Origin of the sequence: Ditibartonella apis (genome assembly GCF_001952075.1) — a bacterium.
In the GTDB taxonomy this organism is placed as follows: Bacteria; Pseudomonadota; Alphaproteobacteria; order Rhizobiales; family Rhizobiaceae; genus Bartonella; species Bartonella apis.
On the sequence record NZ_LXYU01000001.1, the window covers coordinates 576562 to 634232 of the forward strand.

The following is a 57671-nucleotide window of genomic DNA, read 5'->3' on the forward strand; positions in this document are numbered from 1 at the left end:
TGAACGCTGGAACCTGCATATCGGTATCAATACCGAAAAGTTCGCGTGCCGATACTGTTATATCAGGCACATTATCAATACCCAGATCGTCCTTTGTCATCATGCCTCCATACGGATAAAACCGCTGTCCGAATTAAATATGAACACACCATATAGCTATAATGTGTTTTAAATTGAAGAGCTACAAGCTCTAGAGTTGTTATCAGACTATCGGACAAGAATTTCAATGTTCCATCGAAAAGAATTGTCTTTTCTTCGTCTTCAGTCCGGTGTCAGCAAAAACCGGCATTTTTCAACAGGTTGTATGCCTGTAATACTTCACGCAAACGATCTTCGGAAGACCTATCACCACCATTTGCATCAGGATGGTGAAGCTTCACCAAAGCTTTATATTTGGCTTTGATATCGCGGCTTGTGGCATTGGCTTCAAGCCCCAATGTCATGAAAGCCCGCGCTTCCAGTGTTTTCAATTTCCGCGGTGCGTTGGTTGAACGGCTTTGCTGGCTGAACATATGAAGAGGGTCATTCACCCTGTTTTGATAGGCAGCAGAACCGGAACGGATTCTGGAAAAATCGGCAGCAGGTCTGGCTGCGGCATTAACACCCGATTTCCATGTCGGGCGGTGACCTGTCAGGGCGTCTTTCTGGAATTTGGCGATTTCTTCGTCTTTCAGCCCTGAAAAATAATTGAAATTTTTGTTATATTCGCGCACATGCTCGAGGCAAAAATGAAGATATTCACCTTCATGATCGCGCCCCGCTGGTGCCCGATGTGTACCAGGTTTGGTGCATCCCTCCCATTGACATTGGGGAGCCTGTGGCTCCGCCTTCTTTTTTCTGTTGGAACTGATGCGGATTGAATCAAATAATTTCGATGTGGTCGTCATGTTTCCGGCTTAATGCAAAACATATGCGTTTGACAAGAATTGACTTTAGGGATTTTTGTTCCCACATGTCTGTCACCGATTTTTATCAAGCAAGAATCGGGTCAAACTTACCGCTCACATATGGGGTTAAAAGAAGAAAATGTCCAGCACAGTTGCAGAAACTATCAAGAAAAAGCTACAAGCTGCCTTTTCTCCATCTGCTATTGAAATTATTGATGAAAGTCACCTTCACGCCGGTCACCAGCATGATGATGGTCAAACCTTTGATGGCAAAGGTGAAACGCATTTTCGCGTCAAAATTACCGCGAAGGCTTTTAAAGGTATGAAACGGGTGGATATCCATCGCGCAATAAACCACGTGCTCAAGCATGAACTTGAAAGTGGTATCCATGCCCTGGCCATTGAAGCCAAGGCTGAATGACGGGAGATAAGATTATCCGGTTTTGTTTTACAAAACAGTAAAACTTTTAAAATCATACCGGATCAATCTTTTTCCTCAGGATGATTGTTGAACAAAATCCTGAATTGCAGATATTCCCGAATTTTAAATGCTAAACTTAATGACCGTTTATTAACGGTAATTCGGCAAGCATGTTTTTAAGATGGAGTGCATCCCACGGGAGATGTTCGGCAATTCCGACACCGACGATAGTGGTTATTTCATTGACGTCTTTTACCAGCTTTACAACATTATCCATCGTCAGACGACCTTCGGCAATGCCCGCATATTTATCAGCACCGACTCCGGGTTCGGCCATCAATAACGCATGAAAGAGGTGAAAATCGAGGACATCAAGGTCGATATGGATAGCCAGATATTTGATATTCTGATTCTTGATCCACTCTAGAACCGGTTGATCGGATGTTTTCAATTGTTCCGGTGAAATCATAGCAATATCATGATCTTTCAGGAACTGTTTTTCATAATCTGTCGGATGGTGGATACCTGCAATCATCACCTTTCTTGCGGGCACGGGTGTTTTGACATCTTTAATAAGGTCAGGATCGCCATTTCCCATAAGTGCTCCCAAAACGTGGGCGTGGGAATGGGCAAATTGTTTCGGCGTCATAACGTCGGGATGGGCATCAATCCACAATATACCGAACGATTGACCATAAACCGTGCTCAGATATGAAAATGGCGCCAGATCGACCAGACAATCGCCGCCGAACATAACAATTTTATCAGGCTTTTCTCTGTTGATAATCGCATATGCACTTTGAAGCTGCTTGACGATTTCTCCTCTTCCCATGATGCCGTTTTCATTTTTGAGTGGCATGCCCGGTTTGGTAACAGGAACAGTAAAGGATGGTGTTTTTGTGCTTGGAGCAAGATAATCCAACAATTCTGCACCAAGGTGATAAAGCGGATTATCTCCACCTTGCCATTGCGGCATAACAAGACGGATCGTTTTTGATTGGGTCATAACATCCTCCAACATGGTTTGGAGCCCGATATTCGTTTTGAAGTCGGGGTTTCTTTTTATAATTTTATCAGCTGTTTTTATATCATTAAAAAGGCTGTATCAGCAATTGACCGGCCTGATGTTTTTTTCACAGTCAGAGGCGATTCTCAACGTGGATGGGCCTTTTTATAAACTTCCATTAAACGGTCCGTATCAACACCGGTATAGATTTGCGTGGTTGAAAGGCTTGCGTGACCGAGCAATTCCTGAATGGTGCGAAGATCCCCGCCACGCGATAAAAGATGCGTTGCAAAAGAATGCCTGAGCGCATGCGGTGTGACACTATCAGGAAGGCCGAGACTCGCTCGTAATTGTTGAACAGCGCGCTCGACAATTGCCCTTTGTAATTTTCCGCCACGCACACCGCGGAACAAAGGTTGATCGGGGGGAAGAATGAATGGACAGCAGGACAGATAATCCTCTATTGCTTCATGGACAGCTGGAATAACGGGGACAAGACGGGTTTTCCCTCCCTTGCCGGTTACGTAAATGCTGGTAGCGTTTTTGTCGCTAAAATCCGCAGGCGTTAGCGACAACGCTTCCGAAATTCTTAAGCCACATCCATAACAGAGAGTGAGAATGGCAGCGTTTCTGGAAGCAACCCAAGGCTCGTCGTCAAGCTGGGTTTTCTTGTCAACGATGTGTAAAGCGTCGGCAATATTAAGCGGTTTTGGTAGCGATTTTGGTTGTTTCGGCGTGCGCACAATGCGTGCTGCCGGCACGTCGGCAAGTCCTGCACGTGTCAAAAAATTGAAAAACGAACGTATGCCGGCAAGACCACGGCCGAGTGAACGCGAACCGACACCCATATTGCGTCTATAGGCAAGAAATGATCTCATATCGGCGACGCGAAGTCCGGAAAGATCGGAAATGTCTGGAATATGGCCCAGATGTTGACAAAGAAAGCTCAGAAACTGTCGGCTATCTCTTTCATAGGCTTCGACAGTGAGTTTTGCGATGCGACGTGTTTTTTGAAGCTGCTCGAGCCAGTCTTTGCGCGCAGACAAAAGCTGCGGTGTTGCTTCCAGTAATGGAAGATCGGAGGGCAATATCTCTGTCATGGCATCAATCTACCATGACAGAGTTTAACAGCGGGTTTCTCTGTCAGCTCAACTTTAATTGTTTTTTGTCGAGACAGACTTTTCGTTTTTTAAAGCCTCGCCGGTTTTATCCGACGCCGCTTTCGGTGCATTCAATGCATTTTTCATATGGGCGAGATGGAGCCCCATGAGATTTGGAAGATTATTCATCGACATCAATTCTGCAAAGATCCAGCCAAGAAATCCTTGTTTATGGAGTTTTGCAAGTTGGTCGCCTGAAAGCTTGTTGAATTTCTCGGTGTCGATAATCCAGAAATTTTCGAGCCTTGCGGTTTGCCCGCTTTGCGAGCGTATGTCGATAGACTGTTTTTTGAACAGACCCATTTTGGCAACGGTTTCCAAAAATTTGCTTGTCTGTTCCATGCTGTTTTTGAATGCGTTCAGGAAGTTGATACGATCTTCCATGAAGGGTGAAACGCTGCCATCGCTGTTAAAAAGGTCAATACCTTCAACTTCATTGAACATGCCTGATTCGGAATCGAAGCAAACAGTCAGTTCTTTCTGGTCAGGCGCTCCTGCCAATACAAATGGATAACGGCGGACGAATGCCGGAATATATGTGTCGGGCCGCCACTTTTTATCTTTGTCGAGATAATCGTTTTCCTCATTTGCCAAACCGAGCATGGCAACGGCGGTATAGGTGATTTTACCTTCTTTATCTTCGGCACCCATAAACAATATAGGGTAACTTAATGCAGCCTGATAAAACTCTTCGCCAGCCAAGGGAACCCAATGGGTGTTTGCTGCAAAGTCGAGATTTTTCGGTGCACTGAATTTCAGCTTTTTGTGTGTTTCGCGTGAAATGGGGACAATATTTTTGTAAAAAAGCATAACTGTTGGCATAAGTACCCTCCTGAGTATTTTGTTTATATGGCTACGTTTTGCAAATTTTTGACCCCAAAGCCGCCATTTTCGCTTTTCAATCGGGATTCGACGGTTTGTTTTCTCTCGATCCCTATTGAATATGGTAGATGAACCATATTAAAGCGAACGGCTTGAATTCTGAGCGGGTATTATTAAAAAAGTCTCAAACTTGAAGTAAATTTTTAAGAAAAGCCGATTTTTAAAAGCCGAAAGCCGCAAATTGGAGCAAAAGCAGAATTATATGGAAAAAAGCAAAAATAATTTGGTGCGCCTTGCAACCATTGCGGCAGCCCACGGTATCAAAGGTGATGTAAAGCTTATGGTGTTTACCGCCGATCCTCTCGGACTTTCGTCTTATGGTACGGTATTCGACGAAAATGGCAGGTCTTTCAAAATTGAACATATAAGAAAAGCGGGCAACGCCATTATTGTCCATTTTTCAGGCATTGACGATCGCAACAGTGCCGAAGCGCTCAATGGAAAAGCCCTTTATGTCGATCGGCAACAATTGCCGGATGATCTCGAAGAAGACGAATTTTATCAGACCGATCTTATCGGTTTGCGTGTCAGAGACGAGACCGGCCGAATGATCGGCAAGGTCAATGCATTCTTTGATTTTGGCGGTGGTGATATCCTTGAACTGAAAATTGAAGGTGAGGGCCTCAAACTCATTCCATTTTCAAAGGCTGCGGTTCCTGAAATCAATATCGGACAGGGTTTTATTGCCATTGATCGGCGGGCTGCAGGTCTCGTCGAGGATGATTCCAATCCGGAACGTGAGGAAGGATAATGAGTTTCAAGGCACAAGTACTTACCCTTTATCCGGAAATGTTTCCGGGGTTTCTCGGCCATTCTATGGCCGGTCGTGCACTGGAAAACGGCATCTGGTCGCTTGATAAAATCCAGATAAGGGATTTTGCAGCTGACCGTCATCATAGTGTGGATGACACACCGGCAGGCGGTGGCGCCGGAATGGTTATGAAGCCCGATGTGCTTGCGAAAGCCATTGACAGTGTTGACAATCGTTATCCCCGTTTATTGATGAGCCCGCGCGGGTGCACTTTTGACCAGAAAATGGCACATGAATTGAAAGATGGCGGGGGTGTCACCCTTATTTGCGGCCGTTTTGAAGGTGTGGACGAAAGGGTGATCGAAGCCAGAAATCTAATTGAGGTTTCAATCGGCGATTACATTTTATCCGGTGGCGAGGGGGCAGCACTCGTTATACTTGATTCGATTGTGCGGCTTTTGCCCGGTGTGATGGGAAACAGTCAATCGGGTGAACAGGAAAGTTTCGAGACAGGGCTTCTTGAATATCCGCAATATACACGCCCGCAAATATTTGAAGGCAGATCAATTCCCGAAGTTTTGACATCAGGAAATCACAAAGCAATAGAAAATTGGCGTAAAACCCGTTCGGAAGAAATAACAAGGTTAAAACGACCGGATCTTTATTCGGTTTACGAGAAAAATAACAGGAAAGCTTGATTCAGTTTTAATGATAGTGTATGGGCAAACCACGTTTTCAGATGGTACGTCATCTGCATCCGGAAATTAATGGATGGTGAACCCGCTCCTGCCGCAAGGCATAGCCGAAGGAACAAGGTTTCGAGGGCAAGAGTCGAGCGCTCTGACTGTTCGAGAAGAACATGAAGGATTGATGAGATGAATATTATACAACAGCTCGACGCCGAGCAGCGCGCAAAAATTGAAGAAAAGCGCAAACTTCCTGCCTTTCAGGCCGGTGATACACTTCGCGTTTCGGTTCGCGTTACTGAAGGAACACGTACCCGTGTTCAAGCTTATGAAGGTGTTTGCATTGCCCGTTCGGGTGGTGGTCTTAACGAGACATTCACCGTTCGTAAAATTTCCTATGGTGAGGGTGTAGAGCGCGTGTTCCCCGTTTATTCACCACTTGTCGAGGGTGTCGAGGTTGTTCGTCGCGGTAATGTACGTCGTGCCAAGCTTTATTATTTGCGTGGCCTTACCGGTAAAGCTGCCCGCATTTCCGAGAAAAGAGACTACCGCAAGAAGTCGGTTGATGTTCCGAGCACTGGTGAAGCCGAAACTGTCACTGTTGAAACAGTTGCTGCACCGCTACCGGAATCTGGTGATAAGTCAGAATAAAAGCCGGTCTGGTTCGATATGAAATAAAAGCGGCTTTAAAGCCGCTTTTTTATTGCATCGGGTTCTTTATGGAATTCGATGCGGGCTTTGCAAAATCGTGTGATCGTTCTTATCTCATATCATGTTCATTGACTTTTGGAACAATCGCCGAATAATGGCCCGTTTGAAAGTTGGAAACGCTTAATTTTTAATATTCAAGGACAAAAAAATGAGTGCCCCGCGTACGCTTTATGACAAGATTTTCGAAGATCATATTGTAGACCGTCAGGAAGACGGAACATGCCTACTCTATATTGATCGCCATCTTGTCCATGAAGTCACCAGTCCTCAGGCTTTCGAGGGCTTGCGCATGGCTCATCGTGCCGTACGGCATCCGGAAAAGACATTGGCGGTTGTCGATCACAATATTCCGACATCTCCCGATCGTGCGAAAGGCATCAAGAACGAGCAAAGCCGCACGCAGGTCGAGGCTTTGGCAAAAAACACGTCCGAATTCGGGATAGAATATTTTAACCAGAACGACAAACGTCAGGGTATTGTCCATATCATAGGACCCGAGCAAGGCTTTACTCTGCCCGGCATGACGATTGTGTGCGGCGATAGCCATACTTCGACACATGGAGCTTTTGGTGCTCTTGCCCATGGCATCGGTACGTCCGAGGTCGAACACGTTCTGGCCACACAGACTTTGATCCAGAAAAAATCCAAAAATATGCTGATACAGGTGAACGGGACCCTCCCGAAAGGCGTAACTGCGAAGGATCTTGTTCTGGCTATTATCGGAAAAATCGGTACGGCAGGCGGCACCGGACATGTTATAGAATTTGCCGGTGAGGCAATACGTGGCCTTTCTATGGAAGGCCGGATGACCGTTTGCAATATGTCGATTGAAGCAGGTGCACGTGCCGGTATGATTGCACCGGATGAAACCACTTTTGATTATATCAGAAGTCGTCCGCGGGCACCGAAGGGTGAAATGCTGGAGAAAGCAATTGCCTATTGGAAAACACTGAAATCGGATGAAGGCGCCCATTACGACACTGTCGTCACACTTGACGCGAGCGAGCTTGTGCCATCGGTTACCTGGGGCTCGTCGCCGGAAGATGTTGTTCCGGTTACCGGCGTTGTTCCCGATCCTGAAGAGATTGCCGACGAAACCAAACGTGCTTCCAAAATGCGTGCACTTGAATATATGGGGCTGAAGGCTGGCACGAAAATGACCGACATCAAGATTGATCGGGTCTTCATCGGTTCTTGCACCAATGGACGTATTGAAGATATGCGTGCGGCGGCCGCAATGGTTAAAGGGAAAAAGGTTTCTCCCACCGTTTCGGCAATGGTTGTTCCAGGGTCAGGTCTCGTTAAGGAACAGGCAGAAAAAGAAGGGCTTGATAAAATCTTCAAGGATGCCGGTTTTGACTGGCGGGAGCCCGGTTGTTCCATGTGCCTTGCGATGAATGATGACCGGTTGGAGCCGGGAGAGCGCTGTGCCTCCACGTCGAACCGTAATTTTGAGAGTAGACAAGGTTATAAAGGGCGTACGCATCTGGTTTCTCCGGCGATGGCGGCTGCGGCTGCAATTGCCGGCCATTTTGTCGATGTCAGAGACTGGAAATAGTATTGTAAGAGACCATAGGCTCAAACAACGACCCTTTACGTTTTAACCAAGTCACTTTAAACATAAATGAAGTTAAAACGCCACCAAAGGGAGTTCGGGTGTTATGGCAGACAATAACGAAGACCGGCATGATGTCACAATTAACCTGTTACATTTGAATGACGCACGTTTACTTGCTCCTCTTCTTGCAAGTTATACCCAGGCATTGAAGCGTGGCGCGCCACGTCGTCCTGATGAGTATTATGCCGAACAGTTATTACAAGACCGGACGGCAGAAGTACTCGGTGCCCATGTTGATGGCGAGCTTGTCGGCTTTGTTATTTTTTATGACCATCCCGAGCCTGTTTCGGGCTTGCGGGCAGGACAAGTCGATCACATCCATGTCCATCATGCCTATCAGGGTAAGGGCATTGCCAAAGCCATGATTGATCTGCTTTGCGATAAGGCCGAAGAGCGTGGCTGGACGAAGTTGATTTTGAATGCTCCCCGCGTTCCCGAGGATGGACGCAAGCTTTATGAACAGATTGCTGTCAAAGGGGATTGGACAGGCTATATCATCCGTTTCGACTGAGACAGCTAAAGCTCTTTTGCTTCGGTTGCTTTGATTAATCAAAACAAACTTAAGGAAACCGTTTTGTTTGAAAATGCAAAACGGTTTTCTGTTATTCGGGGAATGTTTGTGTAAATGGAGCAACAAACGAGAATCAGTTCATGTGTTTAACGCCAAAGCGGGGCTTCCATAAGGTAAAATATGACTATATTTATCATATTTTTAAACGATTAAAACAGGTTTTAAGGTAAAAACTATTCCCAATCCCAATGATTTGATGACAAGAATGTGCTTTAGAGCTTTGACGTGGAGTAAAATCCGCATTAGAAGAGATAACGTTCTATAGTTTTGACTAAAGAACATTCGGTTGTTTTTGGGTGTGACCTTTAATCCGCTAACCGAAATGGCCGGCCTGTAGTATTGGAGGAAAACTATCATTCCAATGCATTGAGAGTTATTTCCAACCTGTTTGCAGTGTTAATGCAATACAGACGGGAGGAATGGCGGGGATGGTTAGTCCATTTTCGCAGTCAAAACCAGGTCAGGAAAGCCTATGACAGATACGACAACAACAAAAACGCGTCCTCTTTCACCGCATGTCAGCATTTATCGCTGGCCTATTACGATGGCAATGTCTATTGCGCACCGTATTACAGGAGGTGCTCTTTATGTTGGCACTTTGTTCCTTGCAGCATGGTTGATGGCAGCTGCTTCGGGTGAGGGGGCATTTGAAACAGTAAACGGCTTTTTCAACTCGTTTATCGGGCGCTGCATTCTGTTTCTTTACACATTGGCTCTTGTTCATCACCTTGTTGGAGGTGTGCGGCATTTTTTCTGGGATACGAGAACCTATCTACTTGAAAAGCATTGCGCGACCAAAACAGCTTGGGCAACAGTCTTTATTTCCATTATCGCGACGCTTCTTATCTGGATCGTCGGTTATTGCGTCCGTTAATGGCAGGGAGATATTTATGAAAAAAGATTTCAGAACAGAGCTCGGAAAAGTTCGGGGCTGGGGAGCTGCACATACCGGAACAAGCCATTTTTGGGCACAGCGTATGACTGCTCTTGCCAATGTTCCGCTATTCATTTTTTTTATTGTGCTTGTTGTCTCTCTCGTTGGCAAGGATTACGCAACCGTACACGCAACACTGGAAAATCCGATTGTCGCTGTCGTGATGGCTTTGATGATTCTTTCCGGTATTTATCATATGAAACTGGGTATGCAGGTCATCTTGGAAGATTATCTTCCGAATGAAGCGACGCGTGTTTTGATGTTGGCACTCAATACGTTCTTTTGTTACGTGATTGGTGCCGGTCTGCTTCTTGCCCTTCTGAAAATTTCATTGGGAGGTTGATCTCTATGGTCACCACTTCTTCAAATAGTTCCACAACGAAAAGTGGAAAAGCCTACCATTATGTCGACCATAAATTCGACGTTGTCATTATTGGTGCCGGCGGCTCCGGATTACGTGCGACACTTGGAATGGCCGAGCAGGGGTTGAAAACCGCCTGCATTACCAAGGTTTTTCCGACACGTTCACATACTGTGGCAGCACAAGGCGGCATTGCGGCATCGCTATCCAATATGGGGCCGGACAATTGGCAGTGGCATATGTATGACACGATCAAGGGGTCCGACTGGTTGGGCGATATGGATGCCATGGAATATCTGGTACGCAATGCACCAGCGGCTGTCTATGAGCTTGAACATTACGGTGTGCCGTTCTCACGTACCGAAGATGGTAAAATCTATCAACGGCCGTTCGGCGGACATACAACAGATTTCGGAGCCGGTCCGCCCGTTCAGCGGACTTGCGCAGCTGCCGACCGCACGGGGCACGCTATTTTGCACACGCTTTATGGTCAAAGCTTGAAGCATAATGCGCAATTCTTTGTTGAATATTATGCAATCGACCTCATTATGACCGACGGCGTTTGCACAGGCGTTGTTGCCTGGAATCTTGATGACGGAACAATCCACCGTTTTTCGGCCAAAATGGTTGTTCTGGCAACAGGTGGCTATGGTCGTGCTTATTTCTCGGCAACCTCTGCTCACACTTGCACAGGCGATGGCGGCGGTATGATTGCCCGAGCCGGTCTACCGTTGCAGGATATGGAATTTGTTCAATTCCATCCGACCGGTATCTATGGTTCGGGGTGTCTGATTACCGAAGGTGCCCGCGGTGAAGGTGGCTACCTCATCAATTCGGAAGGCGAGCGTTTCATGGAACGCTATGCTCCCTCATTCAAGGATCTTGCTTCGCGCGACGTCGTTTCGCGTTGTATGACGATTGAAATAAGGGAAGGGCGTGGTGTTGGTCCTAAAAAAGATCACATCTATCTCGTCCTTAGCCACATTGATCCGGCCATTTTGCATGAGCGTCTGCCGGGTATTTCTGAATCAGCCCGCATTTTTGCCGGTGTTGATGTCACGAAAGATCCGATACCGGTCATTCCGACAGTTCACTACAATATGGGCGGCATACCGACCAATTATTTCGGCGAGGTCTTAAACCCGACGGATGATGAGCCGGATCGTGTCCAGCCCGGTTTGATGGCTGTTGGCGAAGCAGGATGTGCATCGGTACACGGTGCTAATCGTCTCGGCTCGAACTCGTTGATCGATCTTGTGGTATTCGGCCGCGCAGCCGCCATTCGTGCCGGCGAGGTTATTGACCGTAAATCGGAAATTCCGCCGATCAATGAGCAGGCGGTTGAAAAGATCATGGATCGTTTCGATCGGATCCGTTATGCGAATGGAGCAAAACCGACAGCCAAGTTGCGTGAGAAAATGCAACACGCAATGCAGGAAGATGCTGCTGTTTTCCGTACGGAAGAATCGCTTCAGCAAGGTTGCCGACGCATTTCGGAAATCTGGAAAGAATTGCCGGATGTAAAAGTAACCGACCGTTCGCTTATCTGGAATTCCGATCTAATGGAAACATTGGAATTGGAAAACCTGATGGCCAATGCGATTTCGACGGTTTATTCTGCCGAAGCCCGTCATGAAAGCCGTGGTGCTCATGCACGTGAGGACTACCCGGAGCGTGATGACAAGAACTGGCGCAAGCACACACTTTCGCGCTTGTCTGAAGACGGGAAAGTTACGCTTTCCTATCGTGGTGTCCACCTCAACCCGTTAACCAAAGAGGAAGACGGTGGCATTTCGCTCAAGAAAATTGCGCCTAAGAAGCGCGTTTACTAAGGGGAGATACTGATAATGGTTCATATGGCGCTTCCCAAGAATTCACAAGTCAAGCCGGGTAAGGTCTGGCCAAAGCCGGCTGATACATCGAAACTGACCGAGTTTCACATTTATCGCTGGTCGCCGGATGACGACCAGAACCCGCGTCTCGACACTTATTATGTCGATCGCAATGCGTGCGGGCCGATGATTCTTGATGGACTTCTATACATCAAGAACAATGTTGATCCGACATTGACATTGCGTCGCTCCTGCCGTGAAGGTATTTGCGGTTCATGTGCGATGAATATTGACGGGTCAAATACCCTTGCCTGTATTACAGGCATGGATGAGGTCAAGCATCCGATCAAGATTTATCCTTTGCCATCGATGCCGGTGGTAAAGGATCTTGTTCCGGATCTTAACCGTTTCTATGCCCAGCATCGGTCGATCGAGCCGTGGTTGCATACCGTTTCACCGGTGCCCGAGAAAGAATGGCTGCAAAGTCACGAAGACCGTCAGAAACTTGATGGCCTTTACGAATGTATTCTTTGTGCCTGTTGCCAGACATCTTGCCCGAGCTATTGGTGGAATGGTGACCGGTACCTTGGGCCCGCAGTGTTACTGCAAGCCTATCGTTGGATTGCCGATACGCGTGATGAAGCCAAGGGCGAACGTCTGGATAACCTTGAGGATCCGTTCCGGCTTTATCGTTGCCACACCATCATGAATTGTGCGCAAACATGCCCGAAGGGGTTGAACCCTGCCAAGGCTATTGCCGAAATCAAGAAATTGATGATTGAACGGCGCGTATAACGATCAAGCTGCGGAACTTTGTTTTTTTAAAAGCCGTGTAAAAATTTACACGGCTTTTTATTTTACCTCCATTTTCCACATTTTTGAAAAATGAGAATTTTTTAAAAAGCAGCGTCGGCTTAAAGCCAACCTGTGTGCAGGTTATAAAATTAAGGTTGTCACTCCCTTTCATGAAGGGCTGGAGTAACCGGTTACACATATAGATATATTTTTCGAAGTTGTGTCATTTTCCGTATTGCTATGAACATCCGTAACCTCATTTCAGGCATAGATTTAGTGGAGTAATACGCACTTTCACTTGTTGGTTTTGAAGGCCGCCCGGGTCAATTTCTTATGTCTTTAAACATACGCATTGTCTTGAAATGTAATGAATTGAACGGAGGCTTTCCTGAGAAAAGCGATAAGGCATCGGGGAAAATTATCCAACAAAATCATTATAAACAGGGTCACAACGGAATTACGTTGAAGGGTGGAAAGTGAAAAAACACAATTCAGGAACCGTAAGACGCCGATTGAAAGCTCAACGGATCAGGCGAATCTGGATTCGCCAGCTATTCCGCTTGTAGATTTCGGTTTTGCAACCGGACCCGTTTTCGTAATCAGATCCGATTGTTGTGATGTTCAAACGGTTAAATGGGTCTCAATAACAAAGCCGATCGGCTTTTTACGGCATTTGATAAAAAGGGATGGGGCTCATCTCTAAAGTGCTTCACCTAAAAGAAGTTTGGGGGAACCATCAGTAATTCCGGCAGCTTCCTGAATGAAATAATTTTTCATCTTTGGCATCCGTTCGACGAGGCCAAGACCAACGTCGCGCAACAAACGTATTGGCGAAATGTCATTGGAAAACAGACGGTTCAATACATCCGTTGTTATTCCCATGCGAACTGTCTCGAATCTGCGCCATGCCTGATAACGCTCCAATCCGACACTTGAACCGATATCAAGGCCGAGGCGGGCAGTTTCGACAATAATCTGGGCAAGCGCTGCAACATCGCGAAAACCAAGATTCAATCCCTGCCCGGAAATCGGATGAATGCCATGGGCGGCGTCTCCGGCAAGTGCGAAACGCGGTTTGACGAAGCTTCTTGCCAAAGTGAGACCGAACGGAAAGGCGCGTCTGTCACCAATAAGTTTCAAAGCACCGAGATGATGCCCGAAACGGGCTTCAAGTTCGGCTTCAAAAACAATATCGTTGGCATCCATCAGGCGCTTGGCGTCTTTGTCGCGCTCGTTCCAGACAAGTGAAGAACGATTGCCTTTTAGTGGCAGAATAGCAAAAGGTCCCGAGGGCAGAAAATGCTCCTCCGCGCGTCCATTATGTGGCCGCTCATGTTCGACTGTGCAAACAATTCCCATCTGGCCGTAAGGCCAATAGAGAGTTTTGATATCGGCGATATCACGGAGTTTAGAGCGCACACCATCGGCAGCGACAAGAAGCCGGCTCTGCAACGAACTTCCATTGCTCAAATCAATAAGCATCTCGTTACCATTATTGGTAAAATTGCTGACGCTTACTTCTTCCAAAACCGGTATTTCCAATTCATTCGCACGGCGATGAAGTGCAGCATTCAAATATTTGTTTTCAACCATATAGGCAAAAGGCTCGCCCGGAGCGACATTGCCCTCAAAGGTGAGGAAAACCGGTCTCACGGGATCACTATTGCGTGAATCTGTAATGATCATATCATTGATCGGTTGTGATAATGACTCTATTTCGTCCCAGCATTGAAGTTGTCGAAGCATACGAATGGCAGCAGCAGCAATTGCCGAAGCGCGCGGGTCTGTTTTCCAACTATCCCTCGGAGCCGCGTCGATTACAGCTATTTTCAGGGAAGGTACAGCCTGTTTGACAGCAACAGCCAAGGAAAGGCCGACATAGGCACCTCCTGCAATGACGAGATCCAGAACTTTTTCAGTAGGGGTTGCAGAAGAAGACATAGGGCTTCCTTTCGTAAGTTTTTATCAGCTTGACGGTTGTTGACAATCATCTGCTTTCCTGTTTCACCTATCCGGTTATGTGTAATCGTTTAAGTGAATATGGCTCATGACCGATCGACTTCAACATCTTTTATCCATACTGGATTTAGAAAAAATTGACCAGAATTTGTTTCGCGGTCAAAGCGGAAATTCGCGTTGGCAGCGTGTTTTTGGTGGCCATGTTATCGCGCAAGCGCTGGTTGCTGCCCATCGCAGTGTAGCTCCTGACAGATTCATCCATTCGCTTCATGCCTATTTTATTCGTCCGGGTGATCCGGACCGTCCAATTATTTACGAGGTTGAGCCACTTCGCGACGGAAGAAGTTTTTCTGTCCGGCGTGTGGTTGCCAAGCAGAATGGCGTTGCCATTCTTTCTTTTTCATCATCCTTTCAAGTCGATGAGCCGGGGCTTGATTATCAACGCCCGATGCCGAAAAATTTGCCGCAACCCGAAACATTGAGTGGCGAACATGCGATCGATCAGGCTATTCTTGAATCGGCACCGGAAAATATCCGCAACTATTGGAACGAGCAGCGTCCATTTTTAATTCGTCCAATTGATCTTGAAGATTATCTCACGCGCGACAAACATCAGCCGGTTCAACGCTGCTGGTTCAAACTTAACGGAAAAGTCGCCAGTACGAGAAGTCTCAATTCCGCTCTGCTTGCTTATCTTTCCGACATGACGTTGCTTGATACCTCACTGATTGTTCATGGATTATCCATCTTCACACCCGGCCTTATTCCGGCAAGTCTCGACCATTCCATGTGGTTTCATCGTCCGTTCAGTCTTGATGACTGGATGCTTTATGATATCGAAAGCCCGAATACACATGGAGCACGCGGTTTAAGTGAAGGATATATTTATACCCGCGACGGAAAATTGATTGCAAGTGTAGCACAGGAAGGGCTTATCCGTCTTGTGGAGCCAAAATCATAACAGATCAAAAATTGAATGCGGCAGAAGTAGAATTTTCGCTCATTATGCCGCGTTCATCCTTATCTCTTGGCTTGGTGCAGCTATCAGGTATTTTAGCTCACTAGAAACGATATCTTGTTTTGACGTATAAGGCCTTATCCATTTTTGCTATTCGGTTACAAATATCGCTGACTAACGGCTGTTTTCCGGTTCTTTATTATTATCATTTTATGAAATATTTATATTGAGTATTTTTCCAGCCATTATAGCGGTGTTAAAGATGCGGTTTCGCAATATCCATTTTTTCGAAAATTCGATATTTCTTCAGCTTGAAGTATACAATTCTCTTTCGCAATTTTCCTGAAACATAATCCGGTCGATTTCAGCTTGTTACGTGCGTAAAGCGGAAAATAGCGACTATTATATTTTGATAAATCAAAAGAGTTATCGCTCTCGTTTCCATATCATCTTGGTGTTGGGAAAACCGTTATTTTAAAATTCTTTTGTGTCCGATCTTCAATTGGCATGAACCTTGAATAGCTGATCCTGTGGTTGAAAATTTTCAGATTATTTTTGGTCGAACCAGTTCGAGGAGAAGACAAACTATGAAATTCATTTCTGCAATTATAAAGCCATTCAAACTTGATGAAGTGAAAGACGCTCTTTTAGGTATGGGGATCGATGGGCTCACCATTACCGAGGTTAAAGGGTACGGGCGCCAGAAAGGACACACCGAAATCTATCGCGGTGCCGAATATGCAATCAGTTTCTTGCCCAAAATTAAAATAGAAGTTGTTGTTCCTAGCGACCAGCTTGATCGGGTACTTGAAGTTATTACAGAGGCAGCCCGAACCGGACAAATTGGCGACGGTAAAATATTTGTCTGGTCTCTTGATAGAACTTTGCGCATACGTACCGGCGAAACCGATGAAAATGCGCTCTAAAGGAAAACTTTGCAAAAGCACAATGCCTAAAAAATAGGCATAAAAGTTAAATGATCAACAGCTAGGCGTGTTTGTGCAGGGAAAACGGCAAGGAAAAGCAGTTGGCATGAAACTTGTTACAGATTGAAATGAGTGAACGTAGCGAAGAGTGAAGGTGGTGCACGTTCTTTTCCGAATGGAGAGATTTTATGAAGAGTTTTCAAAAATGGGCGCCGGTATTGGCGGGTGCGTTTGCATTAATCGGAGCGAATGCGGGCTATGCGCAGGAAGTTGAAACGGTAACCGAAGTTGTAACCGAAATTCCGGCAAAGCTCGATTCGGGTGATACAGCATGGATGCTTGTTTCGACGGCATTTGTTTTGCTCATGACAATTCCGGGGCTTGCCCTTTTCTACGGCGGCATGGTGCGTAAGAAAAATGTTCTGGCAACAATGATGCAGAGCTTTGCAATATGTTGTCTGATCAGCGTGATCTGGTTTGTTGTGGGCTATTCTTTCGCTTTTTCCGGAAAAAATCCCTATTACGGTGATTTTTCTCTAATGTTCCTGAAAGGCATTTCTATTGATGACCTTAATGGAACATTTCCGACCTATCTTTGGGTCGCTTTCCAGATGGCCTTTGCCATTATCACACCGGCATTGATTACCGGTGCATTCGCTGAAAGAATGAAGTTTTCGGCAATGCTGTGGTTCATGGGGCTATGGTCGCTTCTGGTTTATGCACCGATCTGCCATTGGGTCTGGGGTGGCGGGTTCCTCGGAAAAGACGGGGTACTCGATTTTGCCGGTGGTACGGTTATTCACGTCAATGCCGGTGTTGCCGGTTTGATTACCGCGATTGTTCTTGGCAAGCGTCAGGGATATCGTACAGTCAATATGGCACCCCATAATCTGTCACTTTCGATGATTGGTGCTTCGCTTTTATGGATTGGCTGGTTCGGGTTCAATGCAGGGTCTGCGGGTGCTGCCAACAAAGTTGCAGCCATCGCAATGTTGAATACGCAAATTGCAACAGCTGCTGGGGCCTTGTGCTGGATGATTGCCGAATGGGCCGTATCCAAAAAGCCTTCGGTTTTGGGAATTATTTCCGGTGCAGTTGCCGGACTTGTTGCCATTACTCCGGCTGCAGGTTTCGTTGAACCGGGTGGCGCTATTATCATTGGCATTGTTGCCGGACCGGTGTGCTATTTTGCTGCAGTCTTTGTGAAGCGTGCATTGGGATATGACGATTCGCTCGATGCTTTCGGAGTTCACGGTGTGGGAGGTGTTATCGGCGCACTTTTAACGGGATATTTTGCTTCCGATATTTTCTTCACCGATCAGGAAGCCTATGCGAAAGTTTCTGTGCTCAATCAGGGGTTCGGTCTTCTCGTGGCCATTATCTATACCGCCATTGTAACGACCATTATTCTATATGTCGTTAAGGCCGTAATCGGATTGCGTCCGACCAAACAACAGGAAATCGAGGGGCTGGACATTTCCCTTCACGGTGAAACAATCCAGTAAAATCTTTTTAAAAAGAAGTAAAATTCCAAGCCCGCTTTTTAAGCGGGCTTTTTATTTTGCCTGTCGTTTTTTCGATTGGTTAATAGCCCGTTAACTCTCTCGTTTTATAGTCGCTCCTAAAAATTGTCTTTCGATTATTTTCGGGTTTTTCAGGTTAGGTTATGCATCAGGATTCATCCCCCTTTGATTTGACAACAGATGGAGCTTACCAAAGCCCGCATCTGGTGGAGATGTTTTCCCGGCAGATCGGCTCGTTTATCGGCATCGGTATTTTGGTGTTGATCGGGCTTGCTGCAGCTGCTCTCGCAACATGGAATGTTGCAGATCCCTGCCTGAGCTATGCCAATGATAATCCGGTTACAAATGTCATGGGGTGGCCGGGTGCTGTTTTCGCCGATATCGCTATGCAATTTTTCGGGCTTGCAAGTGTTGCAGCCCTTCTTCCTCCGTTTTTTTGGGCAGTTCTTCTTATTGCCCAGAAAGACATAGGAAGGCTCGCACACCGGATTTTCTTCTGGCTGATTTCGGCATTCTGTTTTTCCGGTGTTATCGCTCTGGTGCCGCCTTTTGCACATTGGCCAATGCCTATCGGGCTTGGTGGAGTTTTTGGCGACAAAATTCTGAATTTCGCCTATCTGTTTCTTGGTTCACTTCCTGCGGTTGTTTCGACGTCGATTATTGCTGCAATTTTCGGCCCCTTGGCATTCTGGACAGCTGCTATTGCCGGTGGCGTCGTCGGTCGTCGTCGCCTCAAGAAAAAAGTAAAATCCAGAAGACGCAGGTCGGACACGTGCATGGTGATGGATGATGATGACGAGCCGGCACGAGCCTCTCTGATAGTGACTGTTCTTGGCGGAACGATGCATCTTTTCTATTTGCTGAGAGCAGAAATCGGCCGGATTTTTCATCGCAGGGAACCTATGTTTCCGCCAGTGCCGGATGTTCGTGTAAGCGGTTATTCCGGTCGGGGACGTGTTGAACCGGATTTTTCGGCACCTTCTGACGAGAAAGGTGAAATGCCGTTTGTTGAAGAGGAAGAGATTCCTCAAAATGAGCCGCAACGCAAAGCCAGCCCTAGACAAACCGACGGATTTGAATTGCCGAGCGTCGACTTTTTGGCCGAACCCGAGCCGGTAGACAAGAGCGATGTTCTCACACCCGAAGCGTTGAAGGACAGAGCAGGTCAGCTTGAAAGTGTGTTGGAAGATTTCGGTGTCAAAGGACAGATTATTAACGCACGTTCAGGACCGGTCGTAACACTTTTTGAATTCGAACCGGCTCCGGGTATCAAATCGTCACGCGTTATCGGCTTATCCGACGATATAGCCCGTTCAATGAGTGCCATTTCGGCTCGCGTTGCAGTTGTTCCGGGGCGCAATGTTATTGGCATCGAGCTTCCCAATCCGAAACGCCAGATTGTTTATTTACGTGAAATCATTGCAACACAAGATTTCTACCAGAATAAAGCCAAGCTTGGACTTGCTTTGGGCAAGACAATAGGCGGTGAAGCCGTTATAGCCGATCTTGCCAAGATGCCACATCTTTTGGTTGCCGGCACGACCGGCTCAGGTAAATCGGTTGCAATCAATACGATGATTCTTTCGCTTCTTTACCGGATGACGCCGGAGCAGTGCCGGATGATTATGGTTGACCCGAAAATGCTGGAATTATCCGTTTATGACGGAATTCCGCATCTTTTGACGCCGGTTGTTACCGATCCGAAAAAAGCCGTTGTTGCTTTGAAATGGGCGGTGCGCGAAATGGAAGAACGCTATCGCAAGATGGCGAAAGTCGGTGTCAGGAATATTGACGGCTTCAATGAACGGGTAAAGGAAGCCGAACGCAAGGGCGAACAACTTTCACGCACAGTTCAAACCGGTTTTGACCATGAAACTGGCGAACCGATTTACGAGACCGAAACTCTTGATCTTACAACTATGCCCTATATTGTTGTCATCATTGATGAAATGGCAGATTTGATGCTGGTCGCCGGCAAGGAAATCGAGGGTGCTATCCAACGCTTGGCACAAATGGCCCGTGCTGCCGGTATCCATGTGATTATGGCAACGCAACGTCCATCTGTCGATGTCATCACCGGTACAATCAAGGCGAATTTCCCGACGCGTATTTCATTTCAGGTTACGTCCAAGATTGATAGTCGCACCATTCTTGGTGAACAGGGCGCAGAACATCTGTTAGGGCAGGGAGACATGCTTTTCATGATGGGCGGCGGCCGTATCCAGCGTGTGCACGGACCGTTTGTCGGCGATGAAGAGGTTGAACAGATTGTCCAGCATTTGAAGACCCAAGGCGTCCCCGATTACCTTGAAGCAGTGACCGAAGAAAGTGACGATGACAACGCTGATGACGTTTCCGGCGGGACGAGCCATTTTGAAGATTCGCAGGATCCCTACGATCAGGCAGTTGCTGTTGTTCTAAGAGATCGTCGTGTTTCAACTTCCTATATCCAGCGCCGTCTGGGGATCGGTTATAATCGTGCCGCAACAATCGTCGAGCGGATGGAGGCAGAGGGATTGATAAGCCCTGCTAACCATGCCGGAAAACGCGAAATTCTGGTTCCTGAAGAGGGCGAAAATTTCTAAAATTTTACTTCTGATAGCGGCTGACGGGCCGTCTGTCATAGTGATGCCACAGGTTACTGCAAAGATGAATGCAGGAGATGATGAATGACAAAAAAATGTGCTTCCGTTTTCAAAGGTCTTTTCGTTGCTGCTGCTTTTGCAACAGCGGGGATCGCAACATCGGCCATAGCGATGCCGGCAGCGTTCGCCCAGAATACGAATTTGGCGGCGCATGCACAGGATATTGCCAATCATTTTGCTGCAATACAGACAATGACCGGCGATTTTGTCCAGTTCAGTCCGAAAGGTGAAATGACCGAAGGGACGTTTTATCTTGAAAGACCCGGAAAAATTCGTTTCAGTTATAAGAATTCACCTGTGCGTGTGATTACAGATGGCAAATCGGTTGCGATCAACAATCGCAAGCTCGACACTTGGGACCTTTATCAATTGTCACAAACGCCGATGAAAATGTTGCTTGATACGAAGATTGATCTTTCGGACGGAAAACTTCTAAACGTCAGTCAGGATCAGGGGTCAACCACAATTGTTCTTGCCGATAAAACATTGGGCAAAGGCCAAATCCGTATGATTTTTGATTCAAAAACTTACGAGCTTTTGCAATGGACAATTGTTGACAAGCAAAATCTCGAGACAACCGTTCAGGTGACCAATGTGCGGACCGGAGTGAGATTTGCCAAAGGGATGTTCGATATTCCTTATCAACGTATTTCTATGAAAAGAAATGGCAATTAATTGCGATAATTTAAACTCGAAATCAGTTAAAATAAATAAATTATCTATATAAATTTTATTATAATTTGTATAATTGTGTTTATATATTTTAATAAAAATATTTTTAAGTTAAATATTAAAGTAATTTTTATTTTAATTTTTCAGTTTTAATATTGTAATTTAATGAATCTAATTTTTCAGATAGATTCGTTACATTGATTTATTAAAGTTACATTGATTTGGAAAAGTGCCTCATTGTTGGGGAAATAACTTTCCAAAATTGCCGGAATTCATAGTCTGCTTCTGTTTTAACAATTTCCGGAAACAATGCTGGTTTGGCTAAAACTGGATTTTGTCTCCTTTTGCGCTTAAAGAACTCACAACTGCTAAATTTCAATCAAGGTATGAGTTTGATGAGTTTTTCAATTGCTACATGGAATATCAATTCGGTGCGTTTGCGTTTGCCGCTTGTTCTGCAAATTTTGCAGCAAGAAAAACCGGATATTTTGTGTTTGCAGGAAACCAAGTGTCCGGATGATAAATTTCCCTATAAAGCTTTTCGTGCGGCCGGATATGAACACATCGCTGTTCATGGACAAAAAGGTTACCACGGCGTAGCAACTCTATCGTTGCGGCCATTCGAGGAGGTCGAAAAAAAAGAATTCTGCAACAAGCATGATTGCCGGCATGTTGCAGTTGTCATAAAGGCGGGTGACAAACATATCCGCATACATAATTTCTATGTTCCCGCCGGTGGTGATGAACCGGACCCCGAGATCAATCCGAAATTTCGTCATAAGCTCGATTTTCTGGAAGAAATGAAAGCTATCAAAGCCGATATGGGTGACGGGCTTTCAAGCATTCTCGTCGGAGACCTCAATATTGCACCTTATGAAAATGATGTCTGGTCGCATAAACAACTCTTGAAAATTGTCAGCCATACGCCGATAGAAACCAGAACATTGATTGAACTTTGTTCTCAAGGCGGGTGGGTCGACCTTATGCGCAAGAAAATTCCCGAACCGCAAAAGATTTTCACATGGTGGAGCTATCGGGCCAAAGATTGGGCCTCCTCCAATCGCGGGCGCAGGCTGGATCATATCTGGTCATCTCCCGATCTTGTACCACATATGCAAGAAATGGAAATATTGACTGAGGCAAGAGGAATGGAAAAACCATCCGATCATGTGCCGGTTATCATGCATTTCGACCTTGCATGAAAAAGGTGTCATTGTTTCTTCCTGCTTGTTGAATTTGATTGAACATGAACAAAATTTCACGGGATTTTCATTGCAGTTTATGGAATAAGAAGCGCGATAAAACGTTTGTCTGGCTATATGGTTTTTCGATCGGAGCAGAAAAATAATGCAGAAACGCCGTTTGCAAACTGTCGGCCGGTCAACTCTTTCTTTGGCTGTGTTTACGGGCTTTTTTTTGCTTTCGGGCTGCCTTGTCGGACCTGACTATCAAAAGCCGGTTTTCAAGCTTCATTCCAGGTGGAGTGCCGATTCACGTGAAACGCCTTCAGCACCGCCGGAACTTGCCGACTGGTGGCAGCGGTTCAATGATCCGTTGTTGGATAAACTCGTGTCTGATGCGATTGCCGGTAACAATGATGTCCAGTCGGCAAAAGCAAGGGTGCGTGAAGCAAGAGCAACTTTGTGGCAGACAACCGGAACATTATTGCCAAGTATTGACGGCTCTGCTTCGGCCAACCGGAATAAATCGGCAGGGGGACCGGAACGAAGCCAGTATCGTGGTGGGCTCGATTCAAGTTGGGAGATTGATCTTTTCGGCGCCAACCGGCGGGCAGTCGAGGCGGCAAAATACGGGCTTGATGGCGCCAAAGAAGATATGCGCGCAACAATGCTTACCCTCATTGGAGATGTTGCAACCAATTACGCGGAAATACGTGGGCTACAACAGCAGATAGCACTTGCCCAACGCACCGCGATTGCCCAACGGCGCACGGCACAATTGACCAAAGATAAATTTGCCGCCGGCGCAGTTTCCCAGCTTGATGTATCCAATGCCGAAGGACAGGCTGCCACTACCGAAGCCGGTATTCCGCAGATGGAAGCCAATCTTGCAACAACGATCCATCGTTTATCTGTTTTAACAGGTCAAAGCCCGATAGCTCTTGATGATATAATGGCAAAGACGGGTAAAATTCCTGAACCGAGATGGCCGATACCGGCGGGCGTTCCTGCCGATATTCTGCTTACACGTCCGGATGTTCGTCTGGCTGAACGCCAATATGCGCAGGCAACAGCTCGCGTCGGCCAGAAGGAGGCCGACCGTTATCCGTCTTTGACGTTGACCGGTAATATTTCAACCTCGGCTACCCAACCGGGAGAGCTCGGGAAAAGTTCTTCAATCAGCTGGTCCGCGGGACCGGGCTTGAGTATACCGATTTTTGAAGGTGGGCAGAGAATTGCAGCTGTCGAGGTTGCCCGTGCCCAGCGTGACCAATCTTTTATCAATTATCGAAGCAGCGTGTTGACGGCATTGGAAGATGTCGAGAATGCATTGGTGTCGATGAGCAAAGAAAGACAGCGCTCGGCAAAACTTGCCATTGCCGCCAATTCTTACGCCAAAGCACTGAGCTTGTCCCGTTCGCTATACCAAAGCGGCAATACCAGTTTTCTTGAACTGTTGAATGCGGAGAGGTCGCAGTATTCATCCGAACAGTCGCTTATTGAAAGTCGGGTTTCGATTACCAAGGACTATATTTCACTCATGAAAGCTTTAGGTGGAGGATGGGATGGTGCAGTAGACGATACGAAGCCGGAAATTGTCGACGGTTATACAGGGCCGCACATCAGAAAAGTTGAAACAGAGAGCAAAACGCGATGAAAGCAAAAAAAACAGTCACCATTATTATTGCTGTGATTGCACTGATCGTGCTTTTGATATTTATCCATTCGGCGTTTTTCTCCACGACTGCGCCAACCTATATGACGTCGAAGGTCAAAAAAGGAGATATCGAGGTCAGCGTTCTTGCCAACGGTACAATCAAGCCGCACCGGCTGGTTGCTGTTGGTGCACGCGCAACAGGTCGTATTGTTTCGATGAAAGTAAAGCCCGGAAGCATTGTCAAGCAGGGTGATTTACTTGCCGAAATCGATCCGACAACCCAGACAAACGATTTGAAAAGCAAGGAAGCAGCTCTTGCAAATTACCGCGGAAAACTCGCCGAGCAGGAAGCGCAACTTGTTCTTGCCAAACAGAATATGAACCGCCAGCAAAACATGATCTCTTCGCATGCGGTTTCCAAAGCCGATTTCGATGATGCCGATGCGCAAGTCAAAATCCGTGCCGCACAGATCGACCAGTTGAAAGCCCAGATTGTGCAGGCGGAAGTCGATGTCGAGACAGCCAAAGTCAACCTCGGTTATACGCGTGTAACGGCACCTTCCGATGGTACAGTTCTTGCCACCGTCGTTCAGGAAGGCCAGAACGTCAACGCCGTGCAGTCGGCACCGACGATTGTTATTCTTGGCGATTTGTCGGTCATGACTGTTCGTGCCGAAATATCCGAAGCCGATGTCATCAATGTCAAACCCGGTCAGGACCTTTATTTCAATGTTTTAGGCAATCGTACGCGGCGCTATGAAAGCCGGTTGGAAAAAATCGAACCGGCACCGGAATCCATCCGTAATGATATCAGCTTCAATTCATCCTCGACGGCTTCTTCAAGCTCGTCGACTTCACAAGCCATTTATTATAATGGCACGTTCAATGTGCCGAATGATGATGGAGTTTTGCGCACTTATATGACAGCGGAAGTCCATATTATTCTGGGGCGTGCCGAAAAAGTGCTGCTTATACCGAGTGATGCATTGAATGATGTTTCGGGCAAAAAAGCGGTGGTCAATGTTCTTGACAAAAACGGCAAGCTTGAAGCCCGCAACATTGAAACCGGACTCAATAATAAAGTGATGGTCGAGGTTGTTTCAGGACTTGAAGAAGGCGAAACGGTTGTAACCGGTGTCAGCAACGGCACCATGCCTTCTGCATCCGGAAGCCGTCACCGGATGGGGCCGTTCTGATCAATGGAAAACACTCACAAAGATGCGGTCATTGTTTTGAAAGATGTCGTACGCGAATTTCCCGCGGGCGAAACCAGTGTGCGTGTCCTGAAAGGCCTTAATCTCACTATCTATCGTGGCGAGATGGTGGCAATTGTCGGCGCATCGGGTTCGGGCAAATCGACCTTGATGAATATTCTCGGCTGTCTTGATCGGCCAAGTTCGGGAAGTTACAAAATTTCAGGTAAAGAAACCTCGCAACTTTCCGCTGATGAACTTTCTGCACTTCGTCGTGATCATTTCGGCTTTATTTTCCAACGCTATCATTTGCTTGGTGAATTGACAGCGCTTGATAATGTCGAAATTCCGGCCATTTATGCCGGACGTTCTCCCCATGAAAGGGAAAGGCGTGCGACTGCACTGTTACAACGTCTCGGTATGGGCGAACGCATCACCCATCGGCCGGGGCAACTTTCCGGTGGTCAACAGCAACGTGTTTCGATTGCCCGTGCATTGATGAATAATGGCGAAGTTATCCTTGCCGACGAGCCCACGGGCGCACTCGACAGCCATAGCGGTGAAGAAGTCTTGCGCATTCTGGAGGAAATCCACGCAGAAGGGCGCACAATCATCATTGTGACGCATGATATGTCGGTGGCCAAAAAAGCCGAACGGATTATCGAAATCAGTGACGGGGAGATTCTGTCGGATAAACCCAACCGCCCGACAGAAGTAGCCACTGGACACGCCGACGAAGTTGCAACCGAAGTTGTCAGCAACAAAAAAATCGGAATTCTCAGATCCTTTCTTGACCGCTTCCATGAAGCTTTCCGCATGGCTTTGTTGTCAATGAATGCGCATCGTATGCGCACATTTTTAACGATGCTTGGGGTGATTATCGGTATAGCAGCGGTTGTTTCCATGGTTGCTTTGGGAAATGGTACGCAAAAACAGATTCTTGAAAACATCAATAGTCTGGGAAGCAATACATTGAATATCTTTGCCGGAAAGAGCTTTGCCGATATGCGATCGGGCAAAGTCACGACATTGGTCGATTCCGACGCGACAGCACTTTCCGAACAACCTTATGCCGATGCAGTCACTCCGAGTGTTACAACATCTTCCACTGTCCGCTATGGTTCGATCGAATCCAATGTGACCGTTTATGGCGTGAGCGACCAATATTTCAAAGCACAAGGCGCAAAACTCGTTGAAGGGCGCCTATTCGATTCCGAAAGTGTGGCTTCACGTGCCACCGATCTGGTGGTTGAAAAGCAGGCTGTGCCAACACTTTTTCCCGATAGCCACGAAAGTCCGATCGGACAGGTCGTTCTGGTCGGCAAAGTTCCTACCCGTATTGTCGGCGTTATCGAATTGCAGCAAATGGGGCCGCCATCCGACACTTTGCAACTTTATTTGCCTTATACCACTGTGCAGACACGTTTTCTTGGCAATAAGACCGTTCGTTCGATTACCCTTAAAGTTGCCGATAATGTTGATTCACGTTTGGCGGAGGCCGCGGTTAAACGCTTTCTCATTATGCGGCATGGCACAGAAGATTTTTTCATTCGCAATTCCGAAGAATTTCGTGAACAGGTTATTGCAAGTACACAGGTTTTGACTTTGCTGGTTGCATCCATTGCGTTGATTTCACTTCTGGTCGGCGGCATCGGTGTAATGAATATCATGCTTGTAACAGTCTCGGAGCGTATCAATGAAATTGGTGTGCGTATGGCTGTGGGAGCGCGACAGAGTGATATTCTCCAGCAATTTCTGATAGAATCTGTCCTTGTTTGTCTGATTGGTGGTGCCTTGGGGATTTTGCTTGGTCTTTCTGTCGGGTGGATTTTTGCAGTAAGCGGCGCACCGTTTAAACTTGTTTACTCGACAGGTTCGATTATTATAGCTTTTGTTTTTTCCACGCTTATCGGCATCGGCTTCGGTTTTCTGCCTGCACGCAATGCCTCTAAACTCGATCCCGTTGCCGCTTTATCGCGCGACTAGCTTTTCTTGATCGAATGGATGCGTTGATAAAAATAGAATTTGAAGGAAGTCTAAAGTGTCAAAAACCACTCCGGCAACAGCCTTTCTGGATCATAATCATATCGAATACGAGTTTATTACCTATCAATATGATCCGCATGCCGATCGTGTGGGAATGCAAGCGGCAGAAGCTGTCGGGGCTGATCCGGAAACCGTTTTCAAAACACTGATGGTCAGCGTTGACGGTAAACCCCATGTTGCAGTTTTGCCGTCCGATCAGGAAGCCAATATGAAAAAACTTGCTGCCGCTTTTGGTGGAAAACATGCCGAAATGTTGAGCGTCGAGGAAGCCGAAAAACTTACCGGCTACAAGGTTGGCGGTATCTCGCCTTTCGGGCAAAGGCGGCATTTACCAACGGTTTTCGAGAAAACGGCCGAATTGTTTGATAAAATTTATATCAATGGTGGTGGCCGCGGTTTTCAGGTGAAAATGCGTCCCAATGATGCGATTGATGTCATTTCGGCAAAAGTTGCCGATTTCAAGCGCTGAATGACAAAAGTCTGTGGCCATTAAATCCTGAAGCTTCCTCAAGCCATCTGAAAGATATGCCTCAAAGAAAATTGTTTCGAGTTTTCAGAGATAGGCACGCAGTTCAGCGCCCATGAATTTGATATATTCGCTTGCAAGCAGTCGTAATTCGCCCAATTGCCTAAGCAGACTTTGTTCGCCTGCTCCTTCGCTGATCGGGTAGGCGATAAAGTTGATATCCGGCATCAACCGGTTCAGTTCACGCAAAGATCGTGGCATGTGATAGTCGTTAGTGACGACATAAACCTTTTGATAATGGTTTTTCTTGATCCAGTCTGTGGCTTCTTCTGCATTGCCGATTGTATTGATTGCTTCACGGCCAAGATCGACACAGCATTCAAAAAGTTGCGGATCACTATGGGTAACGCGGATCAAAGCCTGCTTATTGGTTGACGGATTGACACCGCTGATCAATAACCGTTTGCCCAATCCCTTGGCAAGCAGGCCAACACCTGCCTCTACCCGCCGTTCGCCACCGGTGAGCACAATAATTCCATCCGCTTCGACTAACGGATCGGGTGGAACAAGGCGATATACTTTTTCGCTGAAATAGAAAAAACCGGCACTGAACAGGATAATGCAAACGAGTATAAAGATACTGACCGGAGGAAGATGTTTGAAAAAACGCCTTTTCCAACGCAGCAATCTGATCTGGCGAAGCTTTTTTTGCTTCTGCTCGGGATCAGCCAATTGTGCATATAAGGTGTATTCACTCATCGTCAGAACAGATCACTTTCCCTGCGGTCGATGGATTTTAATTGGCTCAAAATTGTCAGGCGGCTCGTTATCATAGTTAAAAGTGCCACGAAACCGATCAATATGAAAATTTTGATATCACTTGCAAGGCCGAGACTGAAACGACCGAACAGTGCAGAAGCCTGATCGCTTCCCGCAGTGCCCGCGGTAAAACGCGTCCACAATGAAAATGCGAGGAAAACGACAATGCCTGCTACACCCCCCAGGAGAGCGCCTTTGAAACCGGTTTTGAAAAAATGAAAGTCGAACTGGCGGGCAATGAAACCTGATTCGGCGCCGATAAAGTGCAACACTTCGACAATGTGTTGATTGGCTGAAAGGGCACTGCGTGTTGCAAATATGATTGTGAGTGTCAAAGCGGAAATGACAAGTGCCAATATGACGAGACCGATAATAATTGTTGCATGTGCCATCGTGACAAGCCGGTTGATCGCGTTGCGGTGGTCATCAAAACTGCCACCGGGTACTTGTGTCGCAATGGCATCGCTGATCATACCGAAATCGGCGGTATTGGTATCATCAAGTGTCACGACAATAAGACGGGGAATGGGAAGTTCTTTCAATTCCAGTCCCGTCCCGATCCAGGGTTCGAGTAGCCGTTCAGTTTGAGTACGGTCGATGATTTTCGCCGACTTCACCCCTTGAAACCCTTTCACAAGTTCGACAGCATAATTCAATGTTTTTTCGATATCGAGACCGTCAGTCGGCCGGACTTGAATTGTTGCTTCGCGTGATATCTGGCTTTCCCAATTATGTGCGGAATAGGCAATGAGATCGACGCCGCCGATTGCAAGGGACGCAAGGAATGTCATGATCGCAATAACAACAACAAGTGCTTGCCCGGCAACGTCGGAAGCAGGTACTATCGAAGTTTGTGCAGGAGTATTTTTCTTTGGCCAGAACCTTGTCGGGTTTTGCGGTGATGAAAGCTCAGTCATAAAGTTCAAGCCTTCCATCATTTAATACCATGCGCCGCGCATCAACCTGTTCCATCAGATTGACGTCGTGGGTTGCAATAATCACAGCTGTGCCCGAACGGTTAAGCTCGATAAAAAGCCGCAACAATCTGCGCGCAAGAACGGGGTCGACATTACCTGTCGGTTCATCGGCAAGCAATATTTCCGGCTGGTCAATCAATGCGCGAGCTATCGCCACACGCTGTTTTTCACCGCCGGAAAGAACTGGCGGCAATATATCCATACGCTCACCCAACCCCACCCATTGAAGAAGCTCTTCGACCTCGGCCCGATAGGTTGCTTCCTCACGGCCTCTTACACGTAAAGGAAGTGAAACATTTTCATAGGTTGTCATATGGTCAAGCAGCCGGAAGTCCTGAAAAACAATGCCGATCCTCTGGCGTAATTTTGGCATATCCTGTCGTTTTAAAAGTGCGGTATCGTGACCGAATATGTTGATAAGACCGCGCGTCGGCTTTAATGCCAGAAACATCAAACGCAGCAGGGTGGTTTTGCCGGCCCCTGATGGCCCGGTCAAAAACTGGAATGATCCGTGGGGAATATAAAAGCTTATATCACGGAGGACTTCCGGCCCCATGCCATAACGCAAGCCTACATTTTCGAAACGAATCACTCTTAAATTACCTGTTCTTCCCGCACGAATGTTAATCCGGCATGGCCTTGTCGGCCGCCATTTCCTTTAAAGACAACTTTTCCGATCATATAAAGGCACCTTGGAAACCTTGACCGGATAACCTTATTTTTCCTATCCTTAACGAATATGGTTAAGTCGCGGTTAAAATTTATTGTCGTCAAAAGCTTTCTTAGCGCGAATGTCTGTGTTAGGCCGCAACCATAAATTTTTATATGGATCATAAAATGCCTGTTATTGATGGAAAGTCGATTGAAGTTCTTTTTTCTGAAGAGGATATTGCAAAACGCAACCGTGTCATAGCAAGCGAAATTGCAGCTAAGAGGCCGCAAAATCTGTTGGTGCTGCCGGTTTTAAAAGGCTCGTTTATTTTTGCCGCTGACCTTATAAGGGAGCTTCACCGCGTTGGTGTAAGCTCGTCAGTCGAATTTATCACAATTTCAAGCTATGGCGCCGGTCAGGAAAGTGGAGAAATCAAACTTCTTCATGATTTTGATAGCGATATTACAGGGCGTGATATTTTGTTGATTGACGATATTCTGGAATCAGGAAAAACACTCAAATTTGTGCGCGATCTTTTGAGAAATCGCGGGGCGGGGCGCATTTTCATTGCAGCCCTCCTTGATAAAGCAATGCGCCGCAAAGCCGATATCGAGGCTGATTTTGTAGGCTTTTCCTGTCCGGATCAGTTTGTTGTCGGTTATGGAATGGATGCCGGACACGCATTTCGGCAATTACCTTTTGTCGGTGTGATCGAAAAATGAATGGCGAAAAAATTTAATTCATAAAATAAGAGATAGCTTAAAAATCATTTCCGGATTGTTTAATTGATACAATTTCAAGTTATTATCTCATAATAATAAATAAAATATTTATGTTACATAATATTTTAAATTTTATATTATATTATCATAATTAAAAGAAATATTTTTAACAAATTTAATGTGAAATTAATCATTTTAATATTGTTGAGGTAGAAAATATCTTCGTGTGAAGCTATCGAATGGGGTTATGAACAGTGCGATGGTTTACTGCTTATTGTCTGTTGAAAGATCGTTTGGCGGGGAAAATCCATTGCGGGCAATTGACTGTAAAGATCAAATACAAAGACAGTCATTCTCAAATAATTTTCCCCGTTTCAATAAACGGCAACCCGATTGTGAAATGCCTATAAAATTCCAAAAACATCATGATTTAAAAATAGGCTGTACGAATATTTTTCTTTCATTGATCAGGAAAATTCTGAACGGTTTTGGGAGCAAAAAGCTCGAATGAAAAACCGTCCGGATCGTAATTCAAATCGGCATGACCGTTAAAGCGTGCAGGTAAGAGACGTTTAATCAACTTGCTACCAAAACTGAGTTTTGTGGGCTCGTGAACTATAGGGCCACCTTTTTCGCGCCACGAAAAATGGAATTCGTTTTTTTCGATTGTCCAATTGATTTCCACGACGCCAGTTTTTGTAGAAAGTGCACCATATTTAACTGCATTGGTGCTCAATTCGTGTAATGCCAAAGCCATGGAAAGAGCTGTTTGTGGCGATAGGGAAACCTGCGGGCCCGAAACGATAAATCTTTTTCCGGTTTTGTCATGGATATCAAGGCTGCTTTCGACAATCTGTTGGAGATCGGCACTGTTGGCTGCCCCTTGCGTTAAAATATCCTGCGCATGGGCAAGTGCATTAAGACGCACAGAAAAATTCTGTAGCGCTTTTGTCATCGACGTTTCTTCAGTCAGTGTCTGATTGGCTATACTTTGGACAATGGCCAGAATGTTTTTCACACGGTGGGCAAGCTCGCCGGAGAGAATGGCTTGTTTTTCCTGCGCCTCGCGTCTCTCCGTCACATCTTGCAAAACGCCTAAGATGCGGTGCTTCATTGAATTGCCGACATCTTTTGGAGCAGCTTCGGCCCAATAGCCGATCCAGCGTAATTGATCGGTATCTTTGCGCTTGACCTGGAATTCGAGATGCGTGATCAAACTTTCATCTTGCCTCGTTTGCAACATCTGTTTTGCAATGTCGCGCGGATTGTCAATGATAACCGAATAAAAGTCACTTAACGGAAGCTCGGGACTTTCCTTAAAACCTAACAATTTCAAAAATTGTGGTGTCGCTTCGATCATGCTGCGATCACGATCAATTTCAAAAGCTCCGATACCCGCTGCCTGTTGGGCAAGCCGCAGCCGCTCTTCGCTTAATCGTAATGATTCTGAATGGCGTTGTTCATCAGTCCGGTCACGAACAATTTTTAAAAATCCTTGTTGTTTGCCGTCATCACTATAAAGAGCCTGAAGGTCGCCCGATGCCCAGAATGTGCTTCCGTCTTTTCTTTGGTGAAAACGTTCAACAGCATCAATGCGATGAAGGCTGGCCATTTGTTGACGTGTTTCGGGAAGTTTATTCATCCGGTCTTCTTCGGTGAAGAGAATATCAAGAGGCTGCCCGATAGCCTCTTCGGGCTTCCAACCGAAAAGTTTTTCCGCCCCCGGACTCCAGCTCATGATGAGCCCGTTCATGTCTGCCGTCAATATTGCATAGTCCAAGGCATTATCGAGAATAAGCTGGTTACGCCAACCCTGTTTTTCAACACGCTTCATCATGGTTATCCAGACTCCATTTTAATAACCTATGAATACTGTCATGTACAAACAGGTGTTTAACGTCATCCCGCTGTTCCCGTTAAGTTTTATATCATACAGTCAAAGATTTGTTAACTCTCTAACCAAGAAGTTTATTGTAAAAAATGAATCAAAAATAGGAATTTTTACATTTTAAAAATTTATCATTCCTGTCAAAAAGCGGATTGTTGCCAATTCTAATTCCAATGAAGCATAGAAAAATTTAAAAACATTTTTCCATAAATAACATGATAATTGATATAATTTTTTAAATTAATATTATTATCAAAACAAAATGTTATTATAACGAATGTTATTACCAAAAATTTTTGTATATAAAATTTTGGTAAAACATATTGATACATACAGAATTTACTGACTTTTATAAGTATTATCAATTTTTATCAGTTTATAAAAACTCAATAAGAGTATTACATTGTAAAAAATTAATTTTTATTTTCAATAGAAAAGTATTCAAGAAACATTATTGGAATCGACATGAAAGGTTTGATCAGCTTTACATATTTATGTTCGGTGATTCGTTTGAAAGAAGAAAAATAGATTTTTTCGTGCCATTATTCATTTGGTCGTGGAGCTTTGTGGGGCCTGAAGGCATTTCCGGAAAAATAATAGCTATGTTATTAAACATATATTTTTTGGACCTATGAAGGCTTTTGAATAGTGATATTTTTTAATCACCGGTTCGGTTTTCATAACGCTTTTGCATTTCTCATTCGAATGTTAATGTTTAGCGAAAATCAACATAAAGATAGCTATCACCGAAGTAATAATCGGTGACTTTCAGTTTAAAATCTGCGCCAGAACAGGATATTTTTATGAGCGGTTTAGCGTTGATGAAATAATGCTATTTTATTTGACACAAAAATCTGGTCATGTTTCTCTCGGAATTAATTAATATAGCATGAAAAGAATTCGGGTTAATTTGGTTTGCTGATGAAACGGCTGTAAAATACCGGTTTTGAAAACCGGCTTTTAAAGTGAGGATATAATTATGGTGCCGAAAAAACATGGACGTTATGATTCCTATCTTGAACAGGCACGTAACCTTCCTCCGATCAAAACAGGTGTTGTTCACCCCTGTTCAAAAGAAGCCATGCTTGCCGCTATTGAAGCCTCGCAAGAAAAATTTCTGGAGCCGGTTTTGATAGGGCCTGAGCAAAAAATTCGCAATGCAGCCAAAGCCGCCGGTGTCAAAATCGATGGTCTGGAACTGGTGCCAACCGAGCATAGCCATGCTGCCGCCCAAAAAGCCGTAGAATTGGCAGCCAGCGGAAAAGTTCAGGCCCTTATGAAAGGTTCACTCCATACAGACGAATTGTTGAGTGCGGTGGTCAGTGCCCAATCAGGGTTGCGAACAGAACGGCGCATCAGTCATGTTTATGCGATGGATATACCGGCCTATTCCAAGCCGCTCCTTATCACCGATGCGGCAATCAATATCCGGCCCGATCTTGATGATAAACGCGACATTGTCCAGAATGCGGTCGATCTTATGCGCATTCTAGGGCTCGAAAAACCGCTTGTTGCGGTGCTTGCTGCGGTAGAAACCGTTAATTCGAAAATGCCGGCCACCCTTGATGCAGCAGCCTTGACCGTTATGTCGATGCGTGGGCAAATTACCGGTGCAGTCGTGGATGGGCCGTTGGCGTTCGATAATGCGATCAATTTGAAGGCGGCAGAAATAAAAGGCATTGTTTCACCGGTCGCCGGAAAAGCCGATATCCTTTTGGTGCCGGATCTCGAGGCTGGCAATATGCTTGCCAAACAATTGATGTATTTTGCCGACGCCGGTGCCGCTGGACTGGTTCTCGGGGCACGTGTTCCAATCATTCTTACCAGCCGATCGGACAAAGTGGAAGTGCGCCTTGCTTCTGCGGCACTTGCAAAAATAATGGTCGAGCGACGTTTCAAACTGGAGCACGCACACCATGAATAACCGGATTGTAACATTCAATTCCGGTTCTTCGTCGTTAAAGATCGGACTTTATGAAAATAATGGTGGCCGTGCAGAACGTCTTGGTAAAGGGTCGATTGATCTCAGGCGTAATTGTTTTTCATTCCGTATTGAAAAGACCGGCGACCAGATAGCGGCAGCACCGCTGCCGGAAAACGCCGATGACAAAGAAATGCTCAAGCAGGTGTTCGGCTGGCTTACTCAAAGAATGGAAATTGGAGATATCAAAGCTGTTGGTCACAGGATCGTTCATGGCGCCGATATCTTCAGGAGTGCTTGCGTCGTCAATGATAAAACATTGGATTATATGGAATCACTTATTCCGCTTGCTCCGCTGCATCAGCCTGCCAATCTCAGATTGATTTATCTTGTTAAAAAACTTTATCCTTCGCTCATGCAGACGGCATCTTTCGATACGGCTTTTCATCAAGGCCAAAGCGACAGGGTAAGACGCTTCGCTATCCCGCGGATTTTACATAATCGTGGTATCAAAAAATATGGCTTTCACGGCCTTTCTTATCAGTATATTGCCGAACAGCTCCCGAAATTGCCAAAAGATGTCAGAACGCAAAACGTTGTTGTTGCCCATCTTGGAAGTGGTGCCAGTCTCTGTGCATTGAAAAATCATCAAAGTGCAGAAACGACAATGAGTTTTACGACGCTTGATGGCGTGCCAATGGCAACGCGTTGCGGGGCGCTTGATGCGGGAGTGCTCATACATCTATTGCGTAACAATCGCCATAGTGTCAGCGATATGGAATATATGCTTTACCACTCCAGCGGCCTGCTTGGCATGTCCGGCATCAGCGCCGATTGCAGAGATCTGGTAAGTTCCGAGTTGAAGCAGGCAAAACAGGCGCTTGATGTTTTCAACTTGCGTATCGCTCAGGAAATTGCACGTTTGGCTGTCACGTTGCAAGGGCTCGACACCATCATTTTTACTGCCGGAATCGGTGAACACCAACCAGAGGTTCGTGAGGCTGTATTGGAGCAGTTGCGGTGGATGGGCATCGAAATCGATTATAAAGCCAATAATGCCAATCAATCACGGTTGACAACATTCAACAGTCCGATTGCAGCATTTATTATTCCGACAGATGAAGAACAACGCATCGCCGATGATGCTGCCCGTCTGATTGACGAAAGCGAAAAAACGCTGAATTGATTTTTTCATGTCGGCTTGAAGGTGTAACCAAAATAAAATGTGGTCAGCTTTTTCCGGAGGAAAACCGTTTCATCCTGTTAGCGTCCGCTTTTACGCTGGAATATTTTTAAAAAATAAAAAGCGAAAAGCCTGACCAATAGTGTGAGAGATTGAAAATCCCTGTTTCGTAACAAAGTGTGGCTACGTGCCTGTTTGTTCATCACGTAGTCGGTTAATCCGCTGAACGGTTTTGATAAAATCGCCGGATTATCCGAAGGAGTCTCAGGACTTTATTTTTTAAATCCGTCAGCGCAATTTAATGGTGATTTTTATTGTCAGCTGTGTTCCCGTCATTTGTAAAAAATAGATGAACCGCCAAATTCCGGATCAAGCGGTTGAAAAGCTATTTTCAAAAACCGTTATTGCCTTTGTTCGTCCTTTCAAGAATCATTGTCGGCACCGATGGGCATGGGCTATCCTTTATCCAAACGGCACTGAATATGCTTGCGCGTTTGAAGTTAATGGAAGCAGATCAATGGAAGTTCGTGCTATCACCGGATAGTTCCGGTGATAGCGTTTTTTACTCAATGTTTGTTCAAACGGTTGGCAATAAGGTCTTCGACCACCTGTGGTTCGGCAAGTGTTGAAATGTCGCCTAAATTTTCGAATTCATCTTCGGCAATTTTTCTGAGAATTCGCCGCATGATTTTGCCTGAACGCGTTTTTGGCAAACTTGGCGAAAACTGGATTTTATCCGGTGTGGCAATCGGTCCGATCTCGTTTCTCACATGTTTGATAAGATGTTGGCGTAATTCTTCGCTTGGTTCAACACCTTCCATGAGTGTCACATAACAATAGATTCCTTGCCCTTTGATCGGATGCGGATAACCGACAACCGCCGCTTCCGAAACGTTATGATCGGAAACAAGGGCCGATTCAACTTCCGCTGTCCCAAGGCGATGTCCTGAAACATTCAAGACATCATCGACGCGGCCGGTAATCCAGTAATACCCGTCATGGTCACGCCGGCAGCCATCACCGGTAAAATATTTGCCTTTATAGGTAGAAAAGTAGGTTTCGACAAAACGGTTATGGTCCCCATAAATCGTCCGCATTTGTCCAGGCCAGGAGTCGATAATGCATAAATTACCGTCGTTTTCACCTTCAAGCACTTCTCCTTCAGTGCCTACAAGTTCGGGTTTGATACCAAAAAAGGGAAGTGTTGCCGAACCGGGTTTCAAATCGGTTGCACCGGGTAAAGGCGTAATCATATGGCCACCGGTTTCGGTTTGCCACCACGTATCCACTATGGGGCAGCGGTCATCACCGACTTTATGATAAAACCAGTTCCATGCTTCCGGGTTGATCGGCTCGCCAACCGATCCGAGGATGCGCAGCGACGTCCGTTTTGACCGTTCGACATATTCGTCACCCGCTCCCATTAACGCACGGATAGCTGTCGGTGCGGTATAAAGAATATTGACCTTATGTTTGTCGACAACTTCCCAAAAGCGCGCCTGATCGGGGAAGTTCGGGACACCTTCGAACATAAGAGTTGTGGCACCGTTGCATAAAGGTCCGTAAACGAGATAGGAATGCCCGGTCACCCAGCCGACATCGGCTGTGCACCAATAAACGTCGCCGACATGATAATCGAACACATATTCATGTGTCATGGAAGCATAAACGAGATAGCCACCTGTTGTATGTAGGACACCTTTCGGCTTTCCGGTCGAACCCGATGTATAAAGGATAAAAAGCGGGTCTTCCGCTTTCATGCGCGCTGGCGGGCACTCGGTTTTCGCATTGGCCATTTCCTCATGATACCAGAAATCACGGCCCGGAGCCCAACCGATTTTGCCGCCAGTTCTGCGCACCACCATCACCTGATTGACCAGCACATATTGACGTGCGGCTATGTCAATTGCATGGTCAACATTTTCTTTCAGCGGAATAGGCTTGCCGCCACGTACGCCTTGGTCGGCCGTAATGATAAAGGTTGATTCACAGTCAACAATACGTCCGGCAAGTGCTTCCGGCGAAAATCCGGCAAACACAACCGAATGTACTGCACCGATACGCGCGCAGGCAAGCATCGCATAGGCCGCTTCAAGGATCATCGGCAAATAGATTGTTACGCGATCGCCTTTTTTAACGCCCCTTTTTTTTAAAATATTGGCAAACCGGCAGACGTTTTCGTAAAGTTCTTTATAGGTGACTTTTTTATCAATATAGGGGTTGTCACCTTCCCAGATCATGGCGACCTGATCGCCACGACTTTTCAAATGTCTGTCGATGCAATTATAACTGACATTGGTAATACCGTCTTCATACCATTTTATTGATACTCTTCCGCGAAAACTGGTATTTTTCACTTTTGTAAAAGGTTTGAACCAATCAATACGACGGCCATGTTTCGACCAGAATGCATCGGGATCTTTTATGCTTTCATCATACCATTGAAGATATGTTTCACGATCAATCAGGGCATTTTTCTTGATATTATTAGATACGGAATAGACATTGTCCGACATTTTCTCCTCCTTTTCATGTTGCAATTCTCCTCGCGCAACATGTTGTTTATAAAACTTTCATCGGGAATGAATGTTTTATACTTACAGTAAATGTTATCTTCGTTTTTATTGAAAGTTTTTAATTGATGTTTTTAAAAAACTTATTGTGAAGATTTTGAGAGAGGAAAATAGAAGAATTATAAATTATCAATTTTTGTCTGTTTTTTACTGAAAAAAATCCTTCAAGGCATCGATTTTCTGAAGCCGGGCAGTAGTTAAAATAATGAAGCAATAGAACTTCTAATTGTGCTCGGTAATTGAAAGGAAAAAATTATGTTGGATGAAAAATTGATACTTTCGCGTGAAGAGGCGCTTGAAAGTGGAACGGGTGGTGAAGGCAAGCGAATAGCGACGAAATCTGCGTCAAAGGCTTCGCTCGAAAACCCGCTTGATGCTTATCCCCGCCCACCTTATTCGACAGAAAAACAACAAGCTCCGGGACTTGCATCAAAGTTGACGCCAAAGGCCGATCACGGAGAAAAAAGTTACAAAGGCTCTGGTAAACTTCTAGGCCGGAAAGCCTTGATTACCGGCGGTGACAGCGGCATCGGAAGAGCCGTGGCAATAGCATTTGCTCGCGAAGGTGCCGATGTTGCTATCAATTATCTGAAGGAAGAGGAGTCAGACGCACAAGAAGTCATTAAGCTTATAGAAGAGGCTGGCCGTAAGGGATTTGCAATTCCCGGTGATTTGACCGATCGGCATTTTTGCGAAAAATTGGTTGAGGAAGCAGTCCAAAAACTGGGCGGGCTTGATATTCTGGTCAATAATGCCGGCCGTCAACAGGCGGTGGAAGCCCTTGCCGATCTCACAGACGAATCTTTTGACAAAACGATGAAAACCAACATTTATGCACCTTTCCGCGTAACCAAAGCCGCGCTGCCTCATATTCCTGCTGGCGGTTCCATCATTATTACGTCTTCGGTACAGGCATTTGATCCGTCTGCAACCTTGTTCGACTATTCACAAACCAAGGCTGCCAATGTTGCTTTTGCCAAATCGCTGGCAAAACAGCTCGCTCCGAAAGGTATTCGCGTCAATGCCGTTGCCCCCGGTCCATTCTGGACACCGCTACAACCGGCAGGTGGACAGCTTATGAAAGCCATGCCGCAATTTGGTTCAGAAACACCTATGAAGCGTGCAGGCCAGCCGGTTGAAATTGCGCCCCTTTATGTTTTGCTTGCATCCGAGGAAGCAAGCTATTGTTCGGGCCAGGTCTTCGGCGCTGCCGGTGGCAGTGGCATGGATAGCTGATTATTGGTGAACAATCGGCGGACGATGACCGAATATTGCCGAACCGACGCGCACACTTGTGGCACCAAAGGCAACGGCCGTTTCATAGTCCGCCGACATTCCCATTGATAATTTTTTCACTCCCGCTTCGTTCGCCAATTTTGCAAGAAGGGCAAAATAGGGACCGGGATTTTCACCAACCGGTGGAATACACATCAATCCGATAACATCAAGATGATGGTCGTTCTTGCAGTGTTTGACAAACTCGACTGCCTCGTTCGGCGCGATACCGGCTTTTTGCGGCTCTTCTCCAATATTGACCTGCACATAACAAGGAAGCCTGCGGTTTTGTTTTGACATTTCTTCTTGAAGAAATTTTGCAATTTTTTCTCTGTCAACTGTTTCGATCACGTCAAAAAGTTGCACTGCTTCTTCCGTTTTATTCGATTGTAACGGCCCGATAAGATGAAGTTTGAGATCAGGAAATTCTTCGCGCAATTGCGGCCATTTGCTTTTGGCTTCCTGAACACGGTTTTCGCCGAAAACACGTTGTCCTGCTTCAAGAAGCGGGTGGATTTCTTCAATTCCGAAAGTTTTTGACACTGCAATGAGCTGAACATCCTCTGGTGCGCGCCTGGAATCAATGCACGCTTTGGCGATGTTCTCTTTGACTTTTTGCCATTGGGCAATAACCGTTTCCATAGTCATTTTCCCTTCTTCATCGATTTAAAATGAATAAAAGCGCATAGAAATGGTTGACGCTTTCCTTAATCCGTGGTGAAGCACGTATTGAGTTTTTTGACTACATTTTGCAAGAGTATAATTGTAATGGCAACCGAACGCTACAATCCACGCGCGACAGAACAGAAATGGCAATCAATCTGGGTTGAAAAAGAAGTTTTCAAAACCGACAATGACGACCCGCGCGAGAAGTATTATGTGTTGGAAATGTTTCCCTATCCATCGGGACGCATTCATATGGGGCATGTACGCAATTATGCAATGGGGGATGTGGTTGCCCGTTATAAACGCGCCCGCGGATTTAATGTTTTGCATCCGATGGGGTGGGATGCTTTCGGCATGCCGGCGGAAAATGCCGCTATGCAACATAAAGTTCACCCGAAAGACTGGACCTATCAGAATATTGCTTCCATGAAAAAGCAGCTGAAGTCCATGGGGCTTTCTCTCGACTGGTCGCGCGAATTCGCAACCTGCGATGTCGAATATTATCATCGCCAGCAGATGCTTTTTCTCGATATGTATGAAAAAGGCCTTGTTGACCGCAAAACGTCCAAGGTCAACTGGGATCCGGTCGATCATACAGTGCTTGCAAACGAGCAGGTCATTGACGGGCGCGGTTGGCGTTCGGGTGCATCGGTCGAACAGCGCGAACTTACGCAATGGTTTTTCAAAATCACCAAATTCAGTCAGGAACTTCTGGATGGTTTGAATGGTCTTGATGAATGGCCGGAAAAAGTTCGCGTTATGCAACGCAACTGGATCGGCAAGTCCGAAGGAGCGCTGCTGCGCTGGAAAATTGCCGGCGACACACAGGTTGACGGATTTAACGAGATCGAGTGTTTTTCAACCCGTCCCGATACAATATTCGGTGCGTCGTTTATTGCTATTGCCGCCGATCATCCGATTGCCCGCAGACTTGCCGAAAAAAATGCGAAACTCAAAGATTTTATCGACGAGTGTCACCGCAAAGGAACTTCGACAGCGGAGATAGAAACCGCCGAGAAAAAAGGCTTTGATACCGGCTTGAAAGTCGTCCATCCCTTTGATGATAAATGGGAAATACCTGTTTATGTGGCTAACTTTGTATTGATGGAATATGGTACAGGTGCAGTTTTCGGTTGTCCTGCCCATGATCAGCGCGATCTTGATTTTGCCAATAAATATGAATTGCCTGTGCGTCCGGTTGTTTTGCCTGAAGGTGCGGATCCTGATAGTCTTGTTGTAACGGAAGAAGCCCATACCGAAGACGGTATTATGATCAATTCTAGCTTTCTCGACGGATTAAAGCCGAAGGCTGCCTTCGAGGAAGTGCTCAAACGTTTGTCAGGACAGATGTTGAATGGTCGCCCACAAGCCGAGCACAAAGTTCAATTCCGTTTGCGTGACTGGGGTATTTCGCGGCAACGTTATTGGGGATGCCCAATTCCGATTATCCATTGTGATGATTGCGGGGATGTGCCGGTTCCACGTACCGATTTGCCGGTAAAATTGCCTGAGGATGTCACATTTGATAAACCGGGTAATCCGCTTGATCGCCATCCGACATGGAAATTCGTTAAATGTCCACGTTGTGGCAAACCCGCACGGCGGGAAACCGATACGATGGATACATTTGTTGATTCCTCGTGGTATTATGCCCGCTTTACCGCTCCGTGGGAAAATGAGCCGACGAACAAGGAAGCGATAAAGAAGTGGTTGCCGGTCGATCAATATATCGGTGGTATTGAACACGCCATTCTCCACCTGTTGTATTCGCGCTTTTTTATGCGGGCGATGAAGATGACCGGACACGTCAATATTGACGAGCCGTTCAAGGGGCTCTTTACACAAGGCATGGTTGTTCACGAAACCTATCACAACAAGGACGGGTGGGTAGCGCCTGCCGATATCCGGATAGAAGAGAAAGACGGCGTACGTCGTGCAACACTTTTATCCGATGGTAGTCCGGTTGAAATCGGTTCGATCGAAAAAATGTCGAAGTCGAAGAAAAATGTCGTCGACCCGGACGATATTATTTCCTCCTATGGTGCTGATACTGCACGGCTTTTCATGCTTTCCGATTCACCGCCCGAACGCGATGTTATCTGGACCGAAGCAGGTGCGGAAGGTGCCCACCGTTTTGTGCAACGTGTCTGGCGGTTGATTTCGTCAAGCGCCGAAATATTGGCAAATGTCAAACCGCAAGCCGGAACAAAAGGGGCAGCACTTGATATTTCCAAAGCGGCTCACCGCACACTTGCGAAAGTGGCAGATGATATTGAAAAGCTTGCTTTCAATCGTGCAGTGGCACGCCTTTATGAACTCGTCAACAAGCTCGCTCCCGAGTTGCAAAATCTGGAACAGGCCGATGACGAAATGAAGGCTGCTTTGAGACAAGCACTGGATTTCTTCATCATCATGATTTCGCCAATGACACCACATCTGGCGGAAGAATGTCATGCAGCTTTGGGAGAGAAAAATCTGGTTGCCCAAATGCCGTGGCCACACTACGATCCTGCTTTAATTGTGGATAACGAGATAACTATCCCGATCCAGATTAACGGGAAAAAGCGTGGTGATTTGACAATTGCACGCAATGCGGATCAATCTACCATCGAAAAGGCTGTTCTTGCGCTCGATTTTGTGCAATCAAATCTGGCAGGCAAGAAGCCGAAGAAAATTATCGTAGTTCCACAGAGGATCGTCAATGTTGTTGCCTGACCATATTCTGAATAGCATCAGACCCATAACAACTGCTGTACTATTGGGGACAACGCTCGCCATATCGGCCTGCACTGTTCAGCCTCTCTATCACGGGGACTCGAACGGGGCGGCGCAAATGAATGTTTCACCGTCCATCCGCTCCAAATTGTCAGGTGTTGTGATTGACGCGCCGACCGACCGGTTTAACCAATTGGTTCGTAACCGGTTGATTTTCTTGTTGAATGGTGGTGCAGGAGAGCCTTCTGCTCCAACCTATCAGCTCTCGCTCGGCACAAGTTTCAGTATTCGTACTGCAGTCCAGATGGATATTGGCGATACGACCGATCGTACGGGGCGTGCATCTGCCGGTGCTGTCGATGGTCGTTCGACTTATGTCTTGAAAGATATGAAAAATAATCCTCTCGCACGGCGGACACGGACTGTCAGTGCTTCGTTCGATCGGCCTCGTCAGGAATATGCAAACTTGCAAGCAGAAGAGGATGCCAAGAAACGTGCAGCGGAAGAGCTCGCCGAGCAAATCTTCTTGTCTTTGGCTCAGGATATGTCGAAGTTGAAATGATTCGTTATTCCGGCAGATGAAAAACACTGCCGGAATTTTTTTAAAAAATTTTACAACCAGGTTTTTTTAAACCTTACTGTCGCGTGAAGTTACACTGTTTTTATGCGGCAGTGAGAAATAAAGCTATTTTATCCCATTCAGTCCGGTAGCTTCCGGTCTCTTTCCGATCCTTGCGCTTTACCTCTAAATCTTTCCGTTAAAAGCCGTTGAGAAAATTCGCAAACATGGTTTTGCTTGCTCCTGCAATTCAAGAATTGGCTGCATCAATTGTGCGAACGTGGCGTCTCTGTCAAAACGCCGTTGTTTATTGCAAACAATATCCGTTGCTAAAAAGAGTGATCAAACAAAGCGGTATAAAGTCAATGATATTCGTTCTGGAATTGGCTATGTGACACGGAATGATTTTCGGCACATCTGTATTTATTATTTTGTGCGCGGCATAACGAAATTTATCGGATAACCAACCTGAATCTGTAAGTTGTTTCAAATATGCGGTTACAGCTCGGTTCGAGTGGATGTCTGTTTTTAGAAAGTAAATTAACAACGAACGTTATTTTAATTGAAAAAAGCAATTCGTTGAACGTGAGGTCAACTAATAAATTATGACGCTTAGTAAAATATGAATTTTAGAGTTATGAAAAATATTTCATAAATAATTCAATTATGAAAACGTAAAAACAAAAGTGGTAAAAGAATTTATTTTCTATTTACCACTCTCATTGATAGCCAATTGAATTCAACTGTTATCTGTTTTTATTGCAATAATATTCATCCGATAGTCTGGCCGGTTTTTTCCCAGTCTTTCATGAAAATTTCAAGACCTTTGTCCGTAAGCGGGTGTTTTATCAGCAATTTCATGATTGAAGGCGGGATTGTTGCGACATCGGCGCCGATAAGGGCAGCTTCCTTGACATGATTGACTGTACGGATAGAGGCAGCGAGAATTTGTGTCTTGAAGTCATAATTGTCAAAAATTGTCCGGATTTCACCAATGAGATCCATGCCATTCAATCCGATATCATCAAGCCGTCCGATGAAGGGGGAAACGAATGTTGCACCGGCTTTTGCCGCAAGCAATGCCTGATTGGCGGAAAAACACAAGGTCATATTGGTTTTCAAGCCCTTGGCGGAAAGAGCTTTACAAGCTTTCAATCCGTCAAATGTCAGGGGAAGTTTGATGCAAATATTGTTGGCAATTTTTGCCAATATTTGCGCCTGTTTCATCATTCCGTCAAAATCGGCAGCGGTAACTTCCGCAGATACTGGGCCGTCAACGAGCGCACAAATTTCTTTCGTTACCTCGATAATATCACGTCCGGATTTCAAAATAAGTGATGGGTTGGTTGTTACACCGTCGACAAGCCCCAGATTGTTAAGTTCCGAAATTTCCTCAATAATGGCAGTATCAACAAAAAATTTCATGGGTTAGCTCCTGAGCTTTCTTATGCAGCCTGATATTTGGCGATTTGCTGTGATTTTCTTGTTATGATCCATTGTTTTATGCAAAAGCAAGTCCAACATGACGCTAGCGATGACAAAAACCGAATCAAAGACACCAAAAACCGTTTCAGTGTTGGTACCGATGCCGGCAGAAACAGCCTATAGTTATTCGGTGCCGGATAATATGGAAGTCCAAGTCGGTTCAATCGTGCGTGTGCCTTTGGGACCCAGACAAGTTGCCGGTCTTGTTACCAACGAGGCCAACAGCAATGACAAAGTGTCGGTTAAAAAATTGCGGCCGATTTCCGAATTGTTCAATTGTCCGCCACTGCCGGCTGACATGATGCGTTTTATCCATTTCGTTTCCGACTATACTCTGTCGCCTCCCGGAATGGTGGCACGCATGGCTTTGCGCGTTCCTGCGGCATTCGATCCGGAACCGGCCATTTCAGGATTGCGCTATTGTGGTGGTAAAGTCGAAAAAATGACGGCTGCACGCAAACGCGTTCTTGAACTCGCACAAAATGGTCTGGCCTGGACAAAATCAGGGCTTGCCCACGCGGCGGGAACGTCGACAAGTGTTGTAGAAGGGTTAAAAAACTCCGGTGTATTCGAAGAGATAGAAATGCCGCCACCTCCTGTTGTGGCGCTCCCCGATCCGGACTATTCAAGTCCGATACTCGAGAAAGCACAAAAGCTTGCCGCCGATACACTGATAGAAGCTGTTGACGGAGATCGTTTTAAAGTTTTGTTGCTTGATGGCGTTACCGGTTCGGGCAAGACGGAAGTCTATTTTGAAGCTGTCGCGCAAGCCCTTAAAAAAGGTAAACAAGTCCTCATTCTCTTACCCGAAATAGCGTTGACGCAGCAGTTTCTGGATAGATTTGAAAGCCGCTTTGGTGCGCCGCCTGCCGAATGGCATTCCGATCTTACGCCTAAACAGCGCGAACATGTCTGGCGACAGGTCATTGAAAAGCGCGTGCAGGTTGTTGCAGGAGCGCGGTCTGCCCTGTTTCTTCCCTTTGAAAATCTGGGACTGATTATTGTCGATGAAGAACATGATACTGCCTATAAACAGGAGGACCGTGTTTTTTATAATGCGCGTGATATGGCCGTGGCACGTGGCTCGTTTGGCGGTTTTCCGGTTGTTCTATCTTCTGCAACCCCTTCTGTAGAAAGCAAAGTCAATGCTCTTCAGGGGCGCTATCAAGCAGTTCATCTGCCTTCCCGTTTCAGAAAAGCGGCTATGCCGGATTTGCGTGCTATCGACATGCGTAAAAACGCTCCCCCCTCGGGTAGATTTTTGTCACCACCACTTGAACTTGCCATGCGTCAGGTACTTGATCGCAATGAACAGGCGCTGATATTCCTTAATCGCCGCGGTTACGCCCCTTTGACTTTATGCCGCGTTTGCGGACACCGTTTCCAATGTCCGAACTGTTCAAGCTGGCTAGTGGAACACCGTTTTCGCGGCCAGCTTATGTGTCACCATTGCGGCTATCATGAACCGATACCTGAAGCTTGTCCCGAATGCGGGACACTTGATCATCTGGTTGCCTGTGGTCCGGGGGTTGAAAGAATTGCCGAGGAAACATTGAAGCTATTTCCCGAGGCACGCATTCTGGTTTTGTCAACCGATCTGGTTGGCGGCGTCAAAAGATTAAGGCTCGAGCTTGAAGCAATTTCAAAAGGCGAGGTGGATATCGTTATCGGAACACAACTCGTTGCCAAAGGCCACCATTTTCCGGGTATTTCACTCGTCGGCGTTGTTGATGCGGATTTGGGACTTTCAAATGGCGACCCGCGCGCGGCCGAACGTACATTCCAGTTGTTGTCCCAGGTTACCGGTCGCGCTGGTCGTACAGGGCTGAAAAGCCAAGGATTGATACAAACTTATCAGCCCGATCACCCCGTTATGCAAGCCATTATTTCGGGGGATAGCGAAGCTTTTTATAAAAGAGAAATTGACGAGCGGGCACGCCATAATCTTCCGCCTTTTGGACGTCTTGCAGCCCTTATTGTTTCATCGGAAAGCCGCAGTGACGCTGAAGCCCATGCACGTGCATTGCGTCAGGCTGCGCCATCAGCCGGTGAAATATCTGTTCTGGGACCGGCTGAAGCGCCCTTGGCATTGGTTCGTGGAAGATACCGTTTCAGACTGCTTTTGCAGGGAAGTCGCCGCGCCGATATGCAATCTTTTATTCGTGCGATGCTTGCCCGCGGTCCAAAAATTCGTGGTACAATACGGGTGCAGGTTGACATTGATCCGCAAAGTTTCATTTAATGCTCTTGCTTTTGACTTGAAGTAACGAAATGGTATCGGTTGGAAAAATTTTAAGCTGATGCGTTGGCAAATCGTATCCAGAGGATCGTAACGATGCGTTTTTTATTGGTGTTATCGGCGTTATTGTTTTCGATAAGTCCGGTTTTTTCTCAATCCGTTTCCGAAGTTATCGGCCACGATAGCCAGAACAATAAAAAAAGTGCCGATGTTACAGTTTTTGTCTTTGCCTATAGTATGCTCAAAGAATCGGACAAAGTGTTTATGCCGATGATTGAGGAACCGGCTAACAGCATGATGAAAGTCTGTAAAAAACCGACAACCAAAGCCAAACAATGGGTCTATATGAATATTGTCCAGCAATATGATCATATTTTGAAAGAGGTTTATCAGCTCGAAAAGGGATTGAGTATCAACGGAAAAGCTGAACCGGGCCCGGCTGCGAGTCGCATGACAACAACTTTGAGCCAACGCCGTGATATGATGGAAACGGCCCGTGCACTTGATCTTTCTGCCGAAGTGGTGGAGGTGCGCATGGAAGCCAATGACGCGTTGATGGATAAGGCATTGATCGAAACCGGAGATACTGTCGCTTCTTCGGCGTTTGATACTTTCAAGGAAACCAATACTGCAAAAATAAAATCCGTGCCTCAGGATATCGAGAAAATGTTGCAAGACAACTGCCTGAAAGATCCGGGGGGAGAAGAAAATTTTATAACCTCTCCTGCGCAATAATATCCATTCCTATTTTCTTTTGCAGGAAAGCATGCATATAGAATTATCATATATGCTTTTTTTAAACGTGTGCGAAATTCGGCCTTTAGAGGATCTGATGGTGTGTAATCATGATTGAACTTTACTTTCCCCAAAGTTGCGGAGAATGGCTTGCATGGCTCGTGGCATGGGGGTTCGTGTTTATCGGCATATTCTATTTTTTCTGGCCGAAAGTCGCTATGCGTATGTTCTGGACCTATCCTCAACAAGAATCAGCATCATTGCTTGCAGCCGTACGGGGAAATATGGGGGGTGTTCCGCTCGGAATAGGAATCGGTTATTTATTGTTTGCACAACCTTTTTTAGCCGTCGCGCTATTTTTGGCAGCATTTTTCGCTCTCGTCGGGCGGCTTGCCTCATTTATAATTGACAAAAGCTTTTCTGGCTTTAATGTCATTGCGCTATCAATCGAAATAGTGTTTTCAATAGCTAGTTTTGTTTATGCTTTCGGTTTTGTAGCTTAAATATTAAAAAAATAAGGCGTAGTTTTAAAAAGCAGCCTGTTGCGGTGTTGCGAGTCGCAATTGTGTATGCTAGATGCCTATCAACTTTTAATATTTGAATAGCGGTTATATACCGGCAACGTAAAAAGTTATCTGGCATTACCGGGTTGGCAGGTTTTTCAAGTCAACTCTCTGCTAAGGGGAAAGACAGGATAGAGTGTCAAAATCGTCTTCGCTAACATCTGCAGTAGCCGAGCGTTATGCTACATCACTTTTTGATCTGGCACATGAATCCAAGTGTGTCGATGCAGTAGAAAAAGAACTGTCTTCATGTCTTTCATCGATCGAATCAAATAGCGATTTGAAACGTCTGGTTTTCAGCCCCGTTTTTTCGTCAGTCGAACAGGAAAAAGCGGTAGCTGCTTTATGTAAAGAAGCAGGTATGGGCAAAAATACCGCCAGTCGTTACGTCGCCAATTTTTTATGTGTTGTTGCATCGAATAGGCGGCTTTTTTTATTGCCGGCCATTGTTTCTGCCTTTCGTGGTCTTGCCGCAAAATTCCGCGGGGAAATATCGGCGGAAGTTGTTTCGGCACAGAAATTGAGTTCAGCTCAGGAAAAAGAGCTGAAAGCAACATTGAAAGCAGTGGCAGGCAAAGATGTCAGCCTGCGTACAACTGTTAATCCGGATATATTGGGTGGCCTTATCGTCCGACTCGGTCCGCGTCAGATCGATACGTCACTGTCATCGAAATTGTCTTCGCTTAAGCTTGCACTGAAAGAGGTCGGCTGATGGATATTAAACCGTCGGAAATATCTAAAATCCTGAAGAGTCAAATCGAAAATTTCGGTAAAGAGGCCGAAGTTTCCGAAGTTGGCCAGGTTCTGTCTGTGGGTGACGGTATCGCCCGTGTTTATGGCTTGGATAATGTTCAGGCCGGTGAAATGGTCGAATTTCCCGGTGGTGTGCGTGGCATGGCGCTCAACCTCGAGAGAGATAATGTCGGTGTTGTTATTTTCGGCTCCGATCGTGATATTTGTGAAGGCGATACAGTCAAGCGTACGAAAACAATTGTTGATGTTCCTGTTGGTCCGGAACTTCTCGGTCGTGTTGTTGATGCTTTGGGCAATCCGATTGATGGCAAGGGTCCGATCAATGCCAAAGAACGTCGCCGTGTCGATGTAAAGGCGCCGGGCATTATTCCACGTAAATCGGTTCACGAACCGATGTCGACAGGTCTTAAGGCTATCGACGCTCTTATTCCTATCGGGCGTGGACAGCGTGAATTGGTGATCGGTGACCGTCAGACGGGTAAGACTGCTATTCTGCTTGATACATTTCTCAACCAGAAGCCCGCACATGACCAGAATATTGAAAAAGACAAACTTTATTGCGTTTATGTCGCCGTCGGACAGAAACGTTCGACTGTTGCCCGCTTTGTAAAAGCGTTGGAAGAGCGCGGTGCACTTGATTATTCGATCATTGTTGCTGCGACTGCTTCCGAACCGGCTCCGATGCAATTTATTGCACCATTTGCCGGTTGTGCAATTGGTGAATATTTCCGTGACAACGGTATGCATGCTTTGATCGGTTATGACGACCTGTCGAAACAGGCGGTTGCTTATCGTCAAATGTCATTGTTGCTTCGCCGTCCGCCGGGGCGTGAAGCTTATCCGGGCGATGTCTTCTATCTGCACTCCCGTTTACTTGAACGCGCAGCCAAGATGAACGATGCCCACGGTGCCGGATCATTGACAGCACTTCCTGTCATTGAAACACAGGCCAATGATGTTTCTGCCTATATTCCGACCAATGTTATTTCTATTACAGATGGTCAGATATTTCTTGAAACAAATCTGTTCTATCAAGGTATCCGCCCGGCAGTGAATGTCGGTTTGTCGGTCTCGCGCGTCGGCTCTGCAGCCCAGATCAAGGCAATGAAGCAGGTAGCAGGTTCGATCAAGGGCGAACTCGCTCAATATCGCGAAATGGCGGCGTTTGCCCAGTTCGGTTCCGATCTTGATGCTTCAACGCAGCGTTTGCTCAATCGTGGTGCACGATTGACCGAGCTGTTGAAACAACCGCAATTCTCGCCATTGAAGACAGAAGAACAGGTTGCTGTTATTTTTGCCGGTGTGAATGGTTATCTCGACAAGCTGGCGGTCAATCAGGTCAGCAAGTTCGAACAGGGACTTTTGGCGCTGATGCGGACCGACCACAAGGATGTTCTAGACGGTATTCGTAAAGAGCAAAAATTGACCGACGAGCTTAAAAATAAGCTGACAAGCATTTTGCAAGCTTATTCCAAGAATTTTTCTTGACCTAATGATGGGACGGTTTAATGGCTTCGCTAAAAGATCTTAGAGATCGTATTGCCTCGGTTAAGGCGACGCAGAAAATTACCCGTGCGATGCAAATGGTCGCTGCGGCAAAGCTGCGTCGCGCCGAAGAGGCAGCAGAAGCAGCGCGTCCGTATGCGCAACGTATGGCCGCGGTGCTTGCCGATCTCGCTTCACATATTGGAGCAGAAGATGCACCCAAACTAATGGTTGGGACCGGCAAAGACGACGTTCACCTTCTTATCGTTTGCACCGCAGAACGCGGTCTTTGTGGCGGGTTCAATTCCCAGATTGCCCGTCATGCGATAGAACATATCAAGCTGCTTCAGGTTCAGGGCAAAACTGTAAAAATTCTGACTGTGGGGAAAAAGGGGTTCGATATTTTGCACCGCGATTATGGTCGCTTTATTGTTGACCATGTGAGCTTGCGCGAAGCAAAGCACCTCAAATATTCGCACGCCAAGAATGTTGCTGATAAAGTTATCGAAATGTTCAAAAAAGGCGAATTTGACGTCTGCACTTTGTTCTATTCCGAGTTTGTGTCGGTTATCAATCAACAACCGACCTCCCAACAGCTCATTCCGGCTCCGAAAGATGAAGAGGATGAAGACATCCAGAACCAGAAAGTTGTTCCTGCGGTCTATGCTTATGAACCGGATGCAGCAACAATTCTGACTACGCTTATCCCCCGTAATATCGGAGTGCAAATTTTTCGGGCTCTGTTAGAAAACGGAGCAGGTGAGATGGGCGCCAAGATGAGCGCGATGGATAATGCAACACGCAACGCCGGTGAGATGATCAATAAACTGTCGGTCACATATAACCGTCAACGTCAGGCTCAGATCACGACAGAACTGATAGAAATTATTGCGGGCGCAGAAGCGCTCTAATATGGAAGGTAAGGATCGATGGCAAAAGCGGCGACCTCAAAGACGGCAGCCACAAAGGCTGCGGAAAAGAAAGTAACAGCAAAAGCTGCTGCCAAACCGGCAGCCTCGAAAGCTTCAGCCAAAACGGCAGCTCCGCACGCGGATACGAAGTCGGCATCTGCTGGTGAAAATAAAGGTACCTATAAGCTTGATACAACAAAAGGCGTTGTCGGACATATCACGCAGATTATCGGTGCTGTTGTCGATGTCCAGTTCGATGGTCATTTGCCGAAGATTCTGAATGCTTTGGAAACAGCCAATCTCGGTCATCGGCTGGTTCTTGAAGTTGCCCAACACCTTGGCGAGAATACAGTTCGCACAATTGCGATGGATACAACCGACGGTCTGGTTCGCGGACAAGAAGTCGTTGATACCGGCGCTCCTATTTCGGTTCCGGTCGGCGAAGCAACGCTCGGCCGCATCATGAATGTTATCGGTGAACCGGTTGACGAAGTCGGACCGATTAAATCCGACAAAATCCGTGCAATTCACCAACCGGCTCCCGCTTATGTTGATCAGTCGACAGAATCGGAAATTCTGGTTACCGGAATCAAGGTGGTTGATCTTCTCGCGCCTTATTCAAAAGGCGGTAAGGTCGGTCTGTTCGGTGGTGCCGGTGTTGGTAAAACAGTTCTTATTATGGAGCTCATCAACAACATCGCCAAAGCACATGGCGGTTATTCGGTTTTTGCCGGTGTCGGTGAACGTACCCGTGAAGGCAATGACCTTTACCACGAAATGATCGAGAGCCACGTGAATGTTGATCCGAAAGAACATGGTGGATCTGCAAAAGGCTCGAAATGTGCTCTGGTCTATGGACAAATGAACGAATCACCGGGAGCTCGCGCCCGTGTTGCACTTTCCGGCTTGACGGTTGCCGAAAGCTTCCGCGATGACGGTCAGGATGTTCTGTTCTTCGTGGATAATATTTTCCGCTTTACTCAGGCAGGTTCGGAAGTTTCTGCTCTGCTCGGCCGCATTCCTTCGGCCGTGGGCTATCAGCCGACTTTGGCCACCGATATGGGTGCTTTACAGGAACGTATTACAACGACCAACAAGGGGTCTATTACGTCTGTTCAGGCGATTTATGTTCCTGCCGACGATTTGACCGATCCGGCTCCTGCGACATCATTTGCCCACTTGGATGCAACAACTGTTTTGTCGCGCTCAATTGCTGAAAAAGGCATTTATCCTGCTGTCGACCCGTTGGATTCCTCGTCTCGTATGCTTGATCCACTGGTTGTCGGTGAAGAACACTATAATGTTGCTCGCCAGGTGCAAACGATTTTGCAACGCTACAAATCGTTGCAGGATATTATCGCCATTCTCGGTATGGACGAGCTCTCGGAAGAAGATAAGCTTGTTGTCGCACGTGCCCGCAAGATTGAACGTTTCCTGTCTCAGCCATTCCATGTTGCAGAAGTGTTCACAGGTGCTCCGGGCAAGCTTGTTCCTCTTGAAGATACGATCAAGGGCTTCAAAGGCCTTTGTGCTGGCGAATATGATTATCTTCCGGAATCAGCCTTCTATATGGTTGGCTCGATTGAAGAGGCTGTTGAAAAAGCACAGCGTCTTGCCGAGCAAGTTTCGTAATAAAAATTGGTTCTGTCGCCTTTTTATACTGGCGGCAGAACCGTTTGCAGTGCTTTGCCCGCGTGGGAAAATCTGTTTTTGCACTGCAAATAGTTTGAAATCTTCCGGTCTTTAAGGACTTTGCGGATTTTACTGTTTGTCGTTAGGGTAAGGTGACGAAAGATATGGCTAAATCATTTTTATTTGAGCTGGTTTCTCCAGAACAATTGCTGCTTTCGGAACAAGCACAGGAAGTTGTTTTGCCTGGCAGTGAAGGTTATATGACCATTCTTCCGGATCATTCACCTGTTATGACTTCGGTAACTCCGGGGGTCATCACGGTAAAAACGGCAACCGGTCAAATGTCTTTTGTTGTCTATGGCGGTTTTGCCGATATTAACAGGCATGGGTGTTCGTTACTCGCCGAGTCCGCTGTTTCGCTTGAAAAATTCGATGAACAAGATTTGGAACGTCGTATCAATGAAGCGCGAGATGTCTTTAACGAGGCAGAAAACGACGAAGCGCGCAATAAAGCAGAAGACTTCCTCCATCAATTGACATCTGTCGAAAACGTTATATCGACGATCTGATCATTCGGCGCTATTTAACAATTGTCATTTTACTTTTTTCCGGCATTGTCCGATTGTGCCCCTTTGCGCATCATACGTTCACGATTTTTCTAAGACGCAAATATTTCCGGAATCAAATTCTATCTCCGAACCTATCTCTCTTTTTCCTATGTCAGCTTACAAATAGCCGGATATCTACGCGGAACATTCTGTTTTGTTTGGCATCATTTTTTCGCTTTCAAAACTTCCTTGATTCTTTTTTGAGGGCGGAAGGGCAATGTGAATAGCGAAGAAGAAAACCGTCAATCGACAAATTGCTATTGTGATATAAACTGTTATTGACAACCTCACGCATCGGCGGCTTTCGACGAACGAAAAGCGCGAATTCAGTTGCATTCAACAAAATAATTTGTCCTCGGTGAAGACAGTGCATTCTCGGAAAAATTGTAGGCAGCGGAGCTTATCATCAACAGGCCGTTCATTTTTCCTAAAAAAGAATTCATCTTGATATATTTTTGTACATTGAAGCAAAATCGAATCTCGAATTGGAGAAATCGGATTTTTGTCATAGTTTTTCAACAGCCGCTTGAGATTGTCGGTTGCACATTGAAATAAGCAAAAACCTGATGTTGCGCCTTGACCTCCTGCTGGTAATTCAAGCAGAACTTCATCAACGAATTGGGGAAATGCCATTTCAAGATGTGCTGTCACCTGAATTGCAAGAGCAGGCGACATGGTATTCGATTCATTGATGCGGCTGAATTCTGCAGACGATTGTCTATTTGTTTAACCGATGTTGCGGAAAGGCGAGCCACTTTATTCCGCGTTGTGAAAACAGCAGAATATTATGTGACAGAAACGACGTAGGATTATTTATTTTTCCGTTTTCAATTATTGACCAACAAATGCCACAATCAGTGCTTGAATAACGAGAGCCGGTTTCCGGCATCGAACAAATAAAAATCCCTAACCGATGAATGAGAACAACTGCGTTCCATGTAAATGGCGGTTGCAATCAGCTTTCAAAAACCGGTTCAACCCTTTGTGAGCAATAAGGAAGTGAATTGCGAATGTTATTTTAGACTTATATATGTCGCATCATAATCATTAGCATCCTACCTAAATTCTCCGGAAAAGATAATGAAAAACGCCACTCAATCAGTGCTGTTTATCGATTTGCTATTCAAAGTGAGCCGAAAATTGAGAAATCTGCTGGACACGCGCATTCGTGATCACGGTTTGACTTTGGCACGTGCATTGACCTTGTCAGCATTGAAAGATCAGGACGATTTTTTTCAAAAAAACCTGGCCGAAGAATTGGGCATCGAACATGCGACATTGGTCCGACTTATCGATGCATTGGAAGAGCAGGGGTTGGTCATAAGAAATGTTGCTGAAGATGACCGGCGTGCCAAACGGGTTACCCTGACGCCAAAGGGCAGAAAACTTGTCGAGGGGATAGAAGCTTATGCAGCCGAACTCAGTGAAACAGTGATGTCGGATATTCGGGAAACGAGTGTCAAAGAGGCGATGGATGTTCTTGAGCATATAGCCGACGCTGTCGAGAAAGAAGGACGCATATGAGTACGGGCGTTCTGCCACTTCCCGATGACGAACGGGAACCGCCGTTTCCGAAGCCTGGCAAAATTTTCGCCGGTCCTATCCACCGGTGTCTGATTTATATTTTTGCGGCAAGTCTTCTGCAATGGGTCTATGGACTTGGCGCCAATATGGTGCAATCCAATATTACCCAGTTGACAGGATTTTTCCACGCCACCGTCGAAGAAACGACATGGCTTGTCGGCGCCTATATGGCTCCCAATGTCAGTCTTGCTATTTTTCTTATCAAAATTCGTAACCAATACGGCTTGCGGCTTTTTGCCGAGTTGTCGATTATCGGCTTTTTATTAACCTGTATATTGCATTTGTTTGTAACAAGCCTGCAATCAGCCATTATAATCCGTTTCTTTGCTGGTATTGCAGCGGCACCAATGTCGTCGCTCGCTTTTTTCTATATGATCGAAGCATTTGCTCCGGCCAAGAAGCGCACAGTCGGCTTGAGCCTCAATTTGATGAATATTGCCCTTGCCGTACCACTATCGAGACTGGTTTCGCCGGCATTAATTGATCACGCAGGCTTCCATGCATTATTTGCTTTGGAAATGGGGCTCGCTCTCATCGGTTTCGGATGCATTTTCTATTTGCCGCTAACGCCGATCAAAAGAGCCAAAGTCATCGAAAAAATAGATTATTTGAGCTTCGGCTTGATTGCCATCGGTCTCGGTATCAATGCAGCCATTATGCCGGTCGGTAAATTATACTGGTGGCGCGATGTTTCTTGGATGGGCTGGTGGCTGGCGATTGCGGTTTTCTGCCTTATGGCGGCGGCCGTTATCGAGCTCAATCGCAAAAATCCGTTGATTGATTTGCGTTGGCTATTCAGCAAGGAAATGTTGCACATTGCAATCGTTCTCCTGATGTTCAGGATTCTGCTTTCGGAACAAGCAACATTGGCATCGAACTTTTTCAATTTGTTCGGCCTTCTCAACCGCGAAATGGAAGTGATGCACGCAGGAGTCGTTGTCGGAACCGTTCTCGGGGGACTTGCCTGCGCAATATTTTTCAAGCCGGGTCGAGAGGACCTGTTTCACGTCATCGCGCTTATTCTGCTTGCCGCCGGTTCGTTTATGGATAGTCATGCAACCAATCTTACGAGGCCCGACCAGATGATTTTAAGTCAGGGCATGATCGGTGTGGGCTATGCATTATTTTTGCCTCCGTCAATGTCGAAGGGGTTGGCAACAGCAATTGCCAGAGGTCCCCAATATATTTTGAGTTTTATTGCGGTATTCCTGTTTACCCAAAATACGGGCGGGCTAATGAGCTCGGCCTTTTTTGGCAGCTTGCAAATCGTATTCGAAAAATACCATTCCAATATTCTGACCCAGCAAATTGTTATGAGCAATCCGATTGTGGCAGCTAATGTCGATAAGCTTTCTCAAGCTTACGGACACGTTATCAATGATCCGGTTCTGTTACATGGTGAAGGCTTGGCCGAACTGGCAAGAAGATCGACACTCGAGGCCAATGTGTTGGCTTATAATGATGTGTTCCGCCTTTATTCCTGCATCGCTCTCGTTGTTCTGGTGATGTTGCTGATCAGAATGGCGTTGCGGGGATTTAAAACAATGCGTGACAAAAAGGCCCAATTATCGACACAACCAGCCTGATAAAGCTCAGGCACGAAAATGCGGATGAATTAGAATGATACGATATTTACGTTCCAAAGCGACGGCTGTTTCCATTATTGCCGGTGTTTGCGGGATATTGTTGATATTATGGGCATGGCAATTGCCGCCTTTTATCAGCAGTATCGAAACCACAGATAATGCCTACGTCAAAGGTTTCGTAACGATGATCAGCCCGCAAGTAGCCGGCAATATATCAAGCGTGAAAATCAAAGATTACGAGCGTGTCAAAGAAGGTGAGCTTCTTATCGAAATAGAAGATCGTATTTTTAAACAAAGGG

Annotated in this window: 51 protein-coding genes (2 of these 51 only partly in view); 37 read left to right on the forward strand and 14 right to left on the reverse strand. The window is 46.1% G+C overall.

Going from position 1 to position 57671, the window contains the following annotated elements; all coding sequences use genetic code 11:
• Together cobS and PEB0122_RS02565 are read right to left on the reverse strand one after the other, a co-directional pair.
• Positions 1-100: the beginning of a cobaltochelatase subunit CobS gene (gene cobS / locus PEB0122_RS02560; protein ID WP_075869903.1), read on the reverse strand. 887 nt of this gene lie to the left of the window's left edge; the window shows 100 of its 987 coding nt (coding positions 1-100); the start codon lies at positions 98-100; its stop codon lies off the left edge, out of view.
• 172 nt (positions 101-272) lie between these two features.
• Positions 273-887 (reverse strand): J domain-containing protein, encoded by a 615-nt coding sequence (locus PEB0122_RS02565; protein WP_075915416.1) that lies wholly within the window; start codon positions 885-887, stop codon positions 273-275.
• Between the two features lie 139 nt (positions 888-1026).
• On the opposite strand from PEB0122_RS02565, the gene PEB0122_RS02570 reads away from it, so the two are divergent.
• The gene (locus PEB0122_RS02570) at positions 1027-1308 is read left to right on the forward strand and encodes a BolA family protein (protein WP_075869403.1); all 282 of its coding nucleotides are present in this window, start codon (positions 1027-1029) and stop codon (positions 1306-1308) included.
• A gap of 136 nt (positions 1309-1444) precedes the next feature.
• Here the strand turns inward: PEB0122_RS02570 and PEB0122_RS02575 are convergent, their stop codons facing one another.
• From PEB0122_RS02575 to PEB0122_RS02585, 3 genes are all read right to left on the reverse strand, one after another.
• The gene (locus tag PEB0122_RS02575) at positions 1445-2314 is read right to left on the reverse strand and encodes an arginase family protein (RefSeq protein WP_075869902.1); all 870 of its coding nucleotides are present in this window, start codon (positions 2312-2314) and stop codon (positions 1445-1447) included.
• A gap of 146 nt (positions 2315-2460) precedes the next feature.
• Positions 2461-3414 (reverse strand): tyrosine recombinase XerC, encoded by a 954-nt coding sequence (locus tag PEB0122_RS02580; protein ID WP_075915417.1) that lies wholly within the window; start codon positions 3412-3414, stop codon positions 2461-2463.
• A gap of 54 nt (positions 3415-3468) precedes the next feature.
• Positions 3469-4296 (reverse strand): SapC family protein, encoded by an 828-nt coding sequence (locus PEB0122_RS02585; RefSeq protein ID WP_075915418.1) that lies wholly within the window; start codon positions 4294-4296, stop codon positions 3469-3471.
• Positions 4297-4558: 262 nt separating this feature from the next.
• Here PEB0122_RS02585 and rimM point away from each other — a divergent pair, with 262 nt between their 5' ends.
• The 9 genes from rimM (at position 4559) to PEB0122_RS02630 (ending at position 12615) form a co-directional block, all read left to right on the forward strand.
• Positions 4559-5107: a ribosome maturation factor RimM gene (gene rimM, locus PEB0122_RS02590; protein WP_075915711.1), complete on the forward strand. Its 549-nt coding sequence runs from the start codon at positions 4559-4561 to the stop codon at positions 5105-5107.
• Entirely contained in the window at positions 5107-5805 is a 699-nt protein-coding gene (trmD, locus tag PEB0122_RS02595; protein ID WP_075915419.1) for a tRNA (guanosine(37)-N1)-methyltransferase TrmD, read from the forward strand. The genes rimM and trmD overlap by 1 nt, the downstream gene beginning before the upstream one ends.
• 177 nt (positions 5806-5982) lie before the next feature.
• A complete protein-coding gene (gene rplS, locus PEB0122_RS02600; RefSeq protein WP_075869399.1) occupies positions 5983-6444 on the forward strand; it encodes a 50S ribosomal protein L19 in 462 nt (153 codons plus the stop codon).
• Between the two features lie 208 nt (positions 6445-6652).
• The gene (leuC, locus tag PEB0122_RS02605) at positions 6653-8062 is read left to right on the forward strand and encodes a 3-isopropylmalate dehydratase large subunit (protein ID WP_075869398.1); all 1410 of its coding nucleotides are present in this window, start codon (positions 6653-6655) and stop codon (positions 8060-8062) included.
• 103 nt (positions 8063-8165) lie between these two features.
• Positions 8166-8633: a GNAT family N-acetyltransferase gene (locus tag PEB0122_RS02610; RefSeq protein WP_075869397.1), complete on the forward strand. Its 468-nt coding sequence runs from the start codon at positions 8166-8168 to the stop codon at positions 8631-8633.
• A 532-nt stretch (positions 8634-9165) separates the two neighbouring features.
• Positions 9166-9567 (forward strand): succinate dehydrogenase, cytochrome b556 subunit, encoded by a 402-nt coding sequence (gene sdhC / locus PEB0122_RS02615; RefSeq protein ID WP_075869396.1) that lies wholly within the window; start codon positions 9166-9168, stop codon positions 9565-9567.
• A 16-nt stretch (positions 9568-9583) separates the two neighbouring features.
• A complete protein-coding gene (gene sdhD / locus PEB0122_RS02620; protein ID WP_075869395.1) occupies positions 9584-9970 on the forward strand; it encodes a succinate dehydrogenase, hydrophobic membrane anchor protein in 387 nt (128 codons plus the stop codon).
• Positions 9971-9975: 5 nt separating this feature from the next.
• Positions 9976-11820: a succinate dehydrogenase flavoprotein subunit gene (gene sdhA, locus PEB0122_RS02625; RefSeq protein WP_075869394.1), complete on the forward strand. Its 1845-nt coding sequence runs from the start codon at positions 9976-9978 to the stop codon at positions 11818-11820.
• Positions 11821-11835: 15 nt separating this feature from the next.
• The gene (locus tag PEB0122_RS02630; protein ID WP_075869393.1) at positions 11836-12615 is read left to right on the forward strand and encodes a succinate dehydrogenase iron-sulfur subunit; all 780 of its coding nucleotides are present in this window, start codon (positions 11836-11838) and stop codon (positions 12613-12615) included.
• A 699-nt stretch (positions 12616-13314) separates the two neighbouring features.
• On the opposite strand, the gene PEB0122_RS02640 is transcribed toward PEB0122_RS02630, so the two are convergent.
• Positions 13315-14556, reverse strand: coding sequence for a ubiquinone biosynthesis hydroxylase (locus tag PEB0122_RS02640; RefSeq protein WP_075915421.1), 1242 nt, complete (start codon positions 14554-14556; stop codon positions 13315-13317).
• 106 nt (positions 14557-14662) lie between these two features.
• On the opposite strand from PEB0122_RS02640, the gene PEB0122_RS02645 reads away from it, so the two are divergent.
• The 10 genes from PEB0122_RS02645 (at position 14663) to ybaK (ending at position 27844) form a co-directional block, all read left to right on the forward strand.
• Positions 14663-15535 carry an acyl-CoA thioesterase gene (locus PEB0122_RS02645; RefSeq protein ID WP_075869390.1) on the forward strand — a complete coding sequence of 291 codons (873 nt, stop codon included), beginning with the start codon at positions 14663-14665 and terminating at the stop codon, positions 15533-15535.
• Positions 15536-16119: 584 nt separating this feature from the next.
• Entirely contained in the window at positions 16120-16458 is a 339-nt protein-coding gene (locus PEB0122_RS02650) for a P-II family nitrogen regulator (protein WP_075869389.1), read from the forward strand.
• Positions 16459-16793: 335 nt separating this feature from the next.
• Positions 16794-17963 (forward strand): ammonium transporter, encoded by a 1170-nt coding sequence (locus PEB0122_RS02655; protein WP_225867791.1) that lies wholly within the window; start codon positions 16794-16796, stop codon positions 17961-17963.
• Positions 17964-18124: 161 nt separating this feature from the next.
• Positions 18125-20566, forward strand: coding sequence for an FtsK/SpoIIIE family DNA translocase (locus PEB0122_RS02660; RefSeq protein WP_075869387.1), 2442 nt, complete (start codon positions 18125-18127; stop codon positions 20564-20566).
• Positions 20567-20650: 84 nt separating this feature from the next.
• On the forward strand, positions 20651-21301 hold the full coding sequence (locus tag PEB0122_RS02665; protein WP_075869386.1) for an outer-membrane lipoprotein carrier protein LolA: 651 nt from the start codon (positions 20651-20653) through the stop codon (positions 21299-21301).
• Positions 21302-21693: 392 nt separating this feature from the next.
• On the forward strand, positions 21694-22500 hold the full coding sequence (locus PEB0122_RS02670) for an exodeoxyribonuclease III (protein WP_075915422.1): 807 nt from the start codon (positions 21694-21696) through the stop codon (positions 22498-22500).
• Positions 22501-22645: 145 nt separating this feature from the next.
• Positions 22646-24136, forward strand: coding sequence for an efflux transporter outer membrane subunit (locus PEB0122_RS02675; RefSeq protein WP_075915423.1), 1491 nt, complete (start codon positions 22646-22648; stop codon positions 24134-24136).
• Entirely contained in the window at positions 24133-25332 is a 1200-nt protein-coding gene (locus PEB0122_RS02680; RefSeq protein WP_075915424.1) for an efflux RND transporter periplasmic adaptor subunit, read from the forward strand. The genes PEB0122_RS02675 and PEB0122_RS02680 overlap by 4 nt, the downstream gene beginning before the upstream one ends.
• 3 nt (positions 25333-25335) lie before the next feature.
• Positions 25336-27315, forward strand: coding sequence for a MacB family efflux pump subunit (locus tag PEB0122_RS02685; protein WP_075869382.1), 1980 nt, complete (start codon positions 25336-25338; stop codon positions 27313-27315).
• A 55-nt stretch (positions 27316-27370) separates the two neighbouring features.
• Positions 27371-27844, forward strand: coding sequence for a Cys-tRNA(Pro) deacylase (gene ybaK / locus PEB0122_RS02690; protein WP_075869381.1), 474 nt, complete (start codon positions 27371-27373; stop codon positions 27842-27844).
• A gap of 84 nt (positions 27845-27928) precedes the next feature.
• Here the strand turns inward: ybaK and PEB0122_RS02695 are convergent, their stop codons facing one another.
• The 3 genes from PEB0122_RS02695 to ftsE are packed head-to-tail and all read right to left on the reverse strand — an operon-like array spanning position 27929 to position 30229.
• Positions 27929-28600, reverse strand: coding sequence for a YdcF family protein (locus PEB0122_RS02695; RefSeq protein WP_075915425.1), 672 nt, complete (start codon positions 28598-28600; stop codon positions 27929-27931).
• Positions 28601-28602: 2 nt separating this feature from the next.
• The gene (locus PEB0122_RS02700) at positions 28603-29577 is read right to left on the reverse strand and encodes a cell division protein FtsX (protein ID WP_075915713.1); all 975 of its coding nucleotides are present in this window, start codon (positions 29575-29577) and stop codon (positions 28603-28605) included.
• Positions 29570-30229 (reverse strand): cell division ATP-binding protein FtsE, encoded by a 660-nt coding sequence (gene ftsE, locus PEB0122_RS02705; RefSeq protein ID WP_075915426.1) that lies wholly within the window; start codon positions 30227-30229, stop codon positions 29570-29572. The genes PEB0122_RS02700 and ftsE overlap by 8 nt, the downstream gene beginning before the upstream one ends.
• A gap of 245 nt (positions 30230-30474) precedes the next feature.
• Between ftsE and hpt the strand changes: the two genes are divergently transcribed.
• Positions 30475-31011, forward strand: coding sequence for a hypoxanthine phosphoribosyltransferase (gene hpt, locus PEB0122_RS02715; RefSeq protein WP_075869899.1), 537 nt, complete (start codon positions 30475-30477; stop codon positions 31009-31011).
• 460 nt (positions 31012-31471) lie between these two features.
• Here the strand turns inward: hpt and PEB0122_RS02720 are convergent, their stop codons facing one another.
• A complete protein-coding gene (locus PEB0122_RS02720) occupies positions 31472-32848 on the reverse strand; it encodes a sensor histidine kinase (RefSeq protein ID WP_225867780.1) in 1377 nt (458 codons plus the stop codon).
• A gap of 1030 nt (positions 32849-33878) precedes the next feature.
• On the opposite strand from PEB0122_RS02720, the gene PEB0122_RS02730 reads away from it, so the two are divergent.
• Together PEB0122_RS02730 and PEB0122_RS02735 are read left to right on the forward strand one after the other, a co-directional pair.
• Positions 33879-34823: a bifunctional enoyl-CoA hydratase/phosphate acetyltransferase gene (locus PEB0122_RS02730; protein ID WP_075915428.1), complete on the forward strand. Its 945-nt coding sequence runs from the start codon at positions 33879-33881 to the stop codon at positions 34821-34823.
• Positions 34816-36006 (forward strand): acetate/propionate family kinase, encoded by a 1191-nt coding sequence (locus PEB0122_RS02735; RefSeq protein WP_075869376.1) that lies wholly within the window; start codon positions 34816-34818, stop codon positions 36004-36006. Before PEB0122_RS02730 ends, PEB0122_RS02735 begins: the two co-directional genes overlap by 8 nt.
• A 563-nt stretch (positions 36007-36569) precedes the next feature.
• On the opposite strand, the gene acs is transcribed toward PEB0122_RS02735, so the two are convergent.
• The gene (gene acs, locus PEB0122_RS02745; RefSeq protein ID WP_075869897.1) at positions 36570-38519 is read right to left on the reverse strand and encodes an acetate--CoA ligase; all 1950 of its coding nucleotides are present in this window, start codon (positions 38517-38519) and stop codon (positions 36570-36572) included.
• A 312-nt stretch (positions 38520-38831) separates the two neighbouring features.
• On the opposite strand from acs, the gene PEB0122_RS02750 reads away from it, so the two are divergent.
• Positions 38832-39812: an SDR family oxidoreductase gene (locus PEB0122_RS02750; RefSeq protein ID WP_083650172.1), complete on the forward strand. Its 981-nt coding sequence runs from the start codon at positions 38832-38834 to the stop codon at positions 39810-39812.
• On the opposite strand, the gene PEB0122_RS02755 is transcribed toward PEB0122_RS02750, so the two are convergent.
• Positions 39813-40493, reverse strand: coding sequence for a YggS family pyridoxal phosphate-dependent enzyme (locus PEB0122_RS02755; RefSeq protein ID WP_143238628.1), 681 nt, complete (start codon positions 40491-40493; stop codon positions 39813-39815).
• Between the two features lie 126 nt (positions 40494-40619).
• Between PEB0122_RS02755 and leuS the strand changes: the two genes are divergently transcribed.
• Together leuS and lptE are read left to right on the forward strand one after the other, a co-directional pair.
• Entirely contained in the window at positions 40620-43232 is a 2613-nt protein-coding gene (gene leuS / locus PEB0122_RS02760; RefSeq protein ID WP_075915430.1) for a leucine--tRNA ligase, read from the forward strand.
• A complete protein-coding gene (lptE, locus tag PEB0122_RS02765; protein WP_075869372.1) occupies positions 43219-43794 on the forward strand; it encodes an LPS assembly lipoprotein LptE in 576 nt (191 codons plus the stop codon). Before leuS ends, lptE begins: the two co-directional genes overlap by 14 nt.
• Positions 43795-44562: 768 nt before the next feature.
• On the opposite strand, the gene fsa is transcribed toward lptE, so the two are convergent.
• A complete protein-coding gene (gene fsa, locus PEB0122_RS02770) occupies positions 44563-45216 on the reverse strand; it encodes a fructose-6-phosphate aldolase (protein ID WP_075869370.1) in 654 nt (217 codons plus the stop codon).
• Positions 45217-45325: 109 nt separating this feature from the next.
• Between fsa and PEB0122_RS02775 the strand changes: the two genes are divergently transcribed.
• From PEB0122_RS02775 to PEB0122_RS02810, 8 genes are all read left to right on the forward strand, one after another.
• On the forward strand, positions 45326-47518 hold the full coding sequence (locus tag PEB0122_RS02775) for a primosomal protein N' (protein ID WP_083650173.1): 2193 nt from the start codon (positions 45326-45328) through the stop codon (positions 47516-47518).
• 93 nt (positions 47519-47611) lie between these two features.
• Complete coding sequence (locus PEB0122_RS02780; protein ID WP_075913853.1) at positions 47612-48250, forward strand: hypothetical protein; 639 nt, start codon at positions 47612-47614, stop codon at positions 48248-48250.
• Between the two features lie 110 nt (positions 48251-48360).
• Complete coding sequence (locus PEB0122_RS02785; RefSeq protein WP_075869367.1) at positions 48361-48753, forward strand: AGROH133_08824 family phage infection protein; 393 nt, start codon at positions 48361-48363, stop codon at positions 48751-48753.
• 196 nt (positions 48754-48949) lie between these two features.
• Complete coding sequence (locus PEB0122_RS02790) at positions 48950-49525, forward strand: F0F1 ATP synthase subunit delta (protein ID WP_075915432.1); 576 nt, start codon at positions 48950-48952, stop codon at positions 49523-49525.
• Positions 49525-51054 carry a F0F1 ATP synthase subunit alpha gene (gene atpA / locus PEB0122_RS02795; RefSeq protein ID WP_075913856.1) on the forward strand — a complete coding sequence of 510 codons (1530 nt, stop codon included), beginning with the start codon at positions 49525-49527 and terminating at the stop codon, positions 51052-51054. Before PEB0122_RS02790 ends, atpA begins: the two co-directional genes overlap by 1 nt.
• A 20-nt stretch (positions 51055-51074) precedes the next feature.
• Positions 51075-51962 carry a F0F1 ATP synthase subunit gamma gene (locus PEB0122_RS02800; RefSeq protein WP_075869364.1) on the forward strand — a complete coding sequence of 296 codons (888 nt, stop codon included), beginning with the start codon at positions 51075-51077 and terminating at the stop codon, positions 51960-51962.
• A gap of 18 nt (positions 51963-51980) precedes the next feature.
• Positions 51981-53594: a F0F1 ATP synthase subunit beta gene (gene atpD, locus PEB0122_RS02805; protein ID WP_075869363.1), complete on the forward strand. Its 1614-nt coding sequence runs from the start codon at positions 51981-51983 to the stop codon at positions 53592-53594.
• Positions 53595-53758: 164 nt separating this feature from the next.
• Positions 53759-54163, forward strand: coding sequence for a F0F1 ATP synthase subunit epsilon (locus PEB0122_RS02810; RefSeq protein ID WP_075869362.1), 405 nt, complete (start codon positions 53759-53761; stop codon positions 54161-54163).
• 375 nt (positions 54164-54538) lie between these two features.
• Here the strand turns inward: PEB0122_RS02810 and PEB0122_RS02815 are convergent, their stop codons facing one another.
• Positions 54539-54877 carry a hypothetical protein gene (locus PEB0122_RS02815; RefSeq protein ID WP_075915433.1) on the reverse strand — a complete coding sequence of 113 codons (339 nt, stop codon included), beginning with the start codon at positions 54875-54877 and terminating at the stop codon, positions 54539-54541.
• Between the two features lie 405 nt (positions 54878-55282).
• Here PEB0122_RS02815 and PEB0122_RS02820 point away from each other — a divergent pair, with 405 nt between their 5' ends.
• The 3 genes in view from PEB0122_RS02820 to PEB0122_RS02830 are tightly spaced (at most 34 nt apart) and all read left to right on the forward strand, a layout consistent with a single transcriptional unit that may run on beyond the window.
• The gene (locus PEB0122_RS02820) at positions 55283-55726 is read left to right on the forward strand and encodes a MarR family winged helix-turn-helix transcriptional regulator (RefSeq protein ID WP_075869359.1); all 444 of its coding nucleotides are present in this window, start codon (positions 55283-55285) and stop codon (positions 55724-55726) included.
• Positions 55723-57372 carry an MFS transporter gene (locus tag PEB0122_RS02825; protein ID WP_075869358.1) on the forward strand — a complete coding sequence of 550 codons (1650 nt, stop codon included), beginning with the start codon at positions 55723-55725 and terminating at the stop codon, positions 57370-57372. Before PEB0122_RS02820 ends, PEB0122_RS02825 begins: the two co-directional genes overlap by 4 nt.
• Before the next feature lie 34 nt (positions 57373-57406).
• A protein-coding gene (locus tag PEB0122_RS02830) for an HlyD family secretion protein (RefSeq protein ID WP_075915434.1) crosses the window boundary here: on the forward strand, positions 57407-57671 show its beginning. 752 nt of this gene lie beyond the right edge of the window; only the first 265 of its 1017 coding nucleotides appear in the window; the start codon lies at positions 57407-57409; its stop codon lies beyond the right edge, outside the window.

What these genes read in the sequence shown, in the direction of transcription:
- PEB0122_RS02565 (WP_075915416.1), bottom strand. Translation starts at nt 887, where the DNA reads ATGACGACCACATCGAAATTATTTGATTCAATCCGCATCAGTTCCAAC.
- PEB0122_RS02570 (WP_075869403.1), top strand. Translation starts at nt 1,027, where the DNA reads ATGTCCAGCACAGTTGCAGAAACTATCAAGAAAAAGCTACAAGCTGCC.
- PEB0122_RS02575 (WP_075869902.1), bottom strand. Translation starts at nt 2,314, where the DNA reads ATGACCCAATCAAAAACGATCCGTCTTGTTATGCCGCAATGGCAAGGT.
- PEB0122_RS02580 (WP_075915417.1), bottom strand. Translation starts at nt 3,414, where the DNA reads ATGACAGAGATATTGCCCTCCGATCTTCCATTACTGGAAGCAACACCG.
- PEB0122_RS02585 (WP_075915418.1), bottom strand. Translation starts at nt 4,296, where the DNA reads ATGCCAACAGTTATGCTTTTTTACAAAAATATTGTCCCCATTTCACGC.
- rimM (WP_075915711.1), top strand. Translation starts at nt 4,559, where the DNA reads ATGGAAAAAAGCAAAAATAATTTGGTGCGCCTTGCAACCATTGCGGCA.
- trmD (WP_075915419.1), top strand. Translation starts at nt 5,107, where the DNA reads ATGAGTTTCAAGGCACAAGTACTTACCCTTTATCCGGAAATGTTTCCG.
- rplS (WP_075869399.1), top strand. Translation starts at nt 5,983, where the DNA reads ATGAATATTATACAACAGCTCGACGCCGAGCAGCGCGCAAAAATTGAA.
- leuC (WP_075869398.1), top strand. Translation starts at nt 6,653, where the DNA reads ATGAGTGCCCCGCGTACGCTTTATGACAAGATTTTCGAAGATCATATT.
- PEB0122_RS02610 (WP_075869397.1), top strand. Translation starts at nt 8,166, where the DNA reads ATGGCAGACAATAACGAAGACCGGCATGATGTCACAATTAACCTGTTA.
- sdhC (WP_075869396.1), top strand. Translation starts at nt 9,166, where the DNA reads ATGACAGATACGACAACAACAAAAACGCGTCCTCTTTCACCGCATGTC.
- sdhD (WP_075869395.1), top strand. Translation starts at nt 9,584, where the DNA reads ATGAAAAAAGATTTCAGAACAGAGCTCGGAAAAGTTCGGGGCTGGGGA.
- sdhA (WP_075869394.1), top strand. Translation starts at nt 9,976, where the DNA reads ATGGTCACCACTTCTTCAAATAGTTCCACAACGAAAAGTGGAAAAGCC.
- PEB0122_RS02630 (WP_075869393.1), top strand. Translation starts at nt 11,836, where the DNA reads ATGGTTCATATGGCGCTTCCCAAGAATTCACAAGTCAAGCCGGGTAAG.
- PEB0122_RS02640 (WP_075915421.1), bottom strand. Translation starts at nt 14,556, where the DNA reads ATGTCTTCTTCTGCAACCCCTACTGAAAAAGTTCTGGATCTCGTCATT.
- PEB0122_RS02645 (WP_075869390.1), top strand. Translation starts at nt 14,663, where the DNA reads ATGACCGATCGACTTCAACATCTTTTATCCATACTGGATTTAGAAAAA.
- PEB0122_RS02650 (WP_075869389.1), top strand. Translation starts at nt 16,120, where the DNA reads ATGAAATTCATTTCTGCAATTATAAAGCCATTCAAACTTGATGAAGTG.
- PEB0122_RS02655 (WP_225867791.1), top strand. Translation starts at nt 16,794, where the DNA reads ATGCTTGTTTCGACGGCATTTGTTTTGCTCATGACAATTCCGGGGCTT.
- PEB0122_RS02660 (WP_075869387.1), top strand. Translation starts at nt 18,125, where the DNA reads ATGCATCAGGATTCATCCCCCTTTGATTTGACAACAGATGGAGCTTAC.
- PEB0122_RS02665 (WP_075869386.1), top strand. Translation starts at nt 20,651, where the DNA reads ATGACAAAAAAATGTGCTTCCGTTTTCAAAGGTCTTTTCGTTGCTGCT.
- PEB0122_RS02670 (WP_075915422.1), top strand. Translation starts at nt 21,694, where the DNA reads ATGAGTTTTTCAATTGCTACATGGAATATCAATTCGGTGCGTTTGCGT.
- PEB0122_RS02675 (WP_075915423.1), top strand. Translation starts at nt 22,646, where the DNA reads ATGCAGAAACGCCGTTTGCAAACTGTCGGCCGGTCAACTCTTTCTTTG.
- PEB0122_RS02680 (WP_075915424.1), top strand. Translation starts at nt 24,133, where the DNA reads ATGAAAGCAAAAAAAACAGTCACCATTATTATTGCTGTGATTGCACTG.
- PEB0122_RS02685 (WP_075869382.1), top strand. Translation starts at nt 25,336, where the DNA reads ATGGAAAACACTCACAAAGATGCGGTCATTGTTTTGAAAGATGTCGTA.
- PEB0122_RS02695 (WP_075915425.1), bottom strand. Translation starts at nt 28,600, where the DNA reads ATGAGTGAATACACCTTATATGCACAATTGGCTGATCCCGAGCAGAAG.
- PEB0122_RS02700 (WP_075915713.1), bottom strand. Translation starts at nt 29,577, where the DNA reads ATGACTGAGCTTTCATCACCGCAAAACCCGACAAGGTTCTGGCCAAAG.
- hpt (WP_075869899.1), top strand. Translation starts at nt 30,475, where the DNA reads ATGCCTGTTATTGATGGAAAGTCGATTGAAGTTCTTTTTTCTGAAGAG.
- PEB0122_RS02720 (WP_225867780.1), bottom strand. Translation starts at nt 32,848, where the DNA reads ATGATGAAGCGTGTTGAAAAACAGGGTTGGCGTAACCAGCTTATTCTC.
- PEB0122_RS02730 (WP_075915428.1), top strand. Translation starts at nt 33,879, where the DNA reads ATGGTGCCGAAAAAACATGGACGTTATGATTCCTATCTTGAACAGGCA.
- PEB0122_RS02735 (WP_075869376.1), top strand. Translation starts at nt 34,816, where the DNA reads ATGAATAACCGGATTGTAACATTCAATTCCGGTTCTTCGTCGTTAAAG.
- acs (WP_075869897.1), bottom strand. Translation starts at nt 38,519, where the DNA reads ATGTCGGACAATGTCTATTCCGTATCTAATAATATCAAGAAAAATGCC.
- PEB0122_RS02750 (WP_083650172.1), top strand. Translation starts at nt 38,832, where the DNA reads ATGTTGGATGAAAAATTGATACTTTCGCGTGAAGAGGCGCTTGAAAGT.
- PEB0122_RS02755 (WP_143238628.1), bottom strand. Translation starts at nt 40,493, where the DNA reads ATGGAAACGGTTATTGCCCAATGGCAAAAAGTCAAAGAGAACATCGCC.
- leuS (WP_075915430.1), top strand. Translation starts at nt 40,620, where the DNA reads ATGGCAACCGAACGCTACAATCCACGCGCGACAGAACAGAAATGGCAA.
- lptE (WP_075869372.1), top strand. Translation starts at nt 43,219, where the DNA reads ATGTTGTTGCCTGACCATATTCTGAATAGCATCAGACCCATAACAACT.
- fsa (WP_075869370.1), bottom strand. Translation starts at nt 45,216, where the DNA reads ATGAAATTTTTTGTTGATACTGCCATTATTGAGGAAATTTCGGAACTT.
- PEB0122_RS02775 (WP_083650173.1), top strand. Translation starts at nt 45,326, where the DNA reads ATGACAAAAACCGAATCAAAGACACCAAAAACCGTTTCAGTGTTGGTA.
- PEB0122_RS02780 (WP_075913853.1), top strand. Translation starts at nt 47,612, where the DNA reads ATGCGTTTTTTATTGGTGTTATCGGCGTTATTGTTTTCGATAAGTCCG.
- PEB0122_RS02785 (WP_075869367.1), top strand. Translation starts at nt 48,361, where the DNA reads ATGATTGAACTTTACTTTCCCCAAAGTTGCGGAGAATGGCTTGCATGG.
- atpA (WP_075913856.1), top strand. Translation starts at nt 49,525, where the DNA reads ATGGATATTAAACCGTCGGAAATATCTAAAATCCTGAAGAGTCAAATC.
- PEB0122_RS02800 (WP_075869364.1), top strand. Translation starts at nt 51,075, where the DNA reads ATGGCTTCGCTAAAAGATCTTAGAGATCGTATTGCCTCGGTTAAGGCG.
- atpD (WP_075869363.1), top strand. Translation starts at nt 51,981, where the DNA reads ATGGCAAAAGCGGCGACCTCAAAGACGGCAGCCACAAAGGCTGCGGAA.
- PEB0122_RS02810 (WP_075869362.1), top strand. Translation starts at nt 53,759, where the DNA reads ATGGCTAAATCATTTTTATTTGAGCTGGTTTCTCCAGAACAATTGCTG.
- PEB0122_RS02815 (WP_075915433.1), bottom strand. Translation starts at nt 54,877, where the DNA reads ATGTCGCCTGCTCTTGCAATTCAGGTGACAGCACATCTTGAAATGGCA.
- PEB0122_RS02820 (WP_075869359.1), top strand. Translation starts at nt 55,283, where the DNA reads ATGAAAAACGCCACTCAATCAGTGCTGTTTATCGATTTGCTATTCAAA.
- PEB0122_RS02825 (WP_075869358.1), top strand. Translation starts at nt 55,723, where the DNA reads ATGAGTACGGGCGTTCTGCCACTTCCCGATGACGAACGGGAACCGCCG.